At 74.5% G+C, this 55,472-nt stretch carries 52 protein-coding genes and 2 pseudogenes; 28 read left to right on the top strand and 26 right to left on the bottom strand.

The window, feature by feature from the left end; genetic code table 11:
- The first annotated feature begins 492 nt into the window (after positions 1 to 492).
- Entirely contained in the window at positions 493 to 2,703 is a 2,211-nt protein-coding gene (locus tag ACFVVU_RS14255) for a CDP-glycerol glycerophosphotransferase family protein (RefSeq protein WP_387789994.1), read from the top strand.
- A 145-nt stretch (positions 2,704 to 2,848) separates the two neighbouring features.
- On the opposite strand, the gene ACFVVU_RS14250 is transcribed toward ACFVVU_RS14255, so the two are convergent.
- Complete coding sequence (locus ACFVVU_RS14250) at positions 2,849 to 3,061, bottom strand: EF-hand domain-containing protein (protein ID WP_380682350.1); 213 nt, start codon at positions 3,059 to 3,061, stop codon at positions 2,849 to 2,851.
- A gap of 215 nt (positions 3,062 to 3,276) precedes the next feature.
- On the opposite strand from ACFVVU_RS14250, the gene ACFVVU_RS14245 reads away from it, so the two are divergent.
- Positions 3,277 to 3,945: a lysophospholipid acyltransferase family protein gene (locus ACFVVU_RS14245; RefSeq protein ID WP_380682351.1), complete on the top strand. Its 669-nt coding sequence runs from the start codon at positions 3,277 to 3,279 to the stop codon at positions 3,943 to 3,945.
- Positions 3,946 to 4,097: 152 nt separating this feature from the next.
- Here the strand turns inward: ACFVVU_RS14245 and ACFVVU_RS14240 are convergent, their stop codons facing one another.
- The gene (locus tag ACFVVU_RS14240; RefSeq protein WP_387789992.1) at positions 4,098 to 5,912 is read right to left on the bottom strand and encodes an ABC transporter ATP-binding protein; all 1,815 of its coding nucleotides are present in this window, start codon (positions 5,910 to 5,912) and stop codon (positions 4,098 to 4,100) included.
- Between the two features lie 279 nt (positions 5,913 to 6,191).
- A complete protein-coding gene (locus tag ACFVVU_RS14235; protein ID WP_380682353.1) occupies positions 6,192 to 6,965 on the bottom strand; it encodes an SDR family NAD(P)-dependent oxidoreductase in 774 nt (257 codons plus the stop codon).
- Positions 6,966 to 7,150: 185 nt separating this feature from the next.
- Between ACFVVU_RS14235 and ACFVVU_RS14230 the strand changes: the two genes are divergently transcribed.
- The 4 genes from ACFVVU_RS14230 to ACFVVU_RS14215 all read left to right on the top strand — a co-directional run bounded on the left by ACFVVU_RS14230 (position 7,151) and on the right by ACFVVU_RS14215 (position 10,448).
- Complete coding sequence (locus ACFVVU_RS14230; protein ID WP_355365744.1) at positions 7,151 to 7,351, top strand: hypothetical protein; 201 nt, start codon at positions 7,151 to 7,153, stop codon at positions 7,349 to 7,351.
- A 131-nt stretch (positions 7,352 to 7,482) separates the two neighbouring features.
- Positions 7,483 to 8,379, top strand: a complete 897-nt coding sequence (locus tag ACFVVU_RS14225; protein ID WP_387789990.1) for a hypothetical protein — start codon at positions 7,483 to 7,485, stop codon at positions 8,377 to 8,379.
- Positions 8,376 to 9,353, top strand: a complete 978-nt coding sequence (locus ACFVVU_RS14220) for a DUF6895 family protein (protein ID WP_380682355.1) — start codon at positions 8,376 to 8,378, stop codon at positions 9,351 to 9,353. Before ACFVVU_RS14225 ends, ACFVVU_RS14220 begins: the two co-directional genes overlap by 4 nt.
- Complete coding sequence (locus ACFVVU_RS14215; RefSeq protein WP_387789988.1) at positions 9,354 to 10,448, top strand: serine hydrolase domain-containing protein; 1,095 nt, start codon at positions 9,354 to 9,356, stop codon at positions 10,446 to 10,448.
- A 140-nt stretch (positions 10,449 to 10,588) separates the two neighbouring features.
- On the opposite strand, the gene ACFVVU_RS14210 is transcribed toward ACFVVU_RS14215, so the two are convergent.
- The 3 genes from ACFVVU_RS14210 to ACFVVU_RS14200 are packed head-to-tail and all read right to left on the bottom strand — an operon-like array spanning position 10,589 to position 14,195.
- A complete protein-coding gene (locus tag ACFVVU_RS14210) occupies positions 10,589 to 11,482 on the bottom strand; it encodes an SDR family oxidoreductase (RefSeq protein ID WP_387789986.1) in 894 nt (297 codons plus the stop codon).
- Positions 11,479 to 12,468: an alpha/beta fold hydrolase gene (locus tag ACFVVU_RS14205; RefSeq protein ID WP_387789984.1), complete on the bottom strand. Its 990-nt coding sequence runs from the start codon at positions 12,466 to 12,468 to the stop codon at positions 11,479 to 11,481. The genes ACFVVU_RS14210 and ACFVVU_RS14205 overlap by 4 nt, the downstream gene beginning before the upstream one ends.
- Complete coding sequence (locus ACFVVU_RS14200; protein WP_387789982.1) at positions 12,465 to 14,195, bottom strand: flavin-containing monooxygenase; 1,731 nt, start codon at positions 14,193 to 14,195, stop codon at positions 12,465 to 12,467. The genes ACFVVU_RS14205 and ACFVVU_RS14200 overlap by 4 nt, the downstream gene beginning before the upstream one ends.
- A 180-nt stretch (positions 14,196 to 14,375) precedes the next feature.
- On the opposite strand from ACFVVU_RS14200, the gene ACFVVU_RS14195 reads away from it, so the two are divergent.
- The 3 genes and pseudogenes from ACFVVU_RS14195 to ACFVVU_RS14185 all read left to right on the top strand — a co-directional run.
- Positions 14,376 to 15,152 carry a MerR family transcriptional regulator gene (locus tag ACFVVU_RS14195; protein ID WP_387789981.1) on the top strand — a complete coding sequence of 259 codons (777 nt, stop codon included), beginning with the start codon at positions 14,376 to 14,378 and terminating at the stop codon, positions 15,150 to 15,152.
- A 136-nt stretch (positions 15,153 to 15,288) separates the two neighbouring features.
- Entirely contained in the window at positions 15,289 to 16,278 is a 990-nt protein-coding gene (locus ACFVVU_RS14190; protein ID WP_380682362.1) for an ABC transporter substrate-binding protein, read from the top strand.
- A 24-nt stretch (positions 16,279 to 16,302) separates the two neighbouring features.
- Positions 16,303 to 16,797 (top strand): annotated as a pseudogene (locus tag ACFVVU_RS14185) (GNAT family N-acetyltransferase); the annotation flags it as partial.
- A gap of 74 nt (positions 16,798 to 16,871) precedes the next feature.
- Here ACFVVU_RS14185 and ACFVVU_RS14180 read toward each other — a convergent pair.
- Positions 16,872 to 18,929: an SMI1/KNR4 family protein gene (locus tag ACFVVU_RS14180; protein WP_387789979.1), complete on the bottom strand. Its 2,058-nt coding sequence runs from the start codon at positions 18,927 to 18,929 to the stop codon at positions 16,872 to 16,874.
- A 176-nt stretch (positions 18,930 to 19,105) separates the two neighbouring features.
- Between ACFVVU_RS14180 and ACFVVU_RS14175 the strand changes: the two genes are divergently transcribed.
- From ACFVVU_RS14175 to ACFVVU_RS14155, 5 genes are all read left to right on the top strand, one after another.
- Complete coding sequence (locus ACFVVU_RS14175; RefSeq protein ID WP_387789977.1) at positions 19,106 to 19,519, top strand: hypothetical protein; 414 nt, start codon at positions 19,106 to 19,108, stop codon at positions 19,517 to 19,519.
- Positions 19,516 to 20,364 carry a hypothetical protein gene (locus tag ACFVVU_RS14170; RefSeq protein ID WP_387789976.1) on the top strand — a complete coding sequence of 283 codons (849 nt, stop codon included), beginning with the start codon at positions 19,516 to 19,518 and terminating at the stop codon, positions 20,362 to 20,364. Before ACFVVU_RS14175 ends, ACFVVU_RS14170 begins: the two co-directional genes overlap by 4 nt.
- 104 nt (positions 20,365 to 20,468) lie before the next feature.
- Entirely contained in the window at positions 20,469 to 20,939 is a 471-nt protein-coding gene (locus tag ACFVVU_RS14165) for an NUDIX domain-containing protein (RefSeq protein WP_387789974.1), read from the top strand.
- Between the two features lie 70 nt (positions 20,940 to 21,009).
- On the top strand, positions 21,010 to 21,540 hold the full coding sequence (locus ACFVVU_RS14160; RefSeq protein ID WP_387789973.1) for a GNAT family N-acetyltransferase: 531 nt from the start codon (positions 21,010 to 21,012) through the stop codon (positions 21,538 to 21,540).
- 349 nt (positions 21,541 to 21,889) lie between these two features.
- Positions 21,890 to 22,597 (top strand): bleomycin resistance protein, encoded by a 708-nt coding sequence (locus ACFVVU_RS14155; protein WP_380683942.1) that lies wholly within the window; start codon positions 21,890 to 21,892, stop codon positions 22,595 to 22,597.
- 126 nt (positions 22,598 to 22,723) lie between these two features.
- Here the strand turns inward: ACFVVU_RS14155 and ACFVVU_RS14150 are convergent, their stop codons facing one another.
- Positions 22,724 to 23,125 carry a VOC family protein gene (locus ACFVVU_RS14150; RefSeq protein WP_387789971.1) on the bottom strand — a complete coding sequence of 134 codons (402 nt, stop codon included), beginning with the start codon at positions 23,123 to 23,125 and terminating at the stop codon, positions 22,724 to 22,726.
- A gap of 311 nt (positions 23,126 to 23,436) precedes the next feature.
- Between ACFVVU_RS14150 and ACFVVU_RS14145 the strand changes: the two genes are divergently transcribed.
- Complete coding sequence (locus ACFVVU_RS14145; RefSeq protein ID WP_380683955.1) at positions 23,437 to 24,234, top strand: inositol monophosphatase family protein; 798 nt, start codon at positions 23,437 to 23,439, stop codon at positions 24,232 to 24,234.
- A 385-nt stretch (positions 24,235 to 24,619) separates the two neighbouring features.
- Here ACFVVU_RS14145 and ACFVVU_RS14140 read toward each other — a convergent pair whose 3' ends face one another.
- Both ACFVVU_RS14140 and ACFVVU_RS14135 read right to left on the bottom strand, forming a co-directional pair.
- The gene (locus tag ACFVVU_RS14140) at positions 24,620 to 26,185 is read right to left on the bottom strand and encodes a pyridoxal phosphate-dependent decarboxylase family protein (protein WP_387790107.1); all 1,566 of its coding nucleotides are present in this window, start codon (positions 26,183 to 26,185) and stop codon (positions 24,620 to 24,622) included.
- A 65-nt stretch (positions 26,186 to 26,250) separates the two neighbouring features.
- The gene (locus ACFVVU_RS14135) at positions 26,251 to 27,633 is read right to left on the bottom strand and encodes a diaminobutyrate--2-oxoglutarate transaminase family protein (RefSeq protein ID WP_387789970.1); all 1,383 of its coding nucleotides are present in this window, start codon (positions 27,631 to 27,633) and stop codon (positions 26,251 to 26,253) included.
- A gap of 249 nt (positions 27,634 to 27,882) precedes the next feature.
- Here ACFVVU_RS14135 and ACFVVU_RS14130 point away from each other — a divergent pair.
- Positions 27,883 to 28,548, top strand: a pseudogene (locus ACFVVU_RS14130) (class I SAM-dependent methyltransferase); the annotation flags it as partial.
- Positions 28,549 to 28,738: 190 nt separating this feature from the next.
- Complete coding sequence (locus ACFVVU_RS14125) at positions 28,739 to 29,104, top strand: PH domain-containing protein (protein WP_355365681.1); 366 nt, start codon at positions 28,739 to 28,741, stop codon at positions 29,102 to 29,104.
- Between the two features lie 10 nt (positions 29,105 to 29,114).
- Here the strand turns inward: ACFVVU_RS14125 and ACFVVU_RS14120 are convergent, their stop codons facing one another.
- From ACFVVU_RS14120 to ACFVVU_RS14105, 4 genes are all read right to left on the bottom strand, one after another.
- Positions 29,115 to 30,020: an NADP-dependent oxidoreductase gene (locus tag ACFVVU_RS14120; RefSeq protein ID WP_380683949.1), complete on the bottom strand. Its 906-nt coding sequence runs from the start codon at positions 30,018 to 30,020 to the stop codon at positions 29,115 to 29,117.
- 136 nt (positions 30,021 to 30,156) lie between these two features.
- The gene (locus ACFVVU_RS14115; protein ID WP_387789968.1) at positions 30,157 to 31,128 is read right to left on the bottom strand and encodes a trypsin-like serine peptidase; all 972 of its coding nucleotides are present in this window, start codon (positions 31,126 to 31,128) and stop codon (positions 30,157 to 30,159) included.
- A 147-nt stretch (positions 31,129 to 31,275) separates the two neighbouring features.
- Positions 31,276 to 32,058: a response regulator gene (locus tag ACFVVU_RS14110; protein WP_387789966.1), complete on the bottom strand. Its 783-nt coding sequence runs from the start codon at positions 32,056 to 32,058 to the stop codon at positions 31,276 to 31,278.
- A complete protein-coding gene (locus tag ACFVVU_RS14105) occupies positions 32,055 to 33,797 on the bottom strand; it encodes an ATP-binding protein (protein ID WP_387789964.1) in 1,743 nt (580 codons plus the stop codon). Before ACFVVU_RS14105 ends, ACFVVU_RS14110 begins: the two co-directional genes overlap by 4 nt.
- A 275-nt stretch (positions 33,798 to 34,072) precedes the next feature.
- On the opposite strand from ACFVVU_RS14105, the gene ACFVVU_RS14100 reads away from it, so the two are divergent.
- Positions 34,073 to 35,488: a cation:dicarboxylate symporter family transporter gene (locus ACFVVU_RS14100; RefSeq protein WP_387789962.1), complete on the top strand. Its 1,416-nt coding sequence runs from the start codon at positions 34,073 to 34,075 to the stop codon at positions 35,486 to 35,488.
- Between the two features lie 117 nt (positions 35,489 to 35,605).
- Here ACFVVU_RS14100 and ACFVVU_RS14095 read toward each other — a convergent pair whose 3' ends face one another.
- The 3 genes from ACFVVU_RS14095 to ACFVVU_RS14085 all read right to left on the bottom strand — a co-directional run bounded on the left by ACFVVU_RS14095 (position 35,606) and on the right by ACFVVU_RS14085 (position 39,091).
- On the bottom strand, positions 35,606 to 36,679 hold the full coding sequence (locus tag ACFVVU_RS14095) for a hypothetical protein (protein ID WP_387789960.1): 1,074 nt from the start codon (positions 36,677 to 36,679) through the stop codon (positions 35,606 to 35,608).
- 43 nt (positions 36,680 to 36,722) lie between these two features.
- On the bottom strand, positions 36,723 to 37,235 hold the full coding sequence (locus tag ACFVVU_RS14090; RefSeq protein ID WP_380690126.1) for an RNA polymerase sigma factor: 513 nt from the start codon (positions 37,233 to 37,235) through the stop codon (positions 36,723 to 36,725).
- Between the two features lie 404 nt (positions 37,236 to 37,639).
- Complete coding sequence (locus tag ACFVVU_RS14085) at positions 37,640 to 39,091, bottom strand: cytochrome P450 (RefSeq protein WP_387789958.1); 1,452 nt, start codon at positions 39,089 to 39,091, stop codon at positions 37,640 to 37,642.
- 414 nt (positions 39,092 to 39,505) lie between these two features.
- On the opposite strand from ACFVVU_RS14085, the gene modA reads away from it, so the two are divergent.
- From modA to ACFVVU_RS14060, 5 genes are all read left to right on the top strand, one after another.
- Complete coding sequence (gene modA / locus ACFVVU_RS14080) at positions 39,506 to 40,348, top strand: molybdate ABC transporter substrate-binding protein (protein ID WP_387789957.1); 843 nt, start codon at positions 39,506 to 39,508, stop codon at positions 40,346 to 40,348.
- Complete coding sequence (locus ACFVVU_RS14075) at positions 40,348 to 41,229, top strand: ABC transporter permease (protein ID WP_387790105.1); 882 nt, start codon at positions 40,348 to 40,350, stop codon at positions 41,227 to 41,229. The genes modA and ACFVVU_RS14075 overlap by 1 nt, the downstream gene beginning before the upstream one ends.
- A gap of 82 nt (positions 41,230 to 41,311) precedes the next feature.
- Positions 41,312 to 42,433: an ABC transporter ATP-binding protein gene (locus tag ACFVVU_RS14070; protein WP_387789956.1), complete on the top strand. Its 1,122-nt coding sequence runs from the start codon at positions 41,312 to 41,314 to the stop codon at positions 42,431 to 42,433.
- Between the two features lie 38 nt (positions 42,434 to 42,471).
- Positions 42,472 to 42,930 (top strand): hypothetical protein, encoded by a 459-nt coding sequence (locus ACFVVU_RS14065; RefSeq protein WP_387789955.1) that lies wholly within the window; start codon positions 42,472 to 42,474, stop codon positions 42,928 to 42,930.
- Positions 42,931 to 43,163: 233 nt separating this feature from the next.
- Positions 43,164 to 43,607, top strand: a complete 444-nt coding sequence (locus ACFVVU_RS14060; RefSeq protein WP_380686396.1) for an SRPBCC domain-containing protein — start codon at positions 43,164 to 43,166, stop codon at positions 43,605 to 43,607.
- Positions 43,608 to 43,679: 72 nt separating this feature from the next.
- Here ACFVVU_RS14060 and ACFVVU_RS14055 read toward each other — a convergent pair whose 3' ends face one another.
- Together ACFVVU_RS14055 and ACFVVU_RS14050 are read right to left on the bottom strand one after the other, a co-directional pair.
- Positions 43,680 to 44,435, bottom strand: coding sequence for an aminoacyl-tRNA hydrolase (locus ACFVVU_RS14055; protein ID WP_387789953.1), 756 nt, complete (start codon positions 44,433 to 44,435; stop codon positions 43,680 to 43,682).
- A gap of 31 nt (positions 44,436 to 44,466) precedes the next feature.
- Positions 44,467 to 45,396 carry a hypothetical protein gene (locus tag ACFVVU_RS14050; protein WP_380686400.1) on the bottom strand — a complete coding sequence of 310 codons (930 nt, stop codon included), beginning with the start codon at positions 45,394 to 45,396 and terminating at the stop codon, positions 44,467 to 44,469.
- A gap of 147 nt (positions 45,397 to 45,543) precedes the next feature.
- On the opposite strand from ACFVVU_RS14050, the gene ACFVVU_RS14045 reads away from it, so the two are divergent.
- Together ACFVVU_RS14045 and ACFVVU_RS14040 are read left to right on the top strand one after the other, a co-directional pair.
- Positions 45,544 to 45,918 carry a YbjQ family protein gene (locus ACFVVU_RS14045; protein ID WP_355362963.1) on the top strand — a complete coding sequence of 125 codons (375 nt, stop codon included), beginning with the start codon at positions 45,544 to 45,546 and terminating at the stop codon, positions 45,916 to 45,918.
- A 62-nt stretch (positions 45,919 to 45,980) separates the two neighbouring features.
- Complete coding sequence (locus tag ACFVVU_RS14040) at positions 45,981 to 47,144, top strand: flavin-containing monooxygenase (protein ID WP_387789950.1); 1,164 nt, start codon at positions 45,981 to 45,983, stop codon at positions 47,142 to 47,144.
- 51 nt (positions 47,145 to 47,195) lie between these two features.
- Here ACFVVU_RS14040 and ACFVVU_RS14035 read toward each other — a convergent pair whose 3' ends face one another.
- On the bottom strand, positions 47,196 to 47,570 hold the full coding sequence (locus ACFVVU_RS14035; protein ID WP_387789948.1) for a winged helix-turn-helix transcriptional regulator: 375 nt from the start codon (positions 47,568 to 47,570) through the stop codon (positions 47,196 to 47,198).
- Positions 47,571 to 47,646: 76 nt separating this feature from the next.
- On the opposite strand from ACFVVU_RS14035, the gene ACFVVU_RS14030 reads away from it, so the two are divergent.
- Positions 47,647 to 48,573 (top strand): NAD(P)H-binding protein, encoded by a 927-nt coding sequence (locus tag ACFVVU_RS14030; protein ID WP_387789947.1) that lies wholly within the window; start codon positions 47,647 to 47,649, stop codon positions 48,571 to 48,573.
- Positions 48,574 to 48,613: 40 nt separating this feature from the next.
- On the opposite strand, the gene paaE is transcribed toward ACFVVU_RS14030, so the two are convergent.
- The 5 genes from paaE to paaA are packed head-to-tail and all read right to left on the bottom strand — an operon-like array spanning position 48,614 to position 52,618.
- Complete coding sequence (gene paaE / locus ACFVVU_RS14025) at positions 48,614 to 49,792, bottom strand: 1,2-phenylacetyl-CoA epoxidase subunit PaaE (protein WP_387789945.1); 1,179 nt, start codon at positions 49,790 to 49,792, stop codon at positions 48,614 to 48,616.
- A complete protein-coding gene (gene paaD, locus ACFVVU_RS14020; protein ID WP_380687423.1) occupies positions 49,793 to 50,368 on the bottom strand; it encodes a 1,2-phenylacetyl-CoA epoxidase subunit PaaD in 576 nt (191 codons plus the stop codon).
- A gap of 5 nt (positions 50,369 to 50,373) precedes the next feature.
- Positions 50,374 to 51,255: a 1,2-phenylacetyl-CoA epoxidase subunit PaaC gene (gene paaC / locus ACFVVU_RS14015; RefSeq protein WP_387790103.1), complete on the bottom strand. Its 882-nt coding sequence runs from the start codon at positions 51,253 to 51,255 to the stop codon at positions 50,374 to 50,376.
- A 47-nt stretch (positions 51,256 to 51,302) separates the two neighbouring features.
- Positions 51,303 to 51,596, bottom strand: coding sequence for a 1,2-phenylacetyl-CoA epoxidase subunit PaaB (gene paaB, locus ACFVVU_RS14010; RefSeq protein ID WP_380687420.1), 294 nt, complete (start codon positions 51,594 to 51,596; stop codon positions 51,303 to 51,305).
- On the bottom strand, positions 51,593 to 52,618 hold the full coding sequence (gene paaA, locus ACFVVU_RS14005) for a 1,2-phenylacetyl-CoA epoxidase subunit PaaA (protein ID WP_387789943.1): 1,026 nt from the start codon (positions 52,616 to 52,618) through the stop codon (positions 51,593 to 51,595). The genes paaB and paaA overlap by 4 nt, the downstream gene beginning before the upstream one ends.
- A gap of 253 nt (positions 52,619 to 52,871) precedes the next feature.
- Here paaA and ACFVVU_RS14000 point away from each other — a divergent pair, with 253 nt between their 5' ends.
- Positions 52,872 to 53,804 (top strand): aminoglycoside phosphotransferase family protein, encoded by a 933-nt coding sequence (locus ACFVVU_RS14000; RefSeq protein WP_387789941.1) that lies wholly within the window; start codon positions 52,872 to 52,874, stop codon positions 53,802 to 53,804.
- A 44-nt stretch (positions 53,805 to 53,848) separates the two neighbouring features.
- Here the strand turns inward: ACFVVU_RS14000 and def are convergent, their stop codons facing one another.
- Positions 53,849 to 54,499, bottom strand: a complete 651-nt coding sequence (gene def / locus ACFVVU_RS13995) for a peptide deformylase (protein ID WP_387790102.1) — start codon at positions 54,497 to 54,499, stop codon at positions 53,849 to 53,851.
- A 291-nt stretch (positions 54,500 to 54,790) separates the two neighbouring features.
- On the opposite strand from def, the gene ACFVVU_RS13990 reads away from it, so the two are divergent.
- A complete protein-coding gene (locus tag ACFVVU_RS13990; protein ID WP_387789939.1) occupies positions 54,791 to 55,387 on the top strand; it encodes an ArsR family transcriptional regulator in 597 nt (198 codons plus the stop codon).
- Positions 55,388 to 55,472: the final 85 nt, after the last annotated feature.

Genomic DNA, 55,472 nt, shown 5'->3' with positions numbered 1-55,472 from the left:
CGGTTCGTCAGCGGGTTCGACGGAGCGCGCACCCGGCGCCCGCCGACGAAGGTGCACGCCGGGCGCACTCCACCACCCGACCCTCGCCCTCCGCACCCGCCCGGCGACCGTCCGACACAACGACTCCCCTTCCGCACGGTAGGACTATCTGTTTAGGAAGTGAACACAGATGAGGGATTGACGCAGGGGCCGTCTCCAAGCAATATCTGTACCGGCTCCAAGCGACAGCCGAACCGGTCGCGCGGGCGCGAGCCGCGCCCACCACCGTGTTCGACTGATGAAGATTCCGGCTCCCCCGTGCCTACTGCCAGGCCGCCTCGACGCTGCGGCGGCCAGGCTCGGGCGGTGCCCGGACCGGCGGCCGGCCGTAGAGGGTCGGCCGGGCCGCCACCAGGCTGCCGGTGCCACCCCGTACGGGGCCCGGCACCGGCGGTCCCTGTGTCGCGGACCTGCGCATTCCGCCCTTGCGCCACCTCGGTAGACTCGGCCAGCGTGCCAGTCCTCCTCAGCATCGTGCTCCCGGTCCACGGGGTGGAGCGCTTCCTGCGCCGCTGCCTCGACTCCCTCCTGGCGGACACCCCCTCCAGCGAGTCCCGCTTCGAGGTGATCGCGGTCGACGACCGCTCCCCCGACCGCTGCGGCGCGATCCTGGACGAGTACGCGGCCCGCGATCCGCGCCTGCGCGTCCTCCACCTCGCCGAGAACCAGGGCCTCGGCGGCGCCCGGACCGCCGCCCTCCCCGAGACCCGGGGCACCTACGTCTGGTTCGTCGACAGCGACGACTGGGTGCCCGAGGGAACGGTGACCGCCCTGCTCGACGAGCTCACCGCGGAGACCGGGCGCGCCGAGCGCGGCGAGGCTCCCGCCGACGTGCTGCTGACCGACTTCAGCCACGTCTACCCCGACGGCGACACCGAGCCCAACCCCTGGCGGCACGTGCTGACCGGCTCCCCGCTCGTCGCGGGGTGCACGCTGGCCGAGCACCCGGCGCTGTTCAGGACCGTGATGGCGGTCTGGAACAAGGTGTTCCGCCGGGAGTTCCTTCTCGGCCTCGGCGTCTCCTTCGGCCGCGGCTACTACGAGGACATCTCCGTCACCTACCCCGCGCTGCTCGCCGCCGAGCGGCTGCGTTACCTCGACCGCCCCTGCTACTTCTACCGGCGCGGCCGGGCCGGGGCGATCACCAGCACCGCCTCCGCCAAGCACGCCGACGCCTTCGCCCAGTACGACGCGATCTTCGCGTTCCTGGACCGGCCCGACCGCCCCGGCCGGCCCGTCCCGGAGGCGCTGCGCACGCTGGTCTTCGAGCGGACCGTGCAGCAGGCACTCACGGTCTACGACAGCGCGGGGCTGGTCCCGGTCGGGCTGCGGCCCGAGTTCTTCCGCCGGATCGCCGAGCACTTCGCCCGGCACCGTCCGGCGGGCTACCGCTTCCCCGGGGGCGTGCGCGGGGTGCAGTACCGGCTCGCGGCGCGCGGTGCCCGGCGCGCGTACGCGGAACTGCGCCGTACCGGACGGCTGCCGCGCGAACTCAAGCGCGGGGCCCGGGCGGTGGCGCCGGCCCTGAAGAAGGGGGTGCGCGGCAGCGCCCGGTTCACCGCGTACAACGCCTTCCGCCGGATACCGCTCAACCCCCGTCTCGCGGTGTACGCCGCGTACTGGCACCGGGGTTACGCGTGCAGCCCGGCCGCGATCTACGAGAAGGCGAAGGAACTGGCGCCGGAGATCCGCGGGGTCTGGGTGGTGGAGAACCGCGCCCAGGCGGCGACGCTGCCGGACGGGGTGCCGTACGTCATCGTCAACACCCCGGCCTACCTGAAGACGATGGCCACGGCCAAGTACTTCGTGAACAACGTCAACTTCCCGCGCACGATGGCGAAGCGCCCCGGCACGGTGCACGTCCAGACCCAGCACGGCACACCGCTCAAGGCGATGGGCATGGACCTCAGGGACCACCCGGTGGCCGCCGACGGCATGGACTTCGACCGGCTCCAGGAGGCCGTCGACCGCTGGGACTTCCTGGTCTCCTCCAACCCGCACACCAGCGAGCACTTCGCCCGCGCCTTCCCCGGCCGCTACGAGATGCTGGACACCGGCTACCCGCGCAACGACCGCCTGGCCACCGCGACGCCGGAGGCGACCGCGGCGATGCGCGAGCGGTTCGGGCTGGCACCCGGGAGCACCGCCGTGCTGTACGCCCCCACCCACCGGGAGGCGCGCGGCGGGTACGTCCCGCTGCTGGACGTGCGGGAGCTGGCCCGGCAGCTGGGACCGGAGTTCACGCTGCTGGTGCGCACCCACTACTTCCACACCGGCGGCGCGGGCGACCTGACGGAGCAGGAGGGCGCGGCGCGGATCCTGGACGTGTCGGCGCACCCGACCGTGGAGGACCTCTACCTGGCGGCGGACGTGCTGGTCACGGACTACTCGTCGATGATGTTCGACTACGCCGTGCTGGACCGGCCGATCGTGATCTTCGCGCCGGACTGGGAGGAGTACAAGCGGGACCGGGGCGTCTACTTCGACCTGTTCGAGCAGCCGCCGGGCGCGCTGACGACGGATCCGCGGGGACTGGTGGCGGCGCTGCTGGCCGGGGACCCGGAGCCGGCGGCGCGGGCGGAGTTCCGCGAGCGGTTCTGCCCGTGGGACGACGGCGGGGCGGCGGAGCGGGTGGTCCGCCGGGTGTTCCCGACCATCGGCTGAGCGCACGCGGCGACGCGGCGACGGGGCCCCGGGGAGTTCCCCGGGGCCCGTTCGCAACCGTCCGGATCCGATTCGGAACCTCTTCGCAACCGTCCGGATCCGTTTCAGCGCCGTCCCGGACCCTCCGGACCCGTGCGGAGCCGCGTCAGCCCTGGCGCGCGGCCAGGAACTCCTCGAAGGTCAGCTCGCCGTCGTGGTTGGTGTCCATCGTCTTGATGACGGCCTCCGCCACGGCGATCGAGGTGGTCAGGTCGCCGAGCTCGCGCGCGACCAGCGCGTACTCGGTGGCGGTGATCCGGCCGTCGCCGTTCACGTCGTACTTGTCGAACGCCGCGCGGATGTCGTCGACGTCTGCCATGGGTCCCTCCCTGGGGTGATCAGCTGCTGATGTGTATTTCCGACGGCCGTACCCTACCCGGCCGTGGTGAGCGCCACGGCCGCCGGGAGTGGACGGCCGCCGGGGTGGGTGTCGTAGTCTGCGGTTCTGATCCCGGCCCGGCCGGGCCGGCGCACGCCGCTCGTTGCAACCCCAGGCCCGGGCACCTCTCGGGCATGCTCGTCCAGGGAGGGACCATGCTCGATCTCGTCACCAGGCTGGTACTGAAACCGCTCGCCCGGGGGATCTGGCGGCCCACCATCGAGGGCATCGAGAACGTGCCGCGCAAGGGCGGCGTCATCCTGGCCAGCAATCACCTCTCGTTCATCGACAGCGTGGTGATCCCGCTCACGGCGCCGCGCCGGGTGCACTTCCTGGCCAAGGCCGAGTACTTCACCGGCACCGGACTCAAGGGCGCGCTGTCCCGCGGCTTCTTCCAGGGCATCGGCGCGGTGCCGGTCGAGCGCGGCACCTACCGCTCGGCGCAGGCCTCGCTGGAGCGGGCGCTGGAGATCCTGGAGGACGGCAAGGCCTTCGGTATCTACCCGGAGGGCACCCGCTCGCTGGACGGCCGGCTCTACCGCGGCAAGACCGGCGTGGCCTGGCTGGCACTGACCGCCGGTGTCCCGGTGGTGCCGGTGGCGCTGGAGGGCCCGGAGGGGATCCTGCCGGTCGGCAAGCGGGTGCCGCGGCTCAAGAAGGTGACGGTCCGTTTCGGCGAGCCGCTGCACTTCGACGAGCTGCACGGCCAGGCCCGTTCGCTCAAGGCCCGCCGCCAGGTCACCGACGAGGTGATGGCGGCGATCCAGCGGCTCTCCGGCCAGGAGGTCGTGGAGACGTACAACGAGGTCCCCAAGGCCGCCTGACCTCGAGCGACGGCAACCGAGCGGCGCCGAGCGGTCGGCGGCGAGCGGACGGCGCCGAGCGGACGGCGCCGAGCGGACGGCGCCGAGCGGTCGACGCCGAGCGGTCCGCGGCAATCCGGCGGCGGGAGCGGCGGAGCGGCCGTCCGCCCGGGTCAGGGCGCGACGGCCACGGCCGGGGACTCCCGCCGGAGCAACGCGGCGTAGCGGCCGTCCGCCGCCAGCAGCTCCTCGTGGGTACCGAGTTCGGCGACCTCGCCATGCTCCAGGACGGCGATCTGGTCGGCCGCGCGCACGGTGGAGAGCCGGTGCGCGATGGTGATGGTGGTGCGTCCGACCGCGAGGGTGTCGATGGCCTCCTGGACGGCGCGTTCGGTGCTGTTGTCCAGCGCGCTGGTGGCCTCGTCGAGGATCAGCACCGGCGGGTTGCGCAGGATGGTGCGGGCGAGCGCGAGGCGCTGCTTCTCCCCTCCCGAGAAGCGGTAGCCGCGCTCGCCGACCAGGGTGTCGTAGCCGTCCGGCAGGGCGGCGACGGTGTCGTGGATCCGCGCGGCCCGGGCGGCGGCGACGAGTTCGCCGTCGGTGGCGTCCGGCTTGGCGAAGCGCAGGTTGTCGGCGACCGAGGCGTGGAAGAGGTAGGTCTCCTGGGAGACCACGCCGACCGCTCGGGCGAGCGTGTCGAAGGACAGCTCGCGGACGTCGACGCCGTCGATGGTGACCCGGCCGCCGGTGACGTCGTAGAGCCGGGGCACCAGGTAGCTGAGCGTGGTCTTCCCCGAGCCGGTCCCGCCGACCACCGCGAGCGAGCCGCCGGCCGGGATCCGCAGGTCCACCCCGGCCAGGGTGGGCCGTTCCTGCTCCGGGTCGTAGCGGAAGTCGACGCCCTCGAAGCGGACCTCGCCGCGGACGGTGTCCAGGGTGACGGGGTGCTCGGGCTCGTCGATCTCCACGGTCAGGTCGAGGTACTCGAAGATCCGCTGGAAGAGCGCGAGCGAGGTCTGCACCTGGACGCCGGTGGCGAGCAGGCTGACGGTCGGGCGGAACAGGCCCTGCTGCAGCGAGACGAAGGCGACCAGGGTGCCGACCGAGACGATCGGGGCGCCGCCGGCCGCCGTCATGCCGGCCGCCCAGTAGATCACCGCGGGCATCGCGGCCATCACGATCTGGATGGTGTTCATCCGCCAGCGGCCGGCCATCGAGGCACGCACCTCCAGCTCGGCCAGCCGGTCGGACTGGCCGGTGAACTCCCGCGACAGCGAGTCGGAGCGGCCCATCGTGCGGCCGAGCAGGATGCCGCTGACCGAGAGCGACTCCTGGACCGCCGAGCTCATCGCGGCGAGCTGCTTCTGCCGCTCACCGGTGATCTTCTTGCGTTCGTTGCCGACCCGGCGGCTGATCCAGACGAACAGCGGAAGGAGCAGCAACGAGACCACGGTCAGCCGCCAGTCCAGCGCCACCATGGCGACCACCGAGGCGATCACGGCGGTGAAGTTGGAGACCAGGGAGGTGGCGGTGGAGGTCACCGTGGACTGCATGCCGCCGATGTCGTTGGCGATCCGGGACTGCACCTCGCCGGTGCGGGTGCGGGTGAAGAACGCCAGCGACATCCGCTGGAGGTGGCCGTAGACGGCGGTGCGCAGGTCGTGCATGACCCGCTGGCCCACGGTGGTGGAGATCAGCGTCTGCAGCACGCTGAAGATGCTGTTGACCACGGCGGCGGCGACCATGCCCAGCACCAGGGCGGTCAGCAGCCCGGTGCGGCCCTGCGGGATGGCGGTGTCGAGGACGGCGCGCAGCAGGAAGGGCGTGGTCACCGAGACCACGGCGGAGGCGGCGACCAGCAGGCCGACGACGGTCAGGCGGCCGGAGTAGGGGCGGAAGAGCGCGAGGATGCGGCGCCACTGGGTCGGCGGGCGCGGGTCGTCCTCGGCGCGGTCGGGCGGGGTCCACTGGATGCCTTCGGGGCGCACGGGCGGGCAGCCTCCCTCGGACGGCCGAACGGGCGCGGCGCCCGGGGGCGCGCGCCGACGGCGGGGTGGGCGGTCGGGCGGCCGCCAGCATAACGAGAAAGGCTCATAGTTAGCAAAGCTAATAGTGAGATGCCCTCTGCGTTGGGCGGTCGGGACGCCCGACCGCCCCACGCAACGCCGCCCCGCACAGCGCCACACACCACACAACGCCACGCACCGCACAACGCCGCGCACCCGCCGCGCCGTGGCCGGTACGGCGGGTATGTGCCCTCGGGCGGGTCAGTTGGTGCGGTACGTGCGCGCCGCCTTGGAGGAGACGCCGCCGAGCTTTCCGGACGGCAGCACCCGGGCGATCGCCACCGCCAGCTTGTAGCGCTTGCTCGGCACCGAGACCGAACGGCCCCGGGCCAGATCGCGCATCGCCTCGTCCACCACGCGCTCGGCCGACAGCCACCCCCAGGCCGGGATGTTGTCCGTCCCCATGCCGGCCCGCTGGTGGAACTCGGTGCGGGTGAAGCCCGGGCAGAGCGCCATCATCCGCACCCCGGTGCCGCCGAGGTCGCGCATCACGCCCTGGGTGAAGCTCACCACCCAGGCCTTGCTCGCGCCGTAGGTGCCGCGCGGCAGGAAGGCCGCCACCGAGGCCACGTTGACGACCGCGCCGCGACCGCGCTCGCGCATCCCCGGCAGGGCGGCCGTGGTCAGCCGCAGCACCGCCTCGATGTGCACCTTCAGCATGTCCAGCTCGTCCTGCAGCGGCACGGTGGAGAACGCGCCCCGGTTCCCGAAGCCGGCATTGTTCACCAGCAGGTCCACCGGCCGGGCGACCCCGGACAGTCGGGCCTCGACGGCCGCGATGCCCTCGTCGGTGGCAAGGTCGGCGCCGAGCACCTCCACCTCCACGCCGAACCTCCCCCGCAGCTCCTCGGCGGAACGTTCCAGCCGTTCGGTGTCCCGGGCCACCAGGACGAGCCGGTAGCCGCTCCGCGCGAGCCGGCGGGCGAACGCGGCTCCGATGCCGGCGGTCGCGCCGGTGATCAAGGCAGTGGTCATGCAGCGACCGTACCTACTCCCGAGTACCCGCGACAGCCCGTGGGGCCGCTGCGCCGTGGGTGGTGGCGCTTCGTGACGGTGGTGACGGAGCGTGCAGGGGTGGCGCCGTTCGGTTCGTGCTCGTATCGTCGGTCGAGGGGGCATCGCCGGACCAGGCGGTGGAACTTCGATGAGGAGGCACGCAGATGCTTGCTCAGACCACCCGTACCACGCGGGCTCCGCTCGCCACCCAGGCCGAGATCGACACCCTCGGTACGTTGATCACGGAGGACGAGGCGGCCGTCAGCGACGCGCCCACGTACCAGCCCGAAGCCGCAGGCCTGCTCCTGCTGCTCGGACTCCTCCTGCTCTCGCCGCAGAAGCAGCCCAAGGAGAAGACCCGGTAGACCCCCTGGATCCGGTCGACCCGGTCGAGATCTCGGCCGGGCCGACGGCCCGGCCGAGATCTCGAACCGACCGGGCCACCGATCGGTTCCCGAAGGTCCTGAGCACGCTCCAGACAGGAGAATCCCACTCCATGCCGTTCGCCGACACCACACTCCGCGACGAGTACGCGGCGGCCGTCGAGCGAGTGGCGGGCCGGGTCCTCGACGCCCTCCGGGGCGCCGGGGACCCGGCCGCGCCCACCCGCCGGTCCGCCCCGGACGCCGCCCGGCTCGCCCACGCGACGCCCGAGGGCCCCCTCCCCGCCGAAGGCCCCCTCTCCCGGGCCGAGTTGGCCGCGGTGCGAGTCCTGGGGCCCGACCTCTTCGCCGCCCAGCTGCTCGCCGGCCAGCGCCTCGACGGACCGACCGCCGACGCCGCGGCCGAGGCCCTCGGCACCTTCCCGATGAGCGAGGCCTCCCCCGCACCCGGCGCCCCCGGTATCACCGCCACCGCCGCGGGCCCTGCCACGACGGGCGCCGCGCTCGCCAACGCCTGGCGGGACCGGGCCACCGCGCAGCTCGTCGCACTGGCGGGCCGCCCCGTCCCGGCCCTGGGCCCCGACCCGGTCCGCCCTCAGGAGCCGACCCCGCGCGACTGGCCGCGGTGGTCCGTGGACATGGCCCGGCTCTCCGCCCTCGCCCTCCCCCGGCTCGACGGCCCCGTGCACGAACTGGCCCGCCGCCACTCGCTGACGCTGGCGCGCGGCGTCACCCGCTCCATGCTCCGCCGCGACTACCGCACCGCCGCCCGGCTCGCCCGCTGGCTGGCCTGGAACGAGGCGGACGGCGGCCAGGCGCACCTGGAACTCGGCCCCGTCCTGGACCGGATCCGCGCGGTCGGCGACGGCAGCACCCGGATGTGGCTCGAACTCGCCATCACCGAGCAGCTGTCGAGCGCCGGCGAACCTTCCGGCGGGCGCACAGGCGGGAACTCCGGCGGACATGCCGGCGGACATTCCGGCGACTCCCCGGACGGAGCGGCAGCATGACGGACAGTCAGATCATCGCCATCGCCCAGCAGGTCGGATCGAAATCGCTGCGCTGGCTGCACTCCTACTACGAGAGCGGCCTCGGCGGCTTCCAGGAGGACGTCACCACCGACCTCGCCAACCCCAACGAGATCTACAAGCCCCTCGGCGAAGTCGCCCTGGCCACCGGCCTGCTGCTGCGCGAGGGGGTCGCCGGCGCCGACGACACGCGGATCGCCCGCCAGGTCATCGACCTCGCCTGGGCCGAACTGCGCGAGGGGGACCTGCTGTACGACCGGCAGCTGCGCTACCCGCTGATGACCGACCCGCTGGAGGTCTACGTCCACTTCGCGCGGGCCGGCTTCCGCCACCCGGCCCTGGAGGACCAGCTGGCGACGCTGAACCGGCTGCACTCCGTCCGGGCCGCCGAGCAGCTTCCCAGCCGCCGCCTGGCCTCGGCCAACGCTCGGCGCGTGATCGGCCTGGACCAGCTGGAGGACTGGAACGAACTGGCCGCCGCCACCTGGCTGGGCGCCACGCCCGAACCGTGGATCATCGACTGGCTCACCGCCTACTACGTCACCCACTCCGTCTTCCACCTCACCGACTGGGGCGCCCGCCCCGACTGCCTGCCCGCGCACATCCGCGACTACCTGCGCGACTGGCTGCCGGCCTGGCTCGACGTCTGGCAGGAGGTCGGCCACTGGGACCTCGTGGGCGAACTGCTCATCGTCGCCGCCTGCATCGGCGAGCTCGACCAGGGCACGACCGGCTGGGCCGCGCTGGCCGCCGCCCAACTGCCCGACGGGCTCCTGCCCAAGGACGCCAACACGGCGACGGAGGGGGATCCGACCCAGCTGCTCACCGACCACGGGCACACCGCCGTGGTCGCCGTGGTCGCCGCCACCACCACCCTGGCCCGCGCTCTCGGCGGCACGACCGGGGCCTCGGCGGGCGCGCCGGCGGTGGCGGTCGGAGCGCCGCCGGAGAGCTAGGTGGCTCCCCTCGGCGGCGCCGCACCGGAGCAGGACGATCCTTGGGGCGAGCGGGAGTTGGCCGAACTCGTCCGCGCCGCCGGACCGGGATCCAGCGCCGTGACGCTCGCCGTGGCACAGGGCGAGCGTCGGGCGGTGCGGTGCGCGGGACGGGTGGACCACGGCGTCGGCGAGCCCTGCACGCCCGACACCGTCTTCGAACTGGGCTCGATCACCAAGACGTTCACCGCCCTGCTGCTCGCCGAGCTGGCCGCGGGGGGCGAACTCGCCCTCGACGACCCGGTGGAGCGGCACCTCCCGGCCGACTGGCGGCCCGCCGACGTCCGGCACGGCGGGCCGATCCGGCTGCTCCACCTGGCCACCCACACCTCCGGCCTGCCGAGGCTGCCGCCGGGACTGATGACCAGCGCCGTCGCGGCCTGGAACAGCAATCCGTACGCCGCGTACGGCGACCGGCGACTGCGGGCGGGCCTCGCCCGGACCACCGTGCGGCACCGGCCGGGCGAACGGTTCGGCTACTCCAACTTCGGGGTCGGGCTGCTCGGGCGGCTGCTCACCGAGGCGGGACGCGGCGCCGGCTACACGGAACTGCTCGCCGACCGGATCTGCCGCCCGCTCGGGCTGTGGGCCACCACCTGCTCGCCCGACTCGCCGCACCGGGCGATCGGCCACCGGCACGGGCGTCCGCTGCCGCCGTGGCGCATCCCCGGCCTCCCGGGCGCGGGCGCCGTCCGGGCCAGCGGCGCCGACCTGCTGCGGTATCTGCGCGCGCACCTGCGGCCGGGCGAGGGCGGGCCGGCGGGCGCGGGCGCGTTGGGGCAAGCCCTGCGGGAGGTGCAGCGGCCGCGGCTGAGACTGCCGCGCTCGGGCGACCAGCTCTGCCTGGTCTGGAACCTCCGGCGCACCCCGGACGGCCGGGACCTCTTCTTCCACTCCGGCGGCACCCGCGGCTGCACCACGCTCATCGCGTTCTGCCCGCAGACCGCCACCGCCGTCGCCGCCCTCTGCAACGCCGGCCCGAGCCGGCGGGACAACTTCGCGCAGGCGGCCTACGACGTCTTCAAGCAGTTCGCCCGGCCGGCGGACGAGGGGTGAAGGCGGAGGGTGAGGCGGGGGAGACTGACAGATGACAGCTGACAGATATTGAAATCTGTCAGCTGTCATCTGTTAGCTGATATCTGTCAGCTGTCAGTTGTCAGCCGCCGCCCGTCAGTCCCGCCCGTCAGCCTCGCCCGTCACCGCCGCTCGGCGCGGGCGGCTGTGTCGGCGGCACCGCCGGCGCCGACGGCGCGCAGGCGGGTGGCGGCGGTGGCGGCGAGCTGGGGCGCGAGGCGGGCCACGTCGCGGGAGCCGACCACCGCGATCAGCGACGGCAGGACCCAGCGGACCGGCTGTATGCCGCGCAGCCAGGCCTGGGCGTAGACGTGGGCGGAGCGCCGGGCGATCCCGGCGACCAGGCGGTCCACCGCCGGCTCCAGCGGATACGTCTTGTTCGCCGGCCACGGCAGTCGCGAGCGCATCTGCTTGAGCACGGTGTCCTCGTCGGCCCCGCGCACCATGTCGGTGTCGGTCCAACTCAGGTAACCCACACCCACCTTGACACCCTCATGGGCGACCTCGGCGCGGATCGCGTGGGCGAAGGCCTCGACCCCCGACTTGCTCGCGCAGTACGCGCTCATCAGCGGCGCCGGGATGAGCGCGGCCAGCGAGGCGATCTGCAGCAGATAGCCACGACTCTCGGCGAGCACCGGGAGGAAGGCACGGGCGGTCGCCACACTGCCGAGCAGGTTGACCTCGATCACCCGGCTGAACGCCCGGTGGTCGTTCTGCAGCAGCGGGCCGCCGATCGCGATGCCCGCGTTGGCGACGACGGTGTCGATCCGGCCGTAGTGCTCCTTGATCCGCCCGGCGAGTTCGGTGAGCACCTCGACGTCGGTGACGTCGACCTCCCAGGCGGTGGCGTCCGGGCCGCACTGGGCGGCCACGGCCTTGAGCTCCTCCGGCTCCAGGCCGAGCAGCGCGACCTTGGCACCGCGGCGGGCGAGGGCACGGGCCAGCGAGGCGCCGACGCCGCGCGCGGCTCCGGTGACGACGACGACCTGGGCGGAGAGCGGCGGGGCGGCGGTCATGCGACGGCGGTCCTCTCGGGGTCGGTATCGGTCGTGGCGCCGGCGGTGGCCGTCGCGGGCGCGGCGGCGCGGACGCCCGGTAGGTAGGCGGTCGCCATCCGGTCGATCTCGGCCGCGATCTCGGCCGGCCGCTCGATCGGCGCCATGTGGCCGACCCCGGGCAGCAGGAGCAGCCCCTGGGGGTCCGCCAGCGCGGCGACCATCCGGTGCGCGTGCACCGGCGGCGTGAGCCGGTCCTCGGCGCCGACCACGACGGACGTCGGCGCGGCGAGCCGGGCCAGCCCCGCGCGGACGTCCAACCGGTCCAGCACCTGGGCCCAGTTGGCCCGGACGCCGGCCGGACAGGCGTGCACGATCCGGACCGCCGCCTCGACCTGGGCGGCGGGCACGCCCCTCCCCGTGATCGCGTACCCCAGCGCGGCCCGGGTGACCGGACCGACCGGGCCGAGCGGCAGCCGGGAGCGCAGGATCCGCCGGTGCAGGAAACGCCGCACCCCCGGCGGACGCACCGCCCCCGGGACCACGCGCAACTCCTCGACCAGGTCGGACGGTCCGGTGGAGACCAGAACGGCCGCCGCCGTGCGCTCGGCGACCTCGGGCCGGGCGGCGCCCGCCATGACGGTCATGCCGCCCATGCTGTGCCCGGCCAGCACGGCCCGCTCACCCTGCGGGACGACCCGGGTGAGCACCGCCGCGAGGTCCTCGGCCAGTGCGCGGGTGGAGTAGCGCACCCGGCTCGGCGGGATCTCGCTGAGCCCGTGACCGCGCTGGTCGTAGGCCACCACCCGGTACCGGTCGGCGAGCCGGTGGATCACCGGCGCCCAGAACCGCGTCGAGCAGGTCCAGCCGTGCGCGAGCACGACCGTCGGGGCGCCGGGCTGTCCGTGGACCTCGACGTGCAGCCTGGTCCCGTCGGCCGAGCGGACGTCCAACTCCTCCGCGGGCACGGGATGCAGGAAGTCGGCGGGAATCGGCGGGCGACTCATACCAGGACCTCCCCGGCCTCGGCGGCGATCCCGGGCAGGCCCGGGCGACTCTCCCGACGGAGGGTCAGTTCGTATTCGGTGAGATCGACCTTCCGGGTGGCACGGCGGAACGAGGTGGTCGATCCCGGCCAGAGCACGGTGTTCTTGCCGCTCCTGTCCAGGTACCAGCTGCGGCAGCCGCCGGTGGTCCAGACGGTGCGGTCCATCCGGTGCTGGAGTTCGAGGTTCCAGCGGCGCTGCGCCCGGGCGGTGGGCTGCATCGCGCTCGCGCCGATCCGGTCGAGCGTGGTCAACGCATCGATCATGTAGTTGAGTTGGGACTCGATCATCAGGATCATCGAGCTGTTGCCGAGGCCGGTGTTGGGGCCGATGACGAAGAAGAAGTTCGGGAAGCCGTGCACGGTGGAGCCGCGCAGCGCCTCCATGCCCTCCTTCCACTCCTCGGTGAAGCTGGTGCCGTTGACCCCGAACACCCTGGAACCCAGGGGCATGTCGGTGACGTGGAAGCCGGTCCCGAAGACGATCGCGTCCGCCTCGTGCTCGCTGCCGTCGGCGGCGACCAGGGTCGAGCCGCGCACCTCGCGCAGACCGCCGGACACCACCTCGGTGTTGGCGGCGGCGAGCGCCGGGTAGTAGGTGTTGCTGAGCAGGATGCGCTTGCAGCCGATCCGGTAGTCGGGGGTGAGCCGGGCGCGCAGGGCCGGGTCGGCGACGCCGTCCGCGATGTGCCGCTCGGCGAGCCGCTGGACCAGCTTGAGCAGACCGGGCCGCCGGACGAAGGCGTCCACCTGGAGCTCGCGCAGCGCGAACAGCGCGCCACGACGGACCTTGGCGGTGAACGGGAGTCGGCCGTGCAGCCACTTCTCCAGCTCGGTGATGGTCCGGTCGCGGCGCGGCAGGACCCAGGCCGGAGTGCGTTGGAAGACCGTCAGCTTTCCCACCCGCGGCTGGATCGCCGGGATGATCTGGGCGGCGGAGGCCCCGGTGCCGACCATCGCGACGCGCTTTCCGGCGAGGTCGAAGTCGTGGTCCCAGCGGGAGGAGTGGAACACCGCGCCGGGGAAGGAGTCCAGGCCGGGCAGGCCGGGGATCTGCGGGTCGGCGAGCGGTCCGGCGGCGGCGACGATCGCGTCCGCGGTCCAGCGGCCGGCCGTGGTGGTGATCCGCCAGCGGGTCCGATCGACGTCCCAACGGGCCTCGACCACCTCGGTGTTGAGCCGCAGGTGGGGGCGGATGCCGAAGACGTCGGTGACCTTCTCCAGGTAGGCGCGGATGTCCGGCTGGCCGGAGAAGCTGCGCGGCCAGTCCGGGTTGGGGGCGAAGGAGAAGGAGTAGAGGTGGGAGGGGACGTCGCAGGCGCAGCCGGGATAGCTGTTGTCCCGCCAGGTACCGCCGACCGAGTCGGCGCGCTCGAGGATGACGAAGTCGGTGATGCCGGCGCGGCGCAGCCGGACGCCCGCGCCGAGGCCGCCGAAACCGGAGCCGATGACGGCCACCCGGACGTGCGGGACGGGCTGCTCGTCAACGGGCTGTTCGTCAACCGGCTGTTCGTCGGCAGGCCGTTCGCCGGTGGGCCGTTCGCCGGCGGCCCGATCCGTGGCGGCCTGCTCCTCGGTGGACGCGGCCTGGCCGGGCACGGTCGCACCCGCGCCAGCACCGGCGCCAGCGGCGGCGTCGGGGTCCGCGTCGGACGCGCGGGGGCGGGGGCGCTTGCTGCTGGATGCCATGCGGCGTCCTCCTGGAGGGTGGGGGCCGTGGGGCGCGCGTCACCGCTGCTCGGCGGGGCGCGGGTCACGCCAACCATGCCAGCAATCACTGGCACGATTGGCAGGTTAGCCCTTGTTGACACTTGATGGAAGAAGCCCGACAGACCCGACCGGACGATCGCCGGTCCTATGCTGAGCGCCGTGGACAAGGTCGAAGCTGCTGCCGAGGACGGACACCGCGAGTTCCGGGTGGAGGAACTGGCCCGGGCGGCCGGGATCACCACCCGCACCCTGCGCTTCTACCGCGAGCGGAAGCTGCTCCAGCCGCCCCGCAGGGAAGGACGGATCGCCTGGTACGGCGAGGGCCACCTGGCCCGGCTGCGGATGATCGCCGAACTGCTGGAACGCGGCCACACCCTCGGCGGCATCGCCGAGCTCATCGGCGCCGGCGAGAGCGGGCGGGACGTCGCCGAGCTGATCGGACTGGAGGCGGCGATCGTCGCGCCGTGGTCCGACGAGACGCCGGTCCACCTCGACTGGGACGAGCTGAAGGCGGCCCTCGGCGACCAGCTCACCGAGGAGAACACCGCCGAGTCCGTCGCCCAGGGCTTCGTCACGATCGAGGAGAACGGGGTCACCCACGTCAGTCGGCGGCTGATGGACGCCACCACGGCGCTGGTCGCGGAGGGTGTGCCGCTCTCGGTGGTGCTGGAGGCCAGCCGACAGACCCAGGAGCACGTGACGGCGATCGCCGAGATCTTCACCTCCCTGGTGCGCGACCACCTGCTCGGCGCACTGGCCGCCGACACCCCGCTGCCGCCCGGCGAGGCCGCCCGGCTGACCGAGCAGGTGCTGCGGATCCGACCCCTCGCGCGGACGGTCACCGACGCCCAGTTCGCCCTGGCGATGGACCGCCGGGTGCACGCCGAGTACGACGAGGTGCTCCGCCAGCGCATGGAGCACCGGGAGGACGACTGACAGCTGGCAGCTGACGAAATCTGTCAGCTGTCATCTGTCAGTCGTCAGCCGCCGCGGCCGCCCGCAGGCGTAGCGATCCGCGGCACCGGGCAGGGATGGGACGCCTCGCCGTCTGCCACCGGAACGGAGTCGCCCGATGCCCGATGCCGCCGACCGCCCCCTGCCCGCACCTCCGACCCGCCGCCGACTGCTCGCCCTGACCGCCGGGCTGGCCTCCGGCCTCGCGCTCACCGCCTGCGGCTCCGGCGGCCCGGCGAAGGCGGGCGGAGCGAACGCCCCAGACGGCCGCGTCGTACGGCACGCGCGCGGCGAGAGCACCGTCCCGGCGCGGGCCGGCCGGGTCGTCGTCCTGGACACCGACGCCCTGGACTCCGCCGTCTCCCTGGGCATCACCCCGGTCGGCGCCACCACCGTCGCAGCCGGCGCGCCGCTCTCCGCCTACCTCCCCGCCGAACACCTCGCCGGAATCAAGACCGTCGGCACCATCGGCTCGCCCGACCTGGAGGCCGTCGCCGCCCTCCGTCCGGACGTCATCCTCAGCAACCAGGTCCGCGACGACAAACGCTACGACGAGCTCTCCAAGATCGCGCCGACCGTGCTGAGCAAGACCACCGGCCCCGCCTGGAAGGAGAACGTCCGGCTGCACGCCGAGGCCCTCGGCCGTCAGAGCGAGGCGGCTGCCGCCGAACAGGCGTACCGGGCGAAGCTCGCCGAGGTGGTCACCGCGCTCGGTGGGCCGCAGAAGGCGGTGGCCCTCAAGGTCGAGGTGGCCCGCTTCCTGGCCGGCGCGCCCACCCGCCTGTACCTCAACGACACCTTCGTCGGCTCGATCCTCGCCGACCTCGGCGTCGGCCGCCCCGCCAACCAGGACAAGCCCGGTTTCTCGATCGAGATCAGCCCCGAGCAGGTCGACCAGGCCGCCGCCGACGTCATCTTCTACTCGGTCTACGGCGACGCGGCCAAGTCCGACCAGGCGAAGATCGTCGGCGGCACGCTGTGGAAGAGCCTCGACGCGGTCCGCAACGGCAAGGTCTTCCAGGTCGACGACAACCTCTGGATGCTCGGAATCGGTTACACCGGAGCCGGTCTGATCCTCGATCGGATCCATCACGACCTCGCCGCCTGACGCGACCGGACCTACCATCCGATCATGATCGAAGGAAAGAAAGTGCGGCTGCGCGCCCTGCGCGCCGAGGACGCGAAGCACCAGCTCCGTTGGCGCAACGACCCCGAGGTGATCCGGCAGGCGGCGGCCGGGGATCCGAACTTCGGCCCGATCACCGCCGAAGCCCTGGCGGACCGGTTCGACCGGATCCTGCGACTCCACCCGCGCGAGGCCTGCATGCTGACCGTCGAGGAGACGTCCGGCGGCCGTCCGATCGGTCTGGTCGACTACCGGGGCCTCGACCCGTACAAGGGCGTCGCGGAGGTCGGGATCGCCATCGGTGAACGGAGGTTCTGGGACCGCGGCTACGGCTCCGAGGCCCTCGGCCTGCTGGTGGACCACCTGTTCGGCGCCTTCCCGCTGCACCGGCTGGAGCTGGACACCTGGAGCGGCAACGCCCGTGCCGCCCGCGCCTTCACCCGTCTCGGCTTCCGCGAGGAGGGGCGCCGCCGGGCCGCCGTGCTGCTGGCCGGCGTCCGCTACGACCGGCTGCTGTTCGGCATGCTCCGCCAGGAGTGGGAGGAGCGGCACGGCCTCACCGGACCCGACAACGTTCACGACACCCCCGGCGGCCCCTTCATCGGACCGCCCGGCACCCCCGAAACCCCCACAGCGCCGCCCGCAACACCCGACACACCCGGCGCGCTCGACACGCCCCCGGCGAGTCGTGACCGCAACGCCGCGAGCGCCTCCGCCCGGGCCTCCGACGTCGGGTGGGGCTCCGTGAGCACCATCCTCGCCGTCGAATAGGCCTCACCCGGCAGTGTGGGCGGCGTCCACGACGGGTCGGCGAACGTGTACAGCCTCCCCTCGGTGAGCGCGAACCGGGGCAGTGCCACCCCGAACTCCGAGGCGAGCGCGGTCAGCAGGCCGTACTCGCCTTGGCGGCCGTGGGCGTGCGGACCGAAGTGGCGGTCCGGGTCGAGAGCCGGCGGAACCTCCGTCGGTCCACGGCGCCCGATCTCCGGTCCACGCACCGTGAACCCGTACCGCTCCTCGCCGCCCGCGGCCACGGAGAGGTGGAAGAAGCCCTCCTCCGGCTCGACGAACACGGCGAGCGCGCGCCCGCCCGTCCGGCCGGAGGCGGTCACGGCCGGGGTCGCGACACGCGGAGCCACCGGCCCCGCAAGCCCCACCGCCCCGGGCGATGTCCGCGCCTCGAAGGCGAAGCTCCACTCGGCCCCGCCGTCGCCGCCCGCGTGGCCGACGAGGGCAGGCTGCGGGTCCTCGGAGGAGAGGACCGTCCGCTCCCGGAGCCGGTCCGTCCCGGCCTCCCAGCAGGTCGCGGGCGGCTCCAGCACCGCCCCCTCCCCGGCGAGGACGGCCGGTAGCCCGTCCGGGGCCACCCCCTCCACCAGCACGAAGCGGTACGGCCGGGGCCGACCGGAACGCGGCTCCAGGGCGAGCCAGGCCAGTCCGTCGCCCACGGCTTCCGGCTCCGCCGCCGCCCGCTCCCCCACCTCCGCGTCGGGCAGGCCACGCGGAGTGGCGAGCAGTTCCAGCCCGCGCTCCGCCGTGAACAGCGGCCCGAGCAGCGGGTCCGCGAGCAGCCCGACGGGCGCGAGGTGGTCCGGCCCCACCGGTGTCCACCGCGGCAGCGCGGCGCGCAGCGTCCGCCAGGCGGCCTCCGTACCGCCCCAGCGCGCCTGCTCCCGTGCCCGTTCGACCGCCGCGCCGAACGGACCGGACGCGGTGTGGCGGTACTCGCGCTCGCGCACCTGCCGGAGCACCTCGTCGGCCGCGACGCGCAGCTCACCGGTGTCCACCCGCAGCTTGTACCCCCACACCGTCGCGTCGTGCCCCCTCCGCACGTGGTGGGCCGCGAGCACCGGTATCACCTCACCGAGGTAGGCGGGATCGCGCGGCAGCTCGCCGAAGGTCGGCTCGGACCGATGCTGCTCGAACCCGCGCAGCTGGTCGAGCATGCCGGCGGCCCGGGGCCGTCCGTACGCGACGGCTTCCGCCAACACCTCCGCCGCCCCTTCGTACGCCCCCGTCAGAGCGTCCAGCCGGGCGGCCTCGACACACGCGTCCTGCTCCCGGGTGGTGGCGTTGACGAACGGCGCGCCGCACCGGTGGGCGGCCAGCCGGTGGAACTCCTGGTGCATGGCGACCATGAACGCCCGGAACGACGGGTACCGCTCCGGCGGCGCGGCCCGCCACGAGGCGTAGCAGTACACCGCCCACTCCCCATCGGCGTCGACGTCACCCGGGTCGAGCAGGACGAGCGTCGCGTCGGACTCGACGTCGAGCTGCAGGGCCCGCTGCCACAGGCCCTCCGTCTCTCCTTCGTCGAAGTACTCGCTGAGCCCACGGGCGTCCCGGTGCCATCGCGCGTCGCCCGCCCCGGCGAGCCGGTACACGAATCCGCCCGCGTACCGCCACCCGTCGCTCACCGCGAGGAACTCCCGGTACGACGGCGGCAGCACGCACCCCAGCTCCGCCTGCGCCGCCGCGACCCGCGCGGCCGGCGCCGCGTCGAACCCCAGCCACTGCGCCCGCCACGCCTCCTCGTCACCCTCCCGGAGCTCCCCCGGATCCGTGCACGCCCCGGCCCATTCCTCACTCCACCGGGCGAGGAAGGACCGCCAGTCGAACGCCTGTCCCGTCATGGCGGTGATCCTTGCACGCACCACCGACAATTCCTGTCCGGCCGTCAACTCCTCGGTCGAGAACGGGCATCGATCGCGCGTCGCGGCCCAGCACACCCGCCGGCGGTCCCTATGCTGTGCGCCGAAGGGACCGGCACCGCACGCCCGTCCCGGAGACCGAGGGGGGAACCTCGCACATGGAACAGGTCCTGGAACTCGCGCGGACGGCGGGACCGGCGGTGACCGGCATGCTGCTCGGCACGTCGTGGCGCCGGATCCGCGACGGGATCGTCGCGCTGTGGCAACAGGTCGCGCCGGAGCAGGGCGAGGAGATCGGCGCCGCGCTCGACACGGCGCACGAGCTGCTCGTCGCCGCGCAGGCCCAGGGGGACGAGACCACCGCGACGCGCACCGGGCGCGAGTGGGAGCAGCGCTTCACCTGGCTGCTGCTCCAGAATCCCGAACTGGCGGACCGGCTGCGCGCCCTGCTGGCGGCCGACCGATCGGCTCCGTCGGCGGGTACCGTCGTCAGCGGGGAGGCCCAGTACGGGCAGGCGAGCGGTGGCGGAAGCGTGTACAACGCACGACGCGACATCACGATCACGAAGTGAGCACGGGACACACCGGCCCGCCGATCGGCCCGCCGCCCGGCGGTCAGTGGGGGCACACGACGGGCAGCGGCGACTCCTTGAACGCCGGAAACAACATCAACATCATCCAGCCACCCCCACCGCCGCCGCCGCGCCGCTCCCGGGGATGGCTCGTCGCCGTCTGCCTCGGCCTGGTCTGCGCGGCGGTGGCGGGCGCGCTGGTCGAACGGAAGCTGACCGAGGGAGACGCCGTCAGCGCCGATACCCGAACCGCGGCGGCACCGCAGTCCTCCCCCGCGGCGCCGGCGCAGCCGACGGTGCCGCCGGCATCCACTGCGCCGCCACCCGCGTCCGCCGAACCCGGTTTCACGCTCGCGCCGACCACCACCGCGCCCGCGCCCGTACCCGTGGCCACCACGCCACCGCCACCGACCACGACGGCCCCGGCCAAGGACGCCGTCCGCTACAACGGACCGGTCCGCCTGTCCGGCTCGATCGACCTCGACGCGAACCCGCCACAGCTGACCGGCGACGACGCACCGGGCGTCCTCGGCGGCTTCGGCGTGCTCTACACGAGCTACACCAGCGGCCAGGGCGCCATGGCCTCGGGCCGCAGCGGTGTCTTCCCGAACTTCGGACCGGGACTCGCCCCCTACAAGGACGACGCCACCCCGACCCGCAAGCGGTGCTCCGACCTCCTCCGCTCCCAGGCGACGGACTCCCTGGTGATCGAGACGAACACCCGCTTCTGCGTCCGGACCGTCAACGGCCGCATCGGCCTGATGACCGTCGAGGACTACGCCGCCGCCCCGTTCGGCAGCGGCGCCTTCAACGGCCACGCCCTCATCTGGGAGGGCGTCGGCTGACGTTCCGTGGAGGCCCGGAGCAGGAAGTCGGACCCGCCGACTTCCTGCTCCGGGACTTGCGGCGTCGCAGGCGCGGGGCCGCGGCGTGAGGGAAGGGGAACGAAGTGGGCAGGCGTGACTACGAGGACGATCCGGACGCGCCGGCGGCGAACAGTCTGGTGCCGGCGGCTTCGATGGTCGTCGTCGACGAGGCGACGGGCCGGGTGCTGTTGCAGCGGCGGACGGACAACGGGATGTGGGCGCTGCCCGGGGGAACGATGGAGTTGGGCGAGTCGATCGGCGGGTGCGCGGTGCGGGAGACGTTCGAGGAGACCGGGATCGAGGTGGTCGTCACCGGGATCGTCGGCACCTACACCGATCCGCGCCACGTCATGGCGTACGACGACGGCGAGGTGCGGCAGGAGTTCTCGATCTGTCTGCTGGGGCGGCCGGTCGGGGGTGCGTTGCGGACCTCCGACGAATCGTACGAGGTCGGCTGGTTCACGGCGGAGGAGAGCGACCGGCTGCCGATGGTGGCGAGTGTGCGCAAGCGGCTCACGGACTGGCGCGCCGGCGCGGGGCCGGTGGTCCGCTGAGGAGGCGGGCGGACGGGGCCGGCGGCGGGCCGGTCTCGACGGCCGGCGCGGGCCGGGCGAGACTGGCCCGGTGATCGGGCTCCGTGTTCTGACGCCTGCCGATCCCGCCGACTGGCCGCTCTGGCGGGACGCGCGGTTGGCGTCGCTCGCCGATGCCCCGTACGCGTTCAGGGTGCGGCTGGCGGACTGGCCGGCGGGCGGCGAGGAGCAGTGGCGGGCCCGGTTCGCGCGGGTGGATGCCGTGCACGTGGTCGCGGTGGCGGCGGACGGGCGGCCGGTCGGCCTTGCGGGCGGGCTCCCCGGGCCCGACGGCAAGCGGAACGACGGGCCGGACGGCGGGGGCGGGGTGAGCGAGCTGCGGTCGGTGTGGGTCGGGCCGCGGGCGCGGGGTCTCGGGATCGGGGACGACCTGCTCGGCGCCGTCGAGGAGTGGGCGCGGCGCCGGGGCAGCACGTCGTTGCGGCTCGCCGTGCTGCCGGGCAACACGGCCGCCGTCGCGCTCTACCGGCGGCACGGATTCGTCGACGCGGGCGGGGAGGCGGGCGGAAACCCGGCGAACGGGGCGGCGGAGCGGGTGATGGTGAAGCGGCTCGCGGTCTGAGCGGCCCGGCCGCCGCTCGGTGGCCGCGCCTTGTGGTCGCACAGGACACCGCCACGCGCAGCACCCCCGAGCGGCGCGAACTCCTCGGCTTCCTGGACAGCTTGCCGAGCGAACACGGGAACTCCCCCACCGGCCACACGGGTTGACGGGAACCGACCGACGCCGTCCGGCCCGGACGACGTCGAACTACGCACCGCCGACCTCGACCGGTCGTACGGGAGCGACAGTCGGACGGTCGTCCGTCCGGCCCAGGAACTGCTGCTCCTCGCCTACGGCCGCCACTTTCCCGGGGTCGACATCTGACCGGAAGCGTCCGATTCGCGGTCAACCAGGGGTAAAGTCAGCGGGCATGGTCGAATCGACGGTTCCGATCCTCCCCTGTCAGGCCCTCCCGCCAGTGCTCGAGTTCTACACCGCGCTCGGCTTCGAGGTGACCCTCCATCAGACGAGCCCCAGCCCGTACGCCGTGGTCCAGCGCGGCGGCATCCAACTCCACTTCTTCGGCATGAAGCAGTACGACCCGGGCGCCTCGTACAGCACCTGCCTGGTCCGCACGGACGACGTGGACGCGCTGCACGCCGCGTTCCAGGAGGGGCTGCGCTCCGCCTACGGACGAGTGCCGACCCGCGGCCTGCCCCGGATCGGCCCGGTCGGCGACACCTCGCACGGCGTCCGGCAGTTCCTGGTGACCGACCCCGGCGGCAACTGCCTGCGGATCGGCCAGCCGATCCGCGTCGACCAGCGCCACCGGCCGTCCCCCGAGGAGCCGTTCGCCAAGGCGCTGCACCACGCGGCACTGTTCGCCGACTCGAAGGAGGACCCGGCCGCGGCCGCCCGGGTGCTGGACCGCGCACTGGCCCTGCCGGACGGGCCGCCCGCGCCGGTACTGCTGTTCCGCATCCTGGCCCTGCGCGCCGACCTGGCGCACCGCCTCGCGGACGGCGCGAGCGCCGAGGCGTTCACCCGGCGGGCCGAGCGGGTGGCGACCGAACTGACCGAGGAGGAGCGGGAGTCCGTCCGCGACGACCTCAAGCGACTGGCGGACGTCCTGCTCTGAGCAGGCGTCAGGGACAGGCTCCAGTGCACCAGGGTCCTTGAGCGGCGCGAACGACGCGGACAGCGCGAACGGCGTGAACGACGCGTACGGCGCGGCCGGCGCGCTGCTCCAGGACCCTGCGCGCGGTCAGGAGCTCCAACTGCGGATGCAGAGCACCAAGCGATAGCCGTCCGGGTCGGCCACGGTGACTCCGTACTCGTCCCAGTACGGGTTGTGGGCGGGAACCCGGGTGCCGCCGACCTCCTCCAGGCGCCGCACCAGCGCGTCGTCGACGGGCGCGCCCAGGTAGACGACGAAGAGGTCGTCGACGGTGGGCGTCGGCTCGACCGGGCGCTCGGGGTCGCGGGTGAGCTCGAAGTGCCAGCCACCGCCGGACGGGCCGACCATCAGGAGGTCGTGCTCGCCGGAGACGCGTTCGGTACTGCGCCACAGGACGGCCAGGCCGAGGCCCTCGACGTAGAAGCGCTCGGCCGCGGCAAGGTCCCGGGAGGGGCGCGCGACCCGGATGTGGGTGGTGGAGTTGATCACGCGCGCCGAGCCTACCCCCGTGCGCGCCGGACGCGGCGGCAGAGTCGGCGCAGCCGCTCCTCGTCACCGGCGCGTGGGCAGGCGACGCAGACCCGGGCCGGCTCAACCGCGCAGCGGCCGGAAGTCGGCGGCGCCGGGGAACGGCTGACAATTGACAGATGACAGCTGACAGATATTGAAATCTGTCAGCTGATATCTGTCAGCTGTCAATTGTCAGCCACCGGCCTCCGCCCGGGCCTCCGCCCCGCCGCACGCCGACTCCGCACTGACGTGCGAAAGTGGTAGCCGGCGAAGGGAGCGCGCGCGTGCTGATGGAAAAGGTGGCGGAGATCATCGCCGAGGCCTCGGCCGAGGCGGTGGAGCCCCGGTTCCGGGCGCTGGCGGCGGGGGAGGTGATGGAGAAGGTCCCCGGCGAGGTGGTCACCGTCGCCGACCGGGAGGCCGAGGTGATCATCGCCCGACGGCTGCGCGAGCTGCTGCCCATCCCGGTGGTGGGCGAGGAGGCCGTCGCCGCCGACCCTGCCCTCGGCCGGGCGCTGCACGCGGAACCCGCCGTCTGGCTCGTCGACCCCGTCGACGGCACCGCCAACTTCGTCGCCGGCCGGCCCGAGTACGCCGTCATGGTCTCCCTGGTGCGCGACGGCCGGACGGTCGCCTCCTGGATCCGGCACCCCGCCACCGCCACCACCTACACCGCCGAGCTCGGCTCCGGCGCCTGGCGCGACGGCCACCGCCTGACCCGCACGCCCGCCGCCGCCGACCCGGCCAAGTGGCGCGGCTCGGTGAAGAGCCGCTTCCTCGATCCCGCGCGCCGCCGCCTGATCGAGGCCAACAGCGCCGCCTTCGGCGAGCTGGGCCCGGGCCGCCACGCCGCCGGCGTCGAGTACCCGGACGTCGTCGAGGGCGCCATGGACTTCCTCCTCTACTGGCGCACCCTCCCCTGGGACCACGCGCCCGGCTCCCTCCTCCTCACCGAGGCCGGCGGCCGTGCCGCCCGGTTCGACGGCACCCCGTACGCCCCCGAGCCCCCCGGCGGCGAGGACGGCCTGCTGGTCGCCGCCGACCCGGCCACCTGGGAGCGCTGCCGCGAGCTCCTCCTCGCACCGTAGGCACCCCGCGGCCACCCCACGGCCATCCCGCAGCAGACGGCCGCAGCCGGGCTCCAACACTTCGCGATCATGACGTCACGGCGACTGGTCGCGCTGGTCCTCGGCGCCCCTTCCTGACCCCGGCCTGCAGACGGCACCCCGCTGACCGCCGAGCCGATCGGCGCGACCCCGATCGGATTCTTCGGCACCCCCGGCAACGCCTTCGGCGAGGCCGCGGAGGACGCCGGCGACACCCGGTCCTGCGGCCTGTGGGTGCGACTGAACCCGCCGGCACCCGGAAACCACGAACTGACGATCCGGGGCGAGTCCGGCGCCCTCGACCTCTCCACCGGGGTGAACCACCGCCTGCGGGTCGCCCCCCGCCCCCACCGGGGCCGTCTCTGAGTTACCGTGCCGCGCTCCACGCCTCCCGGCCCGCCCGGACGATCTCGGCGAGCAGCCCGGTGACCTCCTCGGCGGTGGTGTGCGGGTTGAGCAGGGTCAGCTTGAGCCGGACCCGCCCCGGGCCCTCGCCGGGCAGTTCGGTGCGCCCGACCACGGCCCGGCCGGAGCGCAGCAGCCCACGGCGCAGTTCGGCGTTGACCCGGTCGAGCACCGCCGGGTCGACATCGCCCGGGTCGACGCCGGCCAGGTCGCGCACCGCAGGCTCCGCGAGAGCGGCCTGCGTCGGCCGGTAGCGGAACAGCAGCGCGGTGAGGACCGGTTCGGCGTGCAGTTCCAGCTCCGGCTCCGCCCGGACGGCGTCGGCGGCGGCGCGGGCGAGGTCGTGGCAGGCGTCGACGAGCCGGCCGAGTCCGGCGCGGCCGAGGGTGCGCAGGGTGACGGCGAGCTTGAAGGCGTCCGGGCGCCGGGTGGTGCGCAGCGAGAGGCCCAGCAGGCTCGGGTAGCCGGCCTGTTCGTCGTCGGCCGGGTTGAGGTAGGCGGCCCGGCGGGCGAGCGAGACGTACGTCTCGGCGCGGCGGACCAGGAAGACCCCGGCGGCGGCCGGCTGCCAGCCCAGCTTGTGCCAGTCCAGCGAGACGGAGTCGGCCCGTTCGATGCCCGTCAGCAGCGGGGCGAGCCGGTCGGAGAGCAGCGCGCCGCCGCCGTACGCGGCGTCGACGTGCAGCCACGCACCGTAGCGGGCGGCGAGGTCGGCGACGGCGGGCAGCGGGTCGACGGCGCCGGTGTCGGTGGTGCCGGCGGTGGCGACGACGGCGAGCGGGGTGGCGCCGGCCCGGTCGGCCGCCGCCAGGGCGCTTTCGAGTGCAGCCGGGTCCATCCGCAGCTCGCGGTCGACGTCGACGGGGACGACGGCCCGTTCGCCGAGGCCGAGCAGGGCCGCCGCCCGCTGGACGGAGAAGTGCGCGGCCCGGGAGGCGAAGATCCGCGGCCGGGTGCCGGCGGGCAGACCGAGCAGACCGTCGAGTTCGACGACGCCGTCGAGTTTCCGGTCGCGGGCGAGCATGAGGCCCATGAGGTTGGACTCGGTGCCGCCGGAGGTGAGCACCCCGGCGGCGTGCTCCGGGTCGTAGCCGACCAGGGCGGCGAGTTCGGCGAGCAGTCCGGTCTCCAGCGCGGTCGCGGCGGGGGCCTGGTCCCAGGAGTCCTGGGAGGGGTTGAGGGCGCTGACGGCGAGGTCAGCGGCGACGGCGACGGCGAGCGGCGGGCAGTGCAGGTGGGCGGCGCAGTGGGGGTCGGCCGGGTCGGCGGCGCCGTGGGCGAGGAGTTCGGTGAGGCGGGCGAGGGCGTCGCGGCCGTGCGCGGCGGCGAGTGCCTCGGCGGTCCGGGCGGCGAGGTCGGCGGGGCGGCCGGCGGGCAGCGGACCGCCGCGCCGGGTGGCGCCGGTCTCCAGCGCGTCGAGGACCGCGGCGAGCAGCGGACCGAGCGCGGCGGGCCCGCCGACCCCGCCGGACAGCGCGTCGAGCGGTCCGGCCCCGCCGAGCGGCCCGCCGACGTCCGGCCCGCCCACGCCGGCGCCGTCGATCCCGCCGGCGCCGTCGATCCCGCCCCCCGCCCCGCCCGGGTCGTCCCGGCTCACGCGGACACCGCCGGCCCGGCCGCCGCGGCCGCCGCGATGGCGTCGGCGAGCCGGTCCAGCACCGCGGCCGCCTGCTCGTCCGTGACGGTGAGCGGGGGCAACAGCCGCAGGACGGCATCGTGCCGCCCGCCGAGTTCGACGATCAGCCCGCGCGCGAGGCACGCCTCGCGCACCCGGACGGCGAGCTCGGGGGCGGCCGGCCGGGCCCCGCAGGCGTCCGGCTCCGCCGCCGGGTCGACGAGCTCCACACCGATCATCAGACCGCGCCCGCGCACGTCTCCGATCACCGGCAGTTCCCGAGCCAGCGCCCGCAGCCGTTCGGTCATCCGCGCGCCGACCAGCGCCGCCCGTTCGGCGAGACCGTTCGCGGCGACGTGGCGCAGGGTGGCGGCGCCGGCCGCCATGGCGAGCGTGTTGCCGCGGAAGGTGCCGGTGTGCGCGCCGGGCCGCCAGCCGTCGTACTCCTCGCGGTAGACGACGACGGCGAGCGGCAGGCTGCCGCCGATCGCCTTGGACAGCACCATCGCGTCCGGCAGGATCCCGCTGTGCTCGACCGCCCACATCGCACCGGTGCGGCCCACGCCGGTCTGCACTTCGTCGACGACGAGCGGGATGCCGCGCTCGACGGTGATCCGGCGCATCGCGCGCAGCCAGTCGTCGGGCGCCGGGACGACGCCGCCCTCGCCCTGGACGGCCTCCAGGATCATCGCGGCGGGCGGGACGACGCCGCCGGACGGGTCGTCGAGCAGCCGCTCCACGTAGGTGGCGGAGAGGTCGGCACCGGCCTCCCCGCCGACCCCGAACGGGCAGCGGTAGCCGTAGGGGTAGGGCAGCCGGACCACCTCGCCGCCGCCGGGCAGCGGCTCCTTGACGGCGACGTTGCCGGTGAGCGCGAGGGCACCGGCGGTCATCCCGTGGTAGGCGCCGGTGAAGGCGAGGGCGCCGGAGCGGCCGGTGGCGGTCTGCATCAGCTTGAGCGCGGCCTCGACGGCGTCCGTCCCGGCGGGGCCGCAGAAGTGCACGCGCGCGCCGTCGGCGAAGGCCGGCGGCAGGCTCTCGAACAGGGCGGTGGTGAAGTCGTCCTTCTCGGCGGTGGCGAGGTCGAGCAGGTGGAGCGGGGCACCGCTGTCGAGGGTGCGGCGGATCGCCTCCAGGACGACGGGGTGGTTGTGGCCGAGGGCGAGGGTGCCGGCGCCGGAGAGGCAGTCGAGGTAGCGGCGGCCGTCGGCGCCCTCGACGGTCATGCCGTTGGCGCGCACCGGGACGATCGGGAAGGAGCGCGCGTAGGTGCGGGCGGCGGACTCGCGGACGCGCTGGCGCCGCAGCACGGCCTCGGCCGGGGCGGGAGTCGACACAGCGGTCGGCACAGGCGTTGGCACGGCCGTTGGCGCAGGGGTCGGCACGGGGGTCGGCACGGGGACGGTCGGACCGGTGGCGGGCTCAGCGGCGAGCGTCAAGACGGGCTCCCAGGAATTTAGGTGAGGCTAACCTTACTTCTCTGCCTCGCCCGGATTCGCCCCGGGCCTCCGGAAACCACCCGCGCGAGTGACAGCGGACCCGTTTCCCCAACGAGCGACCCGCCCGGAGGTCACGGTCCGGGCGACAGCACCGCGCGCTACCCTCACCGCATGCCGTCCACCCCGCCCTCGCCGTCCACCCCTTCCAGCCCGGACACCAGCGCCGGCCCCGGCCCCGACGCCGCCGAGTACGCCGCCGAACTGGCCCGCACCCGCGAGTTCTTCGCCGTCCGCGCCGCCGACTGGGACGCCAAGTTTCCCGACGACGGCCCGCGCTACGCCGCCGCAGTCGCCGAACTCACCCTGCACCCGGGCGAGTCCGTGCTGGACGCGGGCTGCGGCACCGGCCGTGCCCTGCCGTCACTGCGCGCGGCGGTCGGCCCGGCGGGCCGGGTGCTCGGCGCCGACGTGACCCCGGAGATGCTGCACGAGGCCGCCGCCCGCCACCCCGGCACCGCCGGGTTGCTGCTCGCCGACTGCGCCCGACTCCCCCTGCCCGACGCCACGCTGGACGCCGTCTTCGCCGCCGGCCTGATCTCCCACCTGCCCGACCCGGCCCGCGCCCTCGGCGAACTCGCCCGGGTCTCCCGCCCCGGCGCCCGGCTCGCGCTGTTCCACCCCGTCGGCCGCGCCGCCCTCGCCGCCCGCCACGGCCGCGCCGTCACCCCGGACGACCTGCGGGCCGAGCCCAACCTCCGCCCGCTGCTCACCGCCGCCGGCTGGCGCCTGACCTCCTACACCGACGCCGACGACCGCTACCTCGCCCTCGCCGAGCGGACGCCGGACGCGACCGACGGGAACGCGACCAGCGGGAACGCCGCCGACGGAGACGCGACCGACGGAGACGCGACCGACGGCGGCACGAGCGCCGGGGACACGAGCGGGAGCGCCACCCGGCCGTGATCACCGGCATGCCAGACTCGGAACCCTCCGCACCCGAACCGGGTGCCCGACGAGAGGAACCGGCATGGCGCTCTTCGGCAACGCCCACCGCGTGGACAACGACGAGGCCCACAAGGAGTTCGCCCAGCTCTTCGGCGAGGGCGAGCAGCTCCAGGCCGCCTACCAACTGCTGCGCGACTCCTTCCTGTTCACCGACCGCCGGCTGATCCTGGTCGACAAGCAGGGCATCACCGGCAAGAAGACCGAGTACCACTCGATCCCCTACCGTTCGATCTCCCACTTCGCCGTGGAGACCTCCGGGAACTTCGACCTGGACGCCGAGCTGAAGATCTGGCTTTCGGGCGCGGCGCTGCCGATCTCCAAGAACTTCACCAAGGGCGTGGACATCTACGAGGTGCAGGCCCTGCTCAGCGAGTTCGTCACCCGCTGACCCCGGCCGCTCAGAACACCAGGGCGAGCTTGCCGTTCAGCCCTCCCCGCCGGAACCGTTCGTGCGCCTCCCGGACCTCGCCCAGGCCGAACACCTCGTGCACCCGGGGGCGCAGCGCGCCGCGGTCGACCAGCGCGACCAGCTCGGCGAGCGCCGCGCCGTCCTCGCGCACCTGGTGGACGGTGGTGCGCACGCCCCGGGCGGACAGGTCGGGGACGGGGCCGGCCTGGGTGGCGATCGACGCGTAGCGGCCGCCGTCGGCCACCGCCCGCGTCAGGAACGCCCCGAAGGTGTCGAAGACGGCGTCGTAGCCGCCCTCGCGCAGTTCGTCGGGGTCGGTGGTGGCCAGGCCGGCGCCGTGCTCATGGGCGAAGGCGACCTGCTCGTCCCGGGAGACCAGGGCGTCGACCTCGACGCCGCGCGCCCGGGCGATCTGCAGGGCCAGCCCGCCGACGGCCCCGGCGGCGCCGGCGATCAGCAGCCGCCGGCCGGCCCGCACGCCGAGCCAGTCGAGGGTCTGCCAGGCCGTCAGCCCGGGCAGCGGCAGCGTCGCCGCGGCGGCCGGCTCGACCGTCCCGGGCGCGCGGGCCACCGCCGCGGCCGGCAGCGCGACCAGTTCGGCCCACGTCCCGCGCCCGGAGCCGAGCTGGTGCGACATCGCCACGACGGGCTCCCCGGCGCGCAGCCCGCTGCGGCCGCCGTCGACCACGGTACCGGCGAGGTCCCAGCCGAGCGTCATCGGCAGCGGCGGCGTCCCCGGGCCGATGGCGCCCTCCCGGGTCTTGTCGTCGACGGGGTTGATGCTGGTCGCGGTGGCCCGGATCAGCACCTCCCCGGCCGCCGCCGTGGGTTCGGGGGCGTCGACGACGCCCAGGACGTCGGGGGTGCCGAAGCGGTCGATCCGGATGGCGCGCACGGGGAGCCCTTCTCCTACGGCGGTGGCGTTCACCGGGTCAACCGCTGTGGTGATCACCGGAATTCCCGACCCCCGGCCGGATGCCTCGGCCGGGGGTCAGATCGGGTCGAGTCGGTTCAGGTCGGGTCGAGTCGGGTCAGGTCACCGAGCCCTGTTCGAGGTACATGCTCCAGACGCCCTCGTCGAAGTAGGGGGTGTCGATCTCGACGCCGTCGTGCGACCGGGTGACACCGTTGATCTTGGTGATCCCCGTCTGCGGGTCCGTCCACAACCAGGGCCCGCCGCTGGCCCCGTGGCCCAGCAGCCGGCAGGGCAGCTCCAGCAGGCTGGGGTAGAGGATCAGCCGCTCCAGGGTGCCGGTGCACGTGACCTGGTACTCGCCCTTGTCGAGGTTGACCGGGTAGCCGACGGCGGTGACGGTCACCTCGTCACGCTGGTTCACGATCAGACCGTTCGCGCCAGTGGCGTCGACGATCCGCTTCCCGTCGGCGTTGGGGTTGACGGTGATCATCGCGACGTCCCACTCGGCGGCCTTCTCGTTGTCCAGCCAGTTGTTGAACACCCGGCCGTTCTTCCAGGTGAACCTCCCGTAGGGGGCGGCGTCGGAGCCGTTGTACCCCGGCACGTAGACCCAGTTGGCCTTGAACCACTGCGGCTTCTCACCGTTCATCCGGCTGCCGCCCACCGCGGCGCAGTGCGCCGACGTGAGCACCATCATGCGCGAGGGGCTGTTCACGGCACTGGCCGAGCAGACCCCGGGCAGCTGGGTGGCGGGGTTGACGTAGAAGACGCGCCCCACCGTCCGGTCCACCGACGCGCCGCTCACCGACCGGTCGGCCGCGAAGCGGGCGGCCGCCTCGACGGCGGCGCCCCGCTTCCCTTCCCCCGACCCGCTCGCGCCCTCGGCCCCCTTGTCCGCGGCCAGCGCGGCCGCCATCCGCTCCGGCGTCCAGTACGCCAGGGTCGCGGCGTCCTCCGCCGCGCTCGCCGAGGCGGTGGACATGCCGGGGGCCGGGTCGGTCCGGGGCACCGCGTCCGCCGTCCCGACCGGCCCCAACCCCACGGTCACCGCGATCACGGCCCCGCACAACGCCCGCAGCCACTTCATCCGCGTCGCCCCCACTTCCCGTGTCCGTCGGACGGCCCGGTGACCGCCCCATCGGCAGGGTGACACCACACCCGGGCGCGCCGCCTGAGTACGGGTACTCAGAACACCGCATCCGAACAGGCCCTGGAAGCACGGCAGTTCACCCGTTCAGCCGATCATCGGCCCGCCACCGTCGCCGCCCTCGCCATCACCGCCGTCACCGCCATCACCACCCGTCCAGCGGTAGCACAACTCCGGGCGGCCGACGGTGCCGTACCGGGGTTCGCGGGCGGCGAGCCCGGTGTCCACCAGGTGTTCCAGGTAGCGGCGGGCGGTGATCCGCGAGACCCCGGCCGCCGTGCCCGCGGCGGCGGCGGACAGGCCGGTGCGGGCCGCGCGCAGCACACCGGCGACGGTGTCCAGCGTCGGCGCGCTCAACCCCTTGGGCAGGGCGGTGCGTTCGGGTGCGCGGAGCAGCGCGAGCGCCTGGTCGACCTCGTCCTGCCCGGTGGCCGGACCGGTCCGGCCGAGGGTGTCCCGGTAGCGGGCGTAGCGCTCCAGGCGGTCGTGCAGCGCGGCGGCGGCGAAGGGCTTCAGCAGGTACTGGACGACGCCCGCGGAGACGGCCTGGCGCACCATCGCGAGGTCGCGGGCGGAGGTGACGGCGATGACGTCGGTGGTGTGCCCGGCGGCGCGCAGCGTGCCGCAGAGCTGCAGGCCGTGCCCATCGGGCAGGTAGAGGTCGAGCAGCAGCAGGTCGACGGGCCGGCCGGCGGCGCGCTCGCGCTCCAGGAAGCGCAGCGCCTGTGCGCAGCCGTGCACGGTGCCGGCGGTCCGGAAACCGGGTTCGCGCCCGACGTAGAGGGCGTGGGCCGCGGCGGCCACCGGGTCGTCCTCCACGACCAGGACGGAGATCTCGGGCCGCCCCGGCGACGACGGCGCGCCGCTCACGGGGCCACCGCCAGGTGCCCGTGCCCGTGCCCGCGTCCGCGTCCGTGTTCGTGTTCGTGCCCGCGCTCCCCCGCGCCCTCGCGCGTCGGCCGGTCCAGCGGCAGCCGGACGGTGAGGACGGCGCCGCGTTCCCGGCCGACCTCGACGGTGCCGCCGTTGCGCCGGGCGGTCTGTGCGACGAGCGCGAGCCCGATGCCGCGCCCGTGGCCCCCGCCGGGCCCGAGCCCGTGCCCGTGCCCGCACCCGGTCCCGTCCCGCTTGGTACTCCAGCCGCGCCGGAACACGTCCTCCACCGCGCCCGGGTCGATGCCGGTGCCGGTGTCGGCGACCCGCAGCAGCAGGTGCTCACCGTCGATCCGGGCGGTGACGGTGACCTCCGGCGGCTCGGGGCTCTCGGCCGCGCCGGCGATGGCGGCGTCCACGGCGTTGTCGACCAGGTTGCCGAGGACGGTGATGAGGTCGCGCGCGCTGAGGTGGGGCGGCAGCACCCCGTCGTCGATGGAGCTGTCCGGGGTGAGCGTCAACTCCACGCCCCGCTCGGCGGCCTGGGCGGCCTTGCCGAGCAGCAGGGCGGCCAGCACGGGTTCGCCGACGGCGGCCACCACCCGGTCGGTGAGCCGCTGGGCGAGGGCGAGTTCGGCGGTGGCGAACTCCACCGCCTCGCGGTGGCGGCCGAGTTCGATCAGCGAGACGACCGCGTGCAGCCGGTTGGCGGCCTCGTGCGCCTGCGCGCCGAGCGCCTCGGTGAAGCCGCGCACCGAGTCCAGTTCGCCGCTCAGCGACTGGAGTTCGGTGTGGTCGCGGAGGGTGAGGACGCGGCCGAGCCCGGTGCCGATGGTGGAGGTATTGAGCACCACCACCCGCTCGGCGGTCAGGTGCACCTCGTCGCGGACCGGGTCGGCCCCCGAGACGGCCGTCACCAGTGCCGTCGGCAGGCCCAGCTCCAGGACCGGCCGGCCCTCCACCGCCCCTGCCAGGCCGAGGAGTTCGCGCGCGGCGTCGTTGCAGAGCACCACCCGGCGCTCGCGGTCGAGCAGCACCAGCCCCTCCCGGACGGCGTGCAGGGTGGCCTGGTGGTACTCGTAGAGGTGGCTGAGCTCGTCCGGGCCCATGCCGTGGGTGTGCCGCCGCAGACGGGAGTTGGCGAGGTAGGTAGCGATCCCGCCGAGCGCCAGCGCGCCCGCCGCGACGCCGACCAGGGCGAGCAGCGGCCCGCGCAGCTGGGCGGAGATGGACTGCACCGTGATGCCCGCGCTGACCAGGGCGACCACCCGGTGCCGCTCGTCCAGCACCGGGGTGACCACCCGCACCGAGGGGCCGAGCGTGCCGGTGTACGTCTCGCTGCGGGTCCGGCCGGCGAGCGCCCAGTCGATGTGGCCGAGGAAGGTGCGGCCGATCTGCTCGGGCAGCGGGTGGGTCCAGCGGACGCCCTCGGTGTCCATCACGGTGACGAAGGAGACCCCGGTGTCGGCCCGCACCCGCTCGGCGTACGGCTGGAGCACAGCCGTGGGGTCGGGCGCGGTGACGGCGGCGAGGACGGCCGGGGAGTCGGCGACGGCGCGGGCGACGGCGGTGACCTGGCGGCGGGCGGCGTCCTCGGTGCGGTCGGCGGTGAACAGGTACGCGAGCACCGCCCCGCCGGCCACCACGGCGGCGACGATGACCACTTGGACGACGAAGAGCTGTCCGGCCAGGCTGCGCACCAGCCGGCGCGGCGGGGTGAGGGTACGCGCGGACATGCCTGTCAGTGTGCACCACGGGCCCGGTCGACCCATCCGGGCCCGGGGCGGGAGCGGCGGCCTCGTGAACTCTATGAACGCAAGCGTGACCCGCGTCACGCCTGCCCGCATAGTCGGAGCGGCCCTCCCCCCGGGGCCGCCAGGACCGCACGGTCGCACGCCCCCACGAGCTCGCCCTCACGAGCCCACCCCCAGGGCTCACCCCCAGGAGAGCGCCTCCGCGAGCACACCGGCGCACGTGCGACCGCGCAACAGCAGTGGCGAAGGAGCCGCAGATGTCGATCACCGCAGGAGCCGCACGCGCGAGCACCGCGACGAAGGACCGCACCCACTACCTCTACCTCGCCGTGATCGCGGCGGTCGTCGCGGGCGTCGTGGTGGGCCTGGCCGCGCCGGGCTTCGCGGTGGAGCTGAAGCCGGTCGGCACGGGCTTCGTCAACCTCATCAAGATGATGATCAGCCCGGTCATCTTCTGCACCATCGTGCTCGGCATCGGCTCGGTGAGCAAGGCCGCCAAGGTCGGCCGGGTCGGCGGCCTGGCGCTCGGCTACTTCCTCGCCATGTCGACCGTCGCCCTCGGCATCGGGCTGCTGGTCGGCAACCTGCTGGAGCCCGGCGGCGGCCTCCACCTGACCGCCGCGCTCGCCAAGTCCGGCCACGCCCAGGCCGCCGCCGGCGGCGCGCAGTCCACCACCGACTTCCTGCTCGGGATGATCCCGACCTCCCTGCTCTCCGCCCTCACCGAGGGCAAGGTGCTGCAGACCCTGCTGGTCGCACTGCTGGTCGGCTTCGCCCTGCAGGCGATGGGCCCGGCCGGCGCGCCCGTGCTGCGCGGCGTCGAGCACGTGCAGCGGCTGGTCTTCCGGGTGATGGCGATGATCATGTGGGTGGCCCCGGTCGGCGCGTTCGGGGCCATGGCGGCGGTGGTCGGCGCCACCGGCACGGCCGCGCTGAAGAGCCTCGCCGTCATCATGATCGGCTTCTACCTCACCTGCGCGCTGTTCGTGGTCGTGGTGCTCGGCACGCTGCTGCGCCTGGTCGCGGGCGTCAACGTCTTCGCCCTGCTGCGCTACCTGGGCCGCGAGTTCCTGCTCATCCTCTCCACCTCCTCCTCGGAGAGCGCGCTGCCCCGGCTGATCGCCAAGATGGAGCACCTGGGAGTCAGCCGCCCGGTGGTCGGCATCACCGTCCCGACCGGCTACAGCTTCAACCTGGACGGGACCGCGATCTACCTCACGATGGCCTCGATCTTCATCTCGGAGGCCATGGACAAGCCGATGTCCGTGGGCGAGCAGCTGTCGCTGCTGGTCTTCATGGTGATCGCCAGCAAGGGCGCGGCCGGCGTCACCGGCGCCGGACTCGCCACCCTGGCGGGCGGGCTGCAGTCGCACAAGCCGGCGCTGGTGGACGGGGTCGGCCTGATCGTCGGCATCGACCGGTTCATGTCCGAGGCCCGGGCGCTGACCAACTTCGCGGGCAACGCCGTCGCCACCGTGCTGATCGGCCAGTGGACCGGCGAGTTCGACCGCGAGCGGGCCCGGCAGGTGCTGGCGGGCGCGGTGCCGTTCGACGAGCGGACGCTGCTGGACGCCGACGCCCACGGCGCCACGGCTCCGGTCCCCACCACGACTCCGGCCGCCGCGCCCGTCGCCGTCGCCGCCGCTGCCACCGCCCCGGCGCCCGCCGCCTGAGCCGTCCCTCCCAGACTCCCCGGTCCGGCGCCCCGTCCAACCCCCCGGAAACGGCGCCGGACCGGGGGCTTCGCCCTTTCGGCGCGGCCCGCCGCGCCGACGGCTCCGCCCCGCCGCTCAGACCTCCTCGGACCCGCTGACCGCCCAGCTCAGGCCGGTCGCCGGGTCCTCCAGCGCCAGGTGCAGATGCCGCAACCGGTCCGCCGGGTCCTCCCAGGTGAAGCAGCGCATCCTGGCGACCAGCGCGCCCACCTCCCCCCGGTCCACCCGCTCCGGTCCCAGGGGTCCCAGGGGTCTCAGGAGTCCCAGCGGCCTCGGCGATCCCGGTGACCTCACCAGCCCTACCGGCCCTACCGGCCCCGGCGGCCGCGCGGCACCGGCCATCGCCGCCAGCGCCCGCCACAGCGCGAACCGCCCGTGCGCCGCGCCGTGCGCCCGGTCCGCGACGCCCGCCTGCACCAGCGCCGGCCAGGCGAGCACGAACGGCAGGTACCCGCCGGTGACCAGCCGCCCGGGCGCGAGCTGCGCGGCGGCGAGCGGTGCCGGCCCCCGCACGCAGACCGCCCGCGCCCACCCGGCCAGTTCGGCGAGCGCCCGGGTGGCCGGCTGCCCGGGCAGCCGGGCGCCGGGTTCGGGCAGTTTCACCGGGGCCAGACCCTCCCGGCTGGCCGGCAGGGTGAGCAGCGCGCTGCGCGAACCGCCGTCGCGCAGGTACTCGCGCACCGGCGCGCCCTCGCACCGGCCCGCCGCCTCCCACGGCTCCAGCCGCAGCGGGACGCCCTCCCGGTCCGGCTCGGCGTCCCGGGAGAGGTCCTCGCCCAGCAGCACCCGGGTCTGCGCGACCAGCCGCCGCACCGGGGGCGGGCCGAGCAGCGGGGCGAGGCGTCGCCAGTGGTGCCTGGTCGCCAGCACCTCCCAGAGCGGTCCGGCGTCGTGGTCGGCGACACCGGCGGCGGTACCGGGACCGCCGTCCGGGTCGAACAGCCGGGCCGCCACCTCGGGCGGCGCCGCGTACGCGATCAGGTGGCCGAGCGGGGCGGTCGCGGCGGCGGCCCGGCCCCGCGCGGCGCCGGTCCGTGCGGGGTCGAGCGCGACGGCGGCGGCGCGGGCCTGCCGGTAGGCGCCCAGCAGTTCGATCCAACGGCCCTCGTCCGCCAGGGAGCGGAGCCGGAGTTCCTCGTACGTGATCACGGTTCAGCGTACGGGCGCAACCGGCGCCTCACCTGACTGTCCGTCAGTTCGGCGCGCCGGAACCGGCCCCGTCGGCCGTTTCGCGCTCGCGCTCCCGTTCGAGAACGGTCCGCAGCCGGTCCAGCGCCCGCCGCCGGGTGAGGGCCAGGGTGGAGCGGTGCACACCGAGCAGGGCGGCGGCCTCCTCCAGGCCGTACCCGTCGAGGTCGACCAGCAGGACGGCGCGCGCCTGCTTGACCGTCAGACAGCCCAGCAGCCGGACGACCTCCCAGTGCGCCTGCAGCTCGGCCTGCCCGCCGGCCTCCGCGCCGAGCGCCTCGACGTCCTCCAGCACCTCGAACGGCACCAGCCGACGGCGGTCACGGCGCCACTCGTCGCGCACGACGTTGACCATCACGGTGAACGCGTAGGCGTAGGGCCGCGGATGGCCGAGGAAACGGGCCGGCCGCCGGGCGATGCGCACATACGCCTCGTGGACGACGTCCCCCGCGCCGAACGGATTTCCGACCAGCCGGACGGCCGCCCGGTGCAGCCGGGGCAGCAATTCCGTGAACACCCGGTCGAATTCCGCCGATTCGGCCCCGGAACAGCCACCCGCTTCGCCTTCGCCCCGACAACCCGGCGCACTCCCCATGCCGCCCCCTCGGAAATCGGCACCCCGAATCCCGGTCGGCCGGCACCGGCCGGAACTCCCCTGACGCGTCGCGCATCACGGTTCGCCGTCCTTTTGCCCGCTGCGGGTCCCGGTGATGCGTCGACGCCGCCGCAAGAGGCGGAAAAGCGAGAACCATGGAAGGGCGGTACGGCACGCCGTACCGCCCTTCCCGCTCCCCCACCCGCCGATTCACTCATTCACGCATGCACTCATGCGTTCCTTCACACATTCGCGCATTCGCGCATTCGAGCGTCCGCGCATTCGAGGGACGGAGGGTCCGAGCATTCGGGCATTCCCGCGCCCACTCACACGCGCGGCGTCAGCCGGACCCGCATCGGGCTCTTCACCTGGAGCGTGATGCCCTGGCCGAGCCGTACCCCGCGGTCGATCGCCTCCAGGTCGAACGCCCGCAGCAGCGAGCCCAGCGCCAGCACCGACTCCAGCATCGAGAAGTGCTGGCCGATGCACGCCCGCGGCCCGCCCCCGAACGGGTACCAGGCGTACCGGTGCCGCTCCTTCTCCCGCTCGGGCAGGAAGCGATCGGGGTCGAAGCGGTCGGGCTGCTCCCAGTGGCCGGGGTGCCGGTGGGTCACCCAGGGCGCCAGGATCACCTGGGCGCCGGCCGGGATCACGTACCCGTCGACCACCGCCTCCTCCACCGAGCGGCGCCCCATCTGCGAGGCGGCCGGGTAGAGCCGCATGGACTCCTTCAGCACCCGGGTCAGGTAGGGCAGCGACTCCAGGTCGGCGGCCTCGGGCTCGCGCCCGGCCAGCACCGCGTCCGCCTCCTCCCGCGCCAGGCGGCGCTGCTCGGGGTGCTTGGCCAGCAGGAACAGCGCGAAGGCGAGCGAGGTCGCGGTGGTCTCGTGCCCGGCGAGCAGGAAGATCAGCACCTGGTCGCGCAGCTCGTCCGGGTCGAGCCGCTCGCCGTCCTCGCCGCGGGCCCGGGTCAGCAGTTCCAGCAGGTCGTCCTGGCCCGCCACACCGCCCCCGGCGCCGTCGCCGTCGCCGCCGGACGTGCCGGACCGTTCCGCCCGCCGGGCCCGCTCGGCGATGATCCGGTCGCACACCGCGTACAGGTCCTGGCGCGCCTCGGCGCCGCGCCGGTTGGACGGCGTCGGCCAGGAGAGCGGCACCCGGACCGGCGCGAATCCGCGTTCGAGGACGAATTCGCCTATCACCGGGAAGCTGCGGTGCACCACTTCCACCGCCGCCTCCACGTCCGACCCGAACAGGATCCTGGACACGGTGCGCAGCGCGAAGCGGGACATCTCCTCGGCCACGTCGACCACGCCGTCGGGCACCGCCCGCCACCGGTCGGCGAGCGCCCGGCACTCCAGGCCGACGGCCCGCGCGTAGCCGTCCACCCGGCGGCGGGTGAACAGCGGCTGGATCAGCCGGCGCTGGCGCTGGTAGTCGCCGTCCTGGCTGGTCAGCAGACCGTTGCCGAGGCTGGTCCGCAGTTCGTCGTAGAAGCTGTTGTCCTTGCGGAAGTTGGCGGCCTGGCTGCCGAGCACCTGGTGCGCGCCCTCCGGGGAGAACACGGCGTAGAACTCGGCGCGCAGCCCCGGCGGGCCGGCCGTGAAGCGCACGACGTCGCCGTAGTCGCGGCGGGCGTCGAGGTAGGTCCGCAGCGGACGGCGGGTCAGATCGAACAGCGAACCCACCAGGGGAAGCCCCAGCGGTCCCGGTATCCGCTTCGCGGCGGCGGCAGCGGTGGCGCCGGCAGTGGCGGCGTCGGCGGCGGTCTGCGTCATGTCCCCTCCTCGGTCGTGCCCCTCGTACCGCTCCAACGTAACTGAGTGGTAATCAGAGCAGAAGGAGCGCACGAGGCGACCCGGCGGGCGCCATACGGCGCTCGCCCAGCCGTTCGCGCCCCCTGCCCGTGGCCCATGCCACCCTCGCGGGTGACAGGAGCGCCGCGGATGGACTCGGGTCCTCCCCGGCTCGGACGGCAGGCCGCGTCGGCGCCCGCGTCCGCGTCCCCGCCCGCGTCCGCACGGCCCCTCGCGCCACCCTCGGGGCCGGAGCGCCACCCGGAGAGTCCCTTGCCTGTGCGATGGGACAGACGATAATCGGCCCGCATATGCGGCACTATGATCGGCATATCGGCCGCAGCTGCGTCCATCACCCCGCGCCCTTCCGGCGCGACCAGGAGGGGAAGCGAAGGAATGACCATCCGCAGACTCACCGCCGCCGGCGCCGCGGCCCTCGTGCTCGCCCTCGGCGCCACCGCCTGCGGCAGCGACGGCGGCTCGGGCACCAAGGACGGCGGGACGTCGGGGTCCGCAGCGGCACCGGCGTCGGCATCGGCCCCGTCGGCCGACGTCCCCAAGGCGTCCGGTTCGATCACCGTGTTCGCGGCCGCCTCGCTCAAGGAGACCTTCACCGACCTCGGCAAGAAGTTCGAGGCCGCCAACCCCGGCGCCAAGGTCACCTTCAACTTCGGCGGCAGCTCCTCCCTCGCCACCAGCATCAACTCCGGCGCGCCGGCCGATGTCTTCGCCGCCGCCAGCCCGGCCACCATGAAGACCGTCACCGACGCGGGCGGCGCCGCCGGCGAGCCGAAGACCTTCGTGCGCAACACGCTCACCATCGCCGTCCCCCAGGGCAACCCCAAGCACCTCGCCGGGCTCGCCGACCTCGCCGCCCCCGGGGTGAAGGTCGCGCTCTGCGCCAAGGAGGTGCCCTGCGGCGCCGCCGCGCTGACCGCGCTCAAGGCCGCCGGCGTCAACCTCACCCCGGTCACCCTCGAACAGGACGTCAAGGGCGCGCTGACCAAGGTCGAACTGGGCGAGGTCGACGCCTCCCTCGTGTACCGCACCGATGTGCGGGCCGATGCCGGGAAGATCGACGGCGTGGACTTCCCCGAGGCCGCCCAGGCCGTGAACGACTACCCGATCGCCGCCCTGGCCAAGGCCCCGAACAAGGACGGCGCCGCCGCCTTCGTCGCCTACGTCCGGTCGCCCGAGGCCCAGCAGGTGCTGACCGCGGCGGGCTTCCAGGCCCCGTGATCCGCCGCACCGACCGGTCGGCTCCGGGGGAGCGCCGGGGTCCCGGCCGCGTCCGCCCCGTCGGCCGCGTCGGCCCCGTCCGCCTCCTCGGCCGACGGAGGGCGCACCGGGTGCCGGTCACCCTCCTGCTCCCGGCACTGCTCGGCCTGGCGTTCCTCGTCCTCCCGCTGGTCGGGCTGCTGGTGCGGGCGCCGTGGAGCACGCTGTCCGAGCAGCTCACCAGCCCGCAGGTGTGGGAGGCGCTGCGGCTGTCGCTCGTCTGCGCGACGGCGGCGACGGGCGTGTCGCTGGTGCTGGGCGTACCGCTGGCCTGGCTGCTGGCCCGGACCGAGCTGCCGGGCCGGCGGCTGGTCCGGGCCCTGGTGACGCTGCCACTGGTGCTGCCGCCGGTGGTCGGCGGCGTGGCGCTGCTGCTCGTGCTCGGCCGGCGCGGCATCGTCGGCTCCTGGCTGGACTCCGCCTTCGGCCTGACCCTGCCGTTCACGACCACGGGCGTGGTGATCGCCGAGGCGTTCGTCGCGATGCCGTTCCTGGTGATCAGCGTCGAGAGCGCGCTGCGCGCCGCCGACCCGCGCTACGAGGAGGCCGCCGCGACGCTGGGCGCCTCCCGGCTGACCGTCTTCCGCCGGGTGACGCTGCCGCTGATCGCCCCCGGGATCGGGGCCGGGGCGGTGCTGGCCTGGGCGCGGGCGCTCGGTGAGTTCGGCGCGACGATCACCTTCGCGGGCAACTTCCCCGGCCGTACCCAGACCATGCCGCTGGCCGTCTACCTCGCGATGGAGTCGGATCCCGAGGCGGCGATCGCGCTCTCGCTGGTGCTGCTGGTGGTGTCGATCGCGGTCCTGGCCGGGCTGCGTGAGCGCTGGATGTCCACGCCGTGACGCCCGTGCCCGCCGTCGCACCGGCCGTGTCCTGCGTCCTGCCGCCGGCCCGCCCGGGCCCCGAGTCCGGAAGACCCCGCCGATGACCCCCACCGATCCCCCCGCTTCCGGTGCCGCCGCTTCCGGCGCCACGGCGTCCGGTTCCGCCGCGTCCGGCCTGGACGCCCGGCTGCGGGTCGAGCGTGCCGCCTTCACCCTGGACCTCGCGCTCACCGCCGCCCCCGGCGAGGTGGTCGCGCTGCTCGGTCCCAACGGCGCCGGCAAGTCCACCGCCCTGCGCGCGCTCGCCGGACTGCTCCCGCTCGGCGGCGGCCATCTGCGCCTGGACGGCCGCGTCCTGGAGGACCCGGCTCGACGGCTGCACACCCCGGCCGAGGAGCGCCCGGTCGGCGTGGTGTTCCAGGACTACCTGCTCTTCCCGCACCTGAGCGCGCTGGACAACGTGGCGTTCGGCCCGCGCTGCCAGGGGCGCTCCAAGCGCGAGGCGCGCGCCGAGGCGGCCGGCTGGCTGGAGCGGATGGGCCTGGCCGAGCACGCCGACGCCCGGCCGGGTCGGCTCTCCGGCGGCCAGGCGCAGCGGGTGGCGCTGGCCCGGGCGCTGGCCGTCCGGCCCCGGCTGCTGCTGCTGGACGAGCCGCTGGCCGCGCTGGACGCCCGCACCAGGCTCGACGTCCGGGCCCAGCTGCGCCGCCACCTGGCCGCGTTCGAGGCTGTCGCGGTGCTGGTGACGCACGACCCGCTGGACGCGATGGTGCTGGCCGACCGGCTGGTGGTGATCGAGGAGGGGCGCGAGGTGCAGTCCGGCGCTCCGGCCGAGATCGCGCGCCGGCCGCGCACCGACTACATCGCCCGGCTGGTCGGGCTGAACCTCTACCGGGGCACGGCGGACGGGCACCGGGTGACGCTGCCGCAGGGCGCCGTGCTGGCGACGGACGAGGACCTGTCCGGCCCGGCGTTCGTCGCGTTCCCCCCGTCCGCCGTCACCCTGCACCGGTCACGGCCGGAGGGCAGCGCGCGCAACGTCTGGGAGCTGACGGTGCACGGCCTGGACCTGCACGGCGACCAGGTGCGGGCCGACCTGGCCGGCGCCGTCCCGATGGCCGCCGACCTGACACCGGCGGCCGCCGCGGAGCTCGGGCTCGCCCCCGGTTCGACGGTCTGGGCCGCCGTCAAGGCCGCCCAGACGCACGCCTACCCGGCCTGACCACCTGCTTCCGAGGGCCTGCGGACAGGTCGAGGTGGGTGGAGGACGACGCGGGCCATGACGGCCGAGGGGGCTGTGACGGCCGATGGGGCCCCCGGACCGGCCGGACACTCGATCAACGGTCGACCGGCGGTGTGGGGGCGGTAGTCGGGCAAGCAGGAGATGCGATCCGGCTGCTCGACGCCTGGGACGTCATGGGCGCCGCGCGCGCGATCCGCCCGGGGACGAGCGAGTACGGCCACCCGGCGCACCTGCTCGGCTCACGCGCCGGACGCCCGGAGTTCGCCATGCTCTCCTTGGACAGCGCCGTCGCCGTGCTCGGGACGGCCTGGGAGAGCGGCATCAGCTCGCTCGCTGTGGCCAACCGGGGCGATACGGGGCCCGTACCCCGCATGATCAACTGGGCGGCGGCCGAAGCGTGGGACGCCCGCGTGGAGCGAGAGGAGGCACTCGCATGGCTGCGGTACGACGAACCGACCGTAGCGAATCAGGCGTGAGACCCTTCGTCGTGCCTGGAAGTCGACCAGCAGCGCCACCCGGGACAGTCGTGCGGAGGTGCTGCCGATAGGTAACACCATGTGAGGCTTCATCGGCCGCCACTACCTGGGTGCGGCACGCCGTGGAGGCCCCCGGACGCGCCGGGCCCGCCCTTCGTGATGTGCAACCCAAAGGTTGCACATCACGGCCGGAACGTGCGACCCTCGGGCAACGGGTCGAGGAGGTTCACGGCATGGTCGCCGACGGCATCGAGCGCGAGATCACCATCGCGGCACCGCGCGAGCGGGTGTGGGAGGTGCTCACCCGGGCGGAGTTCCTGGGCGCCTGGTTCGGCGCGGGCGCCCCCGCACGGCTCGACCGGCTGCCCGGCGGACCGGGCGACCCCGGGGCGGCCGGTGACCCCGGGGAGCCGTCGGCGCTGATCGAGCGGATGGAACCGCCCGCCGTCCTCGTCCTTCGCCGGTCCCGGCCCCAGCACGCCGCCGGAGGCGAGTACCCGGCCGGCCCCGCCCTGGTGACCTTCACGCTGACCACCGAGCCGGGCAACCACACCCGTCTGCGCCTGGTGGAGAGCGGACCGGCACTGCGCACCCGCGTCATCCGGACCGGCACGGGCTGGACCCGACGGCTCACCGAGTTCGCCTGCCACACCGAGCGCCTCGCGCACCGCCGGTGACAGCTGACAACTGACAGATTTCAGCTGACAGATAACAGATAACAGATTTTGAAATCTGTCAGCCGTCCCCCGTCAGTCGCGCAGTGCCGGGTGGTCGGCCACCACCGTGCAGCTGCCCGGGGCGATCTCCGTGAAGCCCGCGTCCTGGACCAGGGGCAGTCCGCTCGCGACCAGCTCCGCCCAGGCCTGCGGGGTGGCCGTGCGTACGGCGAGGGCGAAGCCGCTCTCGGCCCACTCCTTGCGCCGCGTCCCGTCCAGCCGCCACCAGGCGAGCTGTGCGGCGTGGCCGGTCTGCGCCATGGTCTTCCCCGCGCTCATCTCCAGCTCCGGGTTCAGCCAGAGCACCGGCACGCCCGGCGCCGGGGCGTCGACGGGGCCGCTCTCCTCCAGGTCGGTGCCCGACACCTGGAGCTTGGCGAGTTCCTTCGGCCAGCCGTCCAGCGGGACCGGCGGGAAGACCCGCACCTCCGCCTCCCGGCCGGTCACCGTGATCCCGGGCAGCTCCCCGGCCCAGCGCCACTCGCCGCCGCGCGCCCGCCGCACCACCTTGCGGATCCGCGCGTCCTCCCAGGCCGCGACCCGCTCCGCCCACTCGCCCTCGGCCTCCGCGACCCGCGGGTCGGCGAGCAGCGTCAGCACCGCGCGCGCCGAGGTCTCCAGCGCGTCGGTCCGCCCGGGCGGCGTCGCGCGCTCCAGCCGGACGACCAGCGGCAGCACGTACTGCGGCCGGGCGTCACGGTCCTCCGGAGCCGAGCCGGGGACATCGGAAGGAGCGGGGGCAGGAGCGGAGGCAGGGGCTGGGGCCGGGGCGTCGAACGGAGAAGTCACCCGACCAGCATGCCAGCCCCCGCGCCCGCGCTCAGCGGCGGTAGCCGCGCTGCGGGTCCCGCTCCTCCGCGTCCTCGTAGGTCAGGAACCAGCCCTCCGGGTGGGTCGCCGTCAGCAGCAGCTCGGCGCGCTGCTCCGCGGTCAGCTCCGGATCGCCGTCGTCCGGCCCGTAGACGCCGAACAGCTCGTCGTGGCAGCCGTCCCAGTCGTAGTCGTACAGGTCCGCCGGCAGGTCGCCCATCATGTCGGCGACCGACTCGGGCTGCGCGCCGAGCAGCGCCCGGGCGTCGACCAGCGCCATCCGCAGCGCGATCTCCTCCGCCAGGCAGCGCGGCAGCGGCCACTCGCCGAGCGCGAGGTCGTCGGCGAGGTCGTCGAAGGTGCGGGCCATCGCGCGGCGCCAGCTGCGGTGCAGCCGCCAGGTGCGCTGCGGCAGCCGCCCGAACACCGTCCAGTCGGCCTCCTCACCGTCGGCGACCGGCTCGTCCTCGTGCTCGTCGAGGTCGTCGTAGGCGGCGTCGGCCAGCCCGAGCAGCTGGGCGTGCAGCAGGCAGGCGGTGCGCGGGGTGAGCGTCCAGTCGCCGGCCGCGCCGCCGTCCTCCTCCTCGCCCTCCAGCGGGAACAGCTCGGCGAAGTCGGGCGCGAAGTCCTCGGTGACGCTGATCTCCAGCGTGCCGCCGATCGCCTCGACCCCCGGGATCGCCGCCACCAGCCGGTCCGGGTGGAGCAGCGCGCCCAGCGCCGCGTTGGCGTCCTCCGCCACCTCGCGCAGCAGCTCACGGCGCTGCCCGGCCGGATCGATGCCCTCGAAGTCCAGTTCCTCCACGGCCGCGATGGCGGCGGCACGCAGCGCCGGCCAGTTCGTGATCCGCAGTCCCAGGACCACCGTCGCCTCGATCTCCTGCGCGTCGGAGTCCTCCGCCGCGCCCGGCCCCTGTGGATGATCGCTTCGCTCGCCCATGGGGCTACGGTACGGCCTTTCGGCTCTCCGATCACCGGTCTGTTCCGGCTACCCTACGCGTTCTCGCCGTCACCGCCCCGCGCGTCCCCGCGCACGCCCCGCGTGCCACTGTTCGACGACGTCCGAATTACCGGCAGGATGGGGCCCATGGCAAACATCGACGAGTACGGCGGCGGGCAGCGCCCGGATGCCCAGGTGCTGGTAGTGACCACCAACGACATCCCGGGCTACCGGGTCGACCACGTGATCGGCGAGGTCTTCGGCCTGACCGTGCGCAGCCGGCACATCGGCAGCCAGATCGGCGCCTCGCTGAAGTCGCTGGTCGGCGGCGAGCTGCGCGGTCTGACGAAGACGCTGGTGGAGAGCCGCAACGAGGCGATGGAGCGGCTGGTCGAGCAGACCAAGGCGCGCGGGGGCAACGCGGTGCTGATGTTCCGCTTCGACGTCACCGAGGCGGCGGACGTCGGCACCGAGGTCTGCGCCTACGGCACGGCGGTGGTGATCTCCCCGGCCACCGTCTGACCCCGGCGGCCGGAGCCCGGCGGCCGGACCGCAGCGACCCGCCCACCGGATGTTTCACCGACGTGACTGTTTACGGTGCAACCACCTCCGGCGCGGCCTCGGACGAGGGCCGCAGGGTCGACGTGCTGGTGATCGGCGCGGGTCAGGCGGGCCTGTCCGCCGCCTACCACCTGCGCCGTCGCGGCTTCGCGCCGCACCGGGCGGACACCGACGGCGGCTTCGTCGTCCTCGACGCCGACCGCGCCCCGGGCGGCGCCTGGGCCCACCGCTCGCCCTCCCTGCGGATGGCCACCGTGCACGGCTTCCACGACCTGCCCGACTTCGAGCTCCCCGCACCCGACCCGGACGCCCCCGCGCGCGAGGTCGTCCCGGGGTACTTCGCGGCGTACGAGGCGAAGCACGCGCTCCCCGTCGTACGCCCGGTCAAGGTGCTGGCGGTGCGCTCCGCCTCCACCCGGCCGGACGCCCGGCTGCTGGTCGAGACCGACGCCGGCACCTGGTCCACCCGGGCGCTGATCAACGCCACCGGCACCTGGACCCGCCCCTTCCTCCCCCACTACCCGGGCCGCTTCGGCGGCCGGCAGCTGCACTACGCCGCCTACCGGGGCCCGGAGGAGTTCGCCGGCAAGCGGGTGCTGGTGGTCGGCGGCGGAGCCTCGGCGATCCAGGTGCTGTCGGAGGTCGCGGCGGTCGGCGAGACCGTCTGGGTCACCCGCACCCCGCCGGTCTACCACGAGGGGCCGTTCACCCCCGAGTACGGGCGCGCGGTGGTCGCCAAGGTCGAGGAGCGGGTCCGCCAGGGGCTGCCGGTGCGCAGCGTGGTGAGCGTGACCGGGCTCGGCCCGTCGGTCGCCTACCGCCGGGCCGAGGAGCTGGGCGCGCTGCACCGCCGCCCGATGTTCGACCGCCTCACCGAGCACGGGGTCGCCTGGGGCGACGAGGAGCTCGCCGTCGACGCGATCGTCTGGGCCACCGGGTTCCGTCCCGAGGTCGGTCACCTCGGCCCGCTCGGCCTGCGCTCGCCCGGCGGCGGGATCGCCGTCACCGGCACCCGCGCCACCGCCGACCCGCGCGTCCACCTGGTCGGCTTCGGGCCGTCCGCCAGCACCGTCGGCGCCAACCGGGCCGGGCGGGCGGCGGTCAACGACATCGTCGGGCTGCTCGTCGCCCCGGCCCCGGACGGGGCCGGGGCCGGGGCGACGGTGCCGGTGCCGGTCGGCGGCTGACGGAGCGACGGCCGGCGGAACGGCGGCGGGACGGCGGCGGGACGGCGGCCCTCACCGTTCCCGCGCGGGGCCGTCGTGCGCGGCGGCCCAGGAGCCCAGCTCCCGCACCGCCGCGTGCAGCGACTCGCCGAGACCGGTCAGCGCGTACTCGACCCGGTACGGGGACTCGGCGCGAGCGGTACGGCTGACGTACCCCTCGGCCTCCAGGGTGCGCAGCGCACGGGTCAGCATCCGCCGGCTCAGGTCGGCGACGGCGCGGTCCAACTCGTTGTATCCGCACGGGTGTTCGGCGAGCAGGCAGATCAGCACGACGCTCCAGCGGTCCCCGATCCGGTGCAGGACCGCCGTCGCCGGGCATCGTGCGCGGTCCTGCGTGGTGACCGGTCGCACGGCGCCGACCGGAGAGCCGTCCGTGCCAGTGGACATGAATGTTCCTTCTTTCGACGACCCGCCGACCCCGCCCATGATCGCTCCAAGACACCCGCACAGTCGAGGAGTTCACATGCTCGCAGTAACCGGAACGGCCGGGCGGTTCGGCCGGCTGGCGCTCGCCGCCGTACTCGACCTGACCGCCGGCCGGACCGGCACGGTCGCCCTGACCCGTGATCCCGCCCGGGCCGGAGCGGACCCGGCCCGGCCCGGCCTGTTCGTCCGGCAGGCCGACTTCGCCCGGCCCGCCACCCTGCCGCCGGCACTCGCCGGGGTCCGGCGGCTGCTCCTCGTCAGCACCGAGCGCTCACCCCGACGGTTCCAGCTGCACGAGGCGGCCGTCGAGGCGGCCGTCGCCGCCGGGGTGGAGCACCTCGTCTACACCTCGGTGGTCCGCGCCGGCGACCCGGCCAACCCCGTCCCCGAGGCCGCCGACCACCGGCGGACCGAACGGCTGCTCGCCGGATCCGGCCTGGCCCACACCGTCCTGCGGTTCAACGTCTGGCCGCAGATGCTGCTGCTCTCCGGCCTGGCCCGGCTCGCGGTCGCCCACGGGGAGCTGCCCAGCAGCGCCGCGCACGGCCGGGTCGGCTACATCACCCGCGAGGACACCGCCTGGGCCGCCGCCCGCGTCCTCACCGGAGCCGTCGACACCGGCGCCCTCGACACCGCCGCCGCGCCGGGCGCCACCGGGGCTGTGCTGAACGTGACCGGTCCGGGCCTGACCGACGCCGAGGTCGCCGCCGCGCTCGTCGAGGCCACCGGTCGGCCGGTGCGGCACCGCCCGGTGGCCGACGCGGACGTCCCCGGCGCGCTCACCGCGCTCGGCGTGCCCCCGGCCCTGGCCGCCGGCTGGGGTGAGAACGACCCGTTCCGGCGCCAGGGCTGGTTCGACGTCGCCGACGACGGCACCACGCGGCGGCTGCTCGGACGCGCCCCGGTCACGCTCGGCGCGTTCTTCACTGCCCACCGCGCGGAGCTGACGGCGGCGACACCTTGACGGGTCGGCCGGCCCGGTGGCCGCCGGGCCGGCCGCCCGGTCAGCGGTCGTAGTCGACCGTCACCCTGTCCGTCACCGGCCGGGCCTGGCAGGTGAGGACGTAGCCGGCCGCCAGCTCCTTCTCCTCCAGGGCGAAGTTGCGCCGCATCTCCACCTCGCCCTCCGTCACCAGGGCGCGGCAGGTGCCGCAGACCCCGCCCTTGCAGGCGAACGGCAGGTCCGGGCGGGAGCGCTGCGCGCCGTCCAGGATCGACCGGTCGCACGGCAGCGACAGGGTGCTGCCCCGGCCGTCCAGGACGACGGTGACCTCGCTGTACCCGGCCGCGCCACCGTCCGGGGTGTCCTCCGCGCGCTCGGCGACGGGCTCGTCCTCGGCGTGGAACAGCTCCTGGTGCACCCGCTCCGCCGGGACGCCCAGCCCGGCCAGCAGCTCCTTCGCCCCGGCCACCATGCCGAACGGCCCGCAGAGCCACCAGTGGCCGACCGCCGCCGTGTCCACCAGCGCCGTCAGCAGCGCCCCGACCCGCTCCGGGTCCAGCCGGCCGCTGAGCAGTTCGGCGTCCCTGGTCTCCCGGGAGAGCACGTGGACCAGCTGGAAGCGGTTCAGGTAGCGGTCCTTGAGGTCGGCCAACTCGTCGGCGAACATCACGGTGTCGCTGCGCCGGTTGCCGTAGAGCAGGGTCACCGTGGAGGTGCGGTCGGCGGCCAGCACGGAGGCCGCGATCGAGACCATCGGCGTGATGCCGGAGCCGGCCGCCAGCAGCACGTGGTCGGCGGGCTCGGCGAGGTCGGGGGTGAACAGGCCGGACGGCGTCAGCACCTCCACCTCCTCCCCCGGCCGGGCCTCGCGCACCAGCCAGCGGGAGAACAGCCCGCCCGGCACCTCGCGCACGGCGATCCGCAGCGGGCCGCCGGCGGGGGCGCAGATCGAGTACGAGCGGCGCTCGTCGACGCCGTCCACCACCCGGCGCAGCGTCAGCGTCTGGCCCGGGCGGAAGGCGTACGCGTCCGCGAGCCCCGGCGGCACGGTGAAGGTGACCGCGACGGCGTCCTCGCAGAGCCGTTCCAGGCCGGCGATCCGCAGCGCGTGGAAGCTCGGCCGACGGGCGGCGCGCACGGCGGACGGCGGGGTCGCCGGTTCCGCGGGCCGGGTCGACGGCGCCGGGGGCTGGGCGGCGGGCAGGTCCGCGGAGGGGGCGGCGGACGGGACGGCGGCCATTCAGATCTCCTTGACGCGTTCGAAGGGCTCGCGGCAGTCCCGGCAGCGCCACAGTGCCTTGCAGGCGGTGGAGCCGAAGCGGGACAGCTCCTCGGTGTCGGTGCCACCGCAGAGCGGGCAGGTGACGGGCGCGGGGACGCCCCCGGAGGCGGCCCCCGCGGCCCCCGCGAGCCGGGTCGGGCCGAGGCTCAGCGGTGTGCTCCCGCCACCGGTGCGCCCGCCGGCCGCAGCGCCGCCGGGCCGGGGCGGGGCGATGCCGGCCTCGGCCAGCCTGCGCCGGCCCTCGGGCGTGATCAGATCGGTCGACCAGGGCGGATCCAGCCGCAGCCGGACCCGGACGTCCGCGAACCCGGCCGCGCGCAGCCGCCGGTCGACGTCGGCGGCCATCTCGGCGACGGCGGGGCAGCCCGAGTACGTCGGGGTGAGCCACGCGGTCACCGTGTCGCCGTCCTCCACGACGTCGGCGAGCACGCCCAGGTCGGCCAGGGTCAGCATGGGCAGCTCCGGGTCCGGCACCGCCGCCGCGACCGCCCAGGCGGCCCCGCCCGCCCCGCTCGACGCGTGTGCCCCGGCCACGGCCGTCACCACGTCGCGCCCGGGTGCGCGCGGGCCAGCACCTGCAGCTCGGCCAGCAGCGGGCCCAGCGCCTCGGTGTGCACCCCGTCCCGCCCGGCCCGGCCGCCGACGCGCGCCAGCCCCGGCACGTCCGGCACCGTCAGCGCGGCCTGCCCGCACACCGTCGCCAGCGAGCGCAGCACCGGCTCGCGCAGCGTCGCCGGGTCCACCCCGACCCGCGTCTCCACCGGGTGCGCGGTGAACAGTTCCTCCAGCAGCGGCCACACGGCGTCCAGCCCGGCCTGCATCCGCGCGGCCGAGTACGGCGTGCCGTCGCCGAGCCGCAGCGTCCACGCCGTGGCGTACTCGCGGTGGTAGGCCAGCTCCTTCGCCCCGCGCGCCGCGACCGCCGCCAGCACCGGGTCGGCGTGCCCGGCCAGCGCCTCGTAGAGAGCGCCGCGGGCGGTGGCGAAGAGCAGCAGACGGGCGATCGAGTACGCGAAGTCCCCGTTCGGCGCCTCGACCAGGCGGACGTTGCGGAACTCGTGCTCCTCCCGCCAGTACGCCAGGTCGTCCTCGGTGCGCCCGGAGCCGTCCGCCTGCCCGGCCCGGGTGAGCAGCAGGCGGGCCTGACCGAGCAGGTCGAGGCCGAGGTTGGCGAGCGCGACCTCCTCCTCCAGCTCCGGCGCGCGGGTGCACCACTCGATCAGCCGCTGGGCGAGGACGAGCGCGTCGTCGCCCAGCATCAGGCAGTAGGCGGCGAGCTCGGCGCCGTCCAGGCCGGGCGGCACGGCGGTGTCCACCCCGAGCAGCGGGTCGGCGAAGCCCGTCCCGTACGCCCAGCGGCCCTCGCCCTCCGGCTCGGGGGACGCCTCGGCGAGGCTCAGGTACACGTGGTCGTCGGTCACGTGGCCGCTGGTGGTGTGGTCGTCGGTCATGGTTCGGCTGCTCCCGGTCAGATGTGCGGGACATCCTCGGGGATGTCGTAGAAGGTCGGGTGGCGGTAGACCTTGTCGCCGCTGGGCGCGAAGAAGGGGTCGCGCTCGTCCGGGGTGGAGGCGGTGATCGCGTCGGAGCGCACCACCCAGAGGCTGACGCCCTCGTTGCGGCGGGTGTAGAGGTCGCGGGCGGCGAGCAGGGCCATCCGCTCGTCGGACGCGTGCAGCGAGCCGACGTGCACGTGGTTCAGGCCTCGCCGGGGGCGCACGAACACCTCGTAGAGCGGCCAGCCGGCCTTGGACTCGGTCACTTTCCGTTCTCCTCTTCCGCGTGCTGTGCCGCTGCCGTGTCCGGTTCCGTGTCCGCTGCGGTGTCCGCCACGGTGTCGGCGCGGCGCTTGGTCGCGTACGCCGTGGCCGCCTCGCGCACCCAGGCACCGTCCTCGTGCGCGGCCCGGCGGCGCTCCATCCGCTGGGCGTTGCACGGGCCCTCGCCGTGGATGACCCGGTTCAGCTCCGACCAGTCCGGCTCGCCGAAGTCCCAGCCGCCGCGCTCCTCGTTCCGGCGCAGCTCCGGGTCGGGGAGCGTGACGCCGAGGTGCTCGGCCTGCGGGACCGTCATGTCGACGAAGCGCTGCCGCAGCTCGTCGTTGGTGTGCCGCTTGATCCGCCAGGCCATCGAGCGGGCGGTGTTCGGCGAGGCGGCGTCCGAGGGGCCGAACATCATCAGGGACGGCCACCACCAGCGGTCCACCGCGTCCTGGACCATCGCGCGCTGGGCGTCGGTGCCGCGCATCAGCGTCATCAGCAGCTCGTAGCCCTGGCGCTGGTGGAACGACTCCTCCTTGCAGATCCGGACCATGGCGCGGGCGTACGGGCCGTAGCTGCAACGGCAGAGCGGGACCTGGTTGCAGATCGCGGCGCCGTCGACCAGCCAGCCGATCACACCGACGTCGGCGAAGGTGAGGGTCGGGTAGTTGAAGATCGACGAGTACTTCTGGCGGCCGGAGATCAGCTTCTCGGTGAGCTCGGCGCGGTCCACGCCGAGGGTCTCCGCGGCCGCGTACAGGTACAGGCCGTGACCCGCCTCGTCCTGGGCCTTGGCGAGCAGGATCGCCTTGCGGCGCAGGGACGGGGCGCGGGTGAGCCAGTTGCCCTCGGGCTGCATGCCGATGATCTCGGAGTGCGCGTGCTGGGCGATCTGGCGGACGAGGGTGGCCCGGTAGGCGTCGGGCATCCAGTCGCGGGGCTCGATCCGCTGCTCCGCGGCGATGACGGCCTCGAACGCCTCCTCGGGCGAAGCCCCGGGCCGCTCGGCCACCTCTGCTGTCACCACGGTCCCCTTTCGCTGGCTGTCTCCCCGGCCGCTCCGGCCACCACCGAAGGCTACCGACCAACCGTTCGGTCGGTTCCATTGTGCGGGGCAACGGGGCGGCTGACAAGGGAGCAGCGCCGGTGACGGACGGCCCCGGAGCGTCCGCCCGGAGCGCCCGCGCGCCCCGACCACCCGGTTCGCACGGACCGCCCGGGCCGCCCGGGCGGAAAACCGGTGGCCCCGGCCCGGCCGGCGGACAAGACTTCCCCCCATGGCACTGCACGCGGACGAGATCCCGGCCGGCGAGGACCTGGTCCGGTCCCTGCTCGACGCCCAGCGGCCGGAGTGGGCCGCCCTCCCCCTGACCCCGGCGGGCGCGGGCACGGACAACACCATGTACCGGCTCGGCGACGAGCTGCTCGTCCGACTTCCGCGCACCCCGGACACCGCCCGGTCGGTGCGCAAGGAGCAGCGGTGGCTGCCGCGCCTGGCCCCGCTGCTCGACCTCGCCGTCCCCGAGCCCGTGCACACCGGGGTGCCCGGCGAGGCCTTCCCGCTCGCCTGGTCGGTCTACCGCTGGATCGACGGCGCGGAGCCCGGACCGTCGAACGTCCGGGACTGGGCCGGCCTCGGCAGCGACCTGGCGGCGTTCGTGCGGGAGCTGCACGGCCTCGACCTGATGGGCGCGACCCGCGCGGACGAGCTCAGCTGGTACCGCGGCGGCTCGCTGCGGGACTGCGCGGAGTGGACCACCCGGTCCCTCGCGGACTGCCGCGCGCTCGCGGGTGCCGACGGGGGCGGCGAGCTCGACGTCGACACGTTGGAGCGGCTCTGGCGGGCCGCGCTCGCGCTGCCGGAGCCGTCCGCGCCGCACGTCTGGCTGCACGGCGACCTCAAGCCCACCAACCTCCTGGTCCGGGACGGCCGGCTGCACGCGGTCATCGACTTCGGCTGCCTCTCGGTCGGCCTCCCGGACGCCGAGCACTCGACCGCCTGGGACCTGCCGCCCGCGGCGCGTCGCGCCTACCGGGACGCGCTCGACCTCGACGAGGCGACCTGGACGCGCGCCCGCGCCTGGGCGATCGCGGTCGCGGCCAGCGGGATCTCGTACTACTGGCACACCTATCCGGCGTTCGTCGCCGAGTGCCTGGCCCGCCTGGAGGCGATCCTCGCCGACGCCGCCGGGCGCGGCGACGCCGCCTGACGACCGGGCAGCGCTGTCCGGCGCCCGGCCAGGCCGGAAGGGGTTCAGCGCAGGGCGGCCAGTTCCTCCGCGCGGGCCGCCCGCCGGGCGAACACCTCCGCCTTCTGCTCCTCCATGCGGCGCAGCGCGGTGCGTCGGCCCCGGGCGGTGAGGCGGTCGACGTAGAGGCCGCCGTTGAGGTGGTCGGTCTCGTGCTGGAGGCAACGCGCGAAGTAGCCGTGCCCCTCGACGACCAGCGGTCGTCCGTCGAGGTCCCGGCCGCGGACGACCGCCGTGTCCGGCCGGGCCAGCTCCAGGTGCGGGCCGGGGACGGAGAGGCAGCCCTCCGCGGCCTCGACGAGCCGGCGCGCGCCCGCCGACAGCTCATCGAGCACCGGGTTGAGGATGTGGCCGACGTGGCGGACGCCGTCCTCGTCGACGCAGTCCCAGACGAAGGCCCGGAGGTCGACGCCGATCTGGTTGGCCGCCAGCCCGACACCCTCGGCAACCCACATGGCGGCGAACATGTCGTCGATCAGCCGGACCGTCCCGGGTGAACCGAACTCGGCCTCCGTCACGTCCCGGCAGCGCCGGTGCAGGACATCCTCGCCGACGACGGTGATCCGTCGCACCTCACCCCGCAACGCCTCCGGCGGAACCTCCGGGTAGGCGCTCACCGCCTCCCCCTGGACCCGCACCTGCTCCCGGACGGGCATCGCCCGCCGTGCTGTTGCGCCTCGTGCCACGGTTCTCTCCCCTCCGCGCGGCCCGCCCGCGCCGTCCGCGCCGACAACGCCGGCACCGCATCCGGTGCCGGCGGCTCTCACTCTGCCACACTTTGCAAAGTCTGAACTTTGCAAAGTGCGTGCGGTAAGGCGCAGCGAGGCGCAACGAGGCCGCGGGAACCCAGCGGAGGCGGGGTATTCCTCCAGTTCAGAGGCCATGTTGCACGGCACGGACGCTCTCCTGGCTTGCCAAGTCACTTTGCAAAGTGGATTCTTTGCAAAGTGACCACCCACAACACCCCTGCCGAACCGGCGACCACCCCGACAGCGGTACCCGCGCGGCCACTGCCGCAGCACGCGGTGCGCGCCGCACTGCTCGACCTGATCGCCGAGTGGGGCACCATCACCTCGAACCAGGCCGCTCAGATGATCCGCCAGAGTTCGGGAACATGTTCCTTCCACCTGCGGCAACTGGCTCGGTACGGGCTGATCGAGGAGGCGCCGACCAGCGACGGCCGCTCACGGCCGTGGCGGCTGCGCTGGGAGGGATCGCTCATGCCACCCGGCTCAGCGGAGGAACCGGGAGGCCGCGCCGGACACGACCTGACCCCCGAACTGGCGAGCGACCTGGAGGACAGCAGCTACCGGCACTGGCTCGCCAACCGGTCCGCCGCACCCGCCGAATGGCAGCTGGACCAGACCTCCAGCGATGTCCTGCACCTCACCGCCGACGAACTCGCCGACCTCGGCGCCGCCGTCCGCGCCCTGCTCGCGCCCTACCGACAGCGCGGGCCGCGCCCCGGGACGCACCCGGTGGCGGCGGTCACCCGGCTCTTCCCGCTGCTCGCGGACCGCGAGGGGGAACCGGGCACGTCCTGACGTCCCGACGTCCCGGCGTCCCGGCGTCCCGACGGACGACGGACGACGGACCGCCGGCGGTGGTCGGTGGATCCGGGATCCACCG

Source organism: Kitasatospora sp. NPDC057965, assembly GCF_042887135.1.
In the GTDB taxonomy this organism is placed as follows: Bacteria; Actinomycetota; Actinomycetes; order Streptomycetales; family Streptomycetaceae; genus Kitasatospora.
Note: the sequence above shows the minus strand (reverse complement) of the source record. Positions and strands in the feature narration are given on the sequence as shown.

Excerpts from the sequence above, each read along its gene's own strand:
- ACFVVU_RS14225 (WP_387789990.1), top strand. The coding sequence starts at position 7,483 with ATGCCGTTCGCCGACACCACACTCCGCGACGAGTACGCGGCGGCCGTC.
- ACFVVU_RS14250 (WP_380682350.1), bottom strand. The coding sequence starts at position 3,061 with ATGGCAGACGTCGACGACATCCGCGCGGCGTTCGACAAGTACGACGTG.
- ACFVVU_RS14070 (WP_387789956.1), top strand. The coding sequence starts at position 41,312 with ATGACCCCCACCGATCCCCCCGCTTCCGGTGCCGCCGCTTCCGGCGCC.
- ACFVVU_RS14235 (WP_380682353.1), bottom strand. The coding sequence starts at position 6,965 with ATGACCACTGCCTTGATCACCGGCGCGACCGCCGGCATCGGAGCCGCG.
- ACFVVU_RS14105 (WP_387789964.1), bottom strand. The coding sequence starts at position 33,797 with ATGTCCGCGCGTACCCTCACCCCGCCGCGCCGGCTGGTGCGCAGCCTG.
- ACFVVU_RS14200 (WP_387789982.1), bottom strand. The coding sequence starts at position 14,195 with ATGGCATCCAGCAGCAAGCGCCCCCGCCCCCGCGCGTCCGACGCGGAC.
- ACFVVU_RS14085 (WP_387789958.1), bottom strand. The coding sequence starts at position 39,091 with ATGACGCAGACCGCCGCCGACGCCGCCACTGCCGGCGCCACCGCTGCC.
- ACFVVU_RS14245 (WP_380682351.1), top strand. The coding sequence starts at position 3,277 with ATGCTCGATCTCGTCACCAGGCTGGTACTGAAACCGCTCGCCCGGGGG.
- ACFVVU_RS14045 (WP_355362963.1), top strand. The coding sequence starts at position 45,544 with ATGGCAAACATCGACGAGTACGGCGGCGGGCAGCGCCCGGATGCCCAG.
- ACFVVU_RS14175 (WP_387789977.1), top strand. The coding sequence starts at position 19,106 with ATGGAACAGGTCCTGGAACTCGCGCGGACGGCGGGACCGGCGGTGACC.
- ACFVVU_RS14035 (WP_387789948.1), bottom strand. The coding sequence starts at position 47,570 with ATGTCCACTGGCACGGACGGCTCTCCGGTCGGCGCCGTGCGACCGGTC.
- ACFVVU_RS14000 (WP_387789941.1), top strand. The coding sequence starts at position 52,872 with ATGGCACTGCACGCGGACGAGATCCCGGCCGGCGAGGACCTGGTCCGG.
- ACFVVU_RS14155 (WP_380683942.1), top strand. The coding sequence starts at position 21,890 with ATGGTCGAATCGACGGTTCCGATCCTCCCCTGTCAGGCCCTCCCGCCA.
- ACFVVU_RS14205 (WP_387789984.1), bottom strand. The coding sequence starts at position 12,468 with ATGAGTCGCCCGCCGATTCCCGCCGACTTCCTGCATCCCGTGCCCGCG.
- ACFVVU_RS14190 (WP_380682362.1), top strand. The coding sequence starts at position 15,289 with ATGCCCGATGCCGCCGACCGCCCCCTGCCCGCACCTCCGACCCGCCGC.
- ACFVVU_RS14030 (WP_387789947.1), top strand. The coding sequence starts at position 47,647 with ATGCTCGCAGTAACCGGAACGGCCGGGCGGTTCGGCCGGCTGGCGCTC.
- paaE (WP_387789945.1), bottom strand. The coding sequence starts at position 49,792 with ATGGCCGCCGTCCCGTCCGCCGCCCCCTCCGCGGACCTGCCCGCCGCC.
- ACFVVU_RS14230 (WP_355365744.1), top strand. The coding sequence starts at position 7,151 with ATGCTTGCTCAGACCACCCGTACCACGCGGGCTCCGCTCGCCACCCAG.
- ACFVVU_RS14220 (WP_380682355.1), top strand. The coding sequence starts at position 8,376 with ATGACGGACAGTCAGATCATCGCCATCGCCCAGCAGGTCGGATCGAAA.
- ACFVVU_RS14210 (WP_387789986.1), bottom strand. The coding sequence starts at position 11,482 with ATGACCGCCGCCCCGCCGCTCTCCGCCCAGGTCGTCGTCGTCACCGGA.
- ACFVVU_RS14115 (WP_387789968.1), bottom strand. The coding sequence starts at position 31,128 with ATGAAGTGGCTGCGGGCGTTGTGCGGGGCCGTGATCGCGGTGACCGTG.
- ACFVVU_RS14050 (WP_380686400.1), bottom strand. The coding sequence starts at position 45,396 with ATGGGCGAGCGAAGCGATCATCCACAGGGGCCGGGCGCGGCGGAGGAC.
- ACFVVU_RS14145 (WP_380683955.1), top strand. The coding sequence starts at position 23,437 with ATGGAAAAGGTGGCGGAGATCATCGCCGAGGCCTCGGCCGAGGCGGTG.
- ACFVVU_RS14100 (WP_387789962.1), top strand. The coding sequence starts at position 34,073 with ATGTCGATCACCGCAGGAGCCGCACGCGCGAGCACCGCGACGAAGGAC.
- ACFVVU_RS14180 (WP_387789979.1), bottom strand. The coding sequence starts at position 18,929 with ATGACGGGACAGGCGTTCGACTGGCGGTCCTTCCTCGCCCGGTGGAGT.
- def (WP_387790102.1), bottom strand. The coding sequence starts at position 54,499 with ATGCCCGTCCGGGAGCAGGTGCGGGTCCAGGGGGAGGCGGTGAGCGCC.
- ACFVVU_RS14060 (WP_380686396.1), top strand. The coding sequence starts at position 43,164 with ATGGTCGCCGACGGCATCGAGCGCGAGATCACCATCGCGGCACCGCGC.
- modA (WP_387789957.1), top strand. The coding sequence starts at position 39,506 with ATGACCATCCGCAGACTCACCGCCGCCGGCGCCGCGGCCCTCGTGCTC.
- ACFVVU_RS14125 (WP_355365681.1), top strand. The coding sequence starts at position 28,739 with ATGGCGCTCTTCGGCAACGCCCACCGCGTGGACAACGACGAGGCCCAC.